The sequence below is a fragment of the Sphingomonas sp. BAUL-RG-20F-R05-02 genome (genome assembly GCF_022662305.1).
In the GTDB taxonomy this organism is placed as follows: domain Bacteria; phylum Pseudomonadota; class Alphaproteobacteria; order Sphingomonadales; family Sphingomonadaceae; genus Sphingomonas.
In genome coordinates, this window is sequence record NZ_JAKNQH010000012.1 from 1 (window position 1) to 56306 (window position 56306).

General features: G+C 64.0%; 54 protein-coding genes and 2 pseudogenes (1 of these 56 running past the window's edge). 31 read left to right on the plus strand and 25 right to left on the minus strand.

The annotated features are described in order from the left end of the window. On the plus strand, positions 1 to 511 hold a 511-nt coding region (locus tag L8F97_RS18045; RefSeq protein ID WP_242153462.1), incomplete at its 5' end, for a transposase. A gap of 304 nt (positions 512 to 815) precedes the next feature. Next, positions 816 to 1879, plus strand: a pseudogene (locus L8F97_RS18050) (IS630 family transposase). A gap of 105 nt (positions 1880 to 1984) precedes the next feature. On the opposite strand, the gene L8F97_RS18055 reads toward L8F97_RS18050, so the two are convergent. After that, a protein-coding gene (locus L8F97_RS18055) for an IS5 family transposase (RefSeq protein WP_242153467.1) occupies positions 1985 to 2742 on the minus strand; the annotation gives its coding sequence in 2 pieces (ribosomal slippage) (positions 1985 to 2409 and positions 2409 to 2742; 759 coding nt in all). Between the two features lie 718 nt (positions 2743 to 3460). Here L8F97_RS18055 and L8F97_RS18060 point away from each other — a divergent pair. From L8F97_RS18060 to lpdA, 4 genes are read left to right on the plus strand one after another with little or no spacing between them, the layout of a single operon-like run. Further along, positions 3461 to 4690, plus strand: coding sequence for a thiamine pyrophosphate-dependent enzyme (locus L8F97_RS18060; protein ID WP_242153471.1), 1230 nt, complete (start codon positions 3461 to 3463; stop codon positions 4688 to 4690). Positions 4691 to 4694: 4 nt separating this feature from the next. Beyond that, a complete protein-coding gene (locus tag L8F97_RS18065; RefSeq protein WP_242153474.1) occupies positions 4695 to 5708 on the plus strand; it encodes an alpha-ketoacid dehydrogenase subunit beta in 1014 nt (337 codons plus the stop codon). Positions 5709 to 5710: 2 nt separating this feature from the next. Beyond that, positions 5711 to 7024 carry a dihydrolipoamide acetyltransferase family protein gene (locus L8F97_RS18070; RefSeq protein WP_242153477.1) on the plus strand — a complete coding sequence of 438 codons (1314 nt, stop codon included), beginning with the start codon at positions 5711 to 5713 and terminating at the stop codon, positions 7022 to 7024. A gap of 3 nt (positions 7025 to 7027) precedes the next feature. After that, positions 7028 to 8422: a dihydrolipoyl dehydrogenase gene (gene lpdA / locus L8F97_RS18075; protein ID WP_242153480.1), complete on the plus strand. Its 1395-nt coding sequence runs from the start codon at positions 7028 to 7030 to the stop codon at positions 8420 to 8422. A 244-nt stretch (positions 8423 to 8666) separates the two neighbouring features. Here the strand turns inward: lpdA and L8F97_RS18080 are convergent, their stop codons facing one another. The 3 genes from L8F97_RS18080 to L8F97_RS18090 all read right to left on the minus strand — a co-directional run bounded on the left by L8F97_RS18080 (position 8667) and on the right by L8F97_RS18090 (position 12763). Further along, positions 8667 to 9461, minus strand: a complete 795-nt coding sequence (locus L8F97_RS18080; RefSeq protein WP_242153483.1) for an enoyl-CoA hydratase/isomerase family protein — start codon at positions 9459 to 9461, stop codon at positions 8667 to 8669. 47 nt (positions 9462 to 9508) lie between these two features. Continuing rightward, the gene (locus tag L8F97_RS18085; protein WP_242153486.1) at positions 9509 to 11935 is read right to left on the minus strand and encodes a TonB-dependent receptor; all 2427 of its coding nucleotides are present in this window, start codon (positions 11933 to 11935) and stop codon (positions 9509 to 9511) included. Between the two features lie 183 nt (positions 11936 to 12118). Then, positions 12119 to 12763, minus strand: a complete 645-nt coding sequence (locus L8F97_RS18090) for a helix-turn-helix domain-containing protein (protein ID WP_242153490.1) — start codon at positions 12761 to 12763, stop codon at positions 12119 to 12121. 49 nt (positions 12764 to 12812) lie between these two features. Between L8F97_RS18090 and L8F97_RS18095 the strand changes: the two genes are divergently transcribed. Genes L8F97_RS18095 through L8F97_RS18110 form a run of 4 tightly spaced genes read left to right on the plus strand, consistent with a single transcriptional unit; the run spans position 12813 to position 16712 of the window. Beyond that, positions 12813 to 13550 carry an SDR family NAD(P)-dependent oxidoreductase gene (locus L8F97_RS18095; protein WP_242153493.1) on the plus strand — a complete coding sequence of 246 codons (738 nt, stop codon included), beginning with the start codon at positions 12813 to 12815 and terminating at the stop codon, positions 13548 to 13550. Positions 13551 to 13577: 27 nt separating this feature from the next. Continuing rightward, complete coding sequence (locus L8F97_RS18100; RefSeq protein WP_242153496.1) at positions 13578 to 14870, plus strand: acyl-CoA dehydrogenase family protein; 1293 nt, start codon at positions 13578 to 13580, stop codon at positions 14868 to 14870. Then, entirely contained in the window at positions 14867 to 15922 is a 1056-nt protein-coding gene (locus L8F97_RS18105) for a phosphotransferase family protein (RefSeq protein ID WP_242153499.1), read from the plus strand. Before L8F97_RS18100 ends, L8F97_RS18105 begins: the two co-directional genes overlap by 4 nt. A gap of 16 nt (positions 15923 to 15938) precedes the next feature. Further along, the gene (locus L8F97_RS18110; RefSeq protein ID WP_242153502.1) at positions 15939 to 16712 is read left to right on the plus strand and encodes an SDR family NAD(P)-dependent oxidoreductase; all 774 of its coding nucleotides are present in this window, start codon (positions 15939 to 15941) and stop codon (positions 16710 to 16712) included. 8 nt (positions 16713 to 16720) lie between these two features. On the opposite strand, the gene L8F97_RS18115 is transcribed toward L8F97_RS18110, so the two are convergent. Continuing rightward, positions 16721 to 17116: a PaaI family thioesterase gene (locus L8F97_RS18115; RefSeq protein ID WP_242153505.1), complete on the minus strand. Its 396-nt coding sequence runs from the start codon at positions 17114 to 17116 to the stop codon at positions 16721 to 16723. A 181-nt stretch (positions 17117 to 17297) separates the two neighbouring features. Between L8F97_RS18115 and L8F97_RS18120 the strand changes: the two genes are divergently transcribed. Together L8F97_RS18120 and L8F97_RS18125 are read left to right on the plus strand one after the other, a co-directional pair. After that, the gene (locus L8F97_RS18120; RefSeq protein ID WP_242153508.1) at positions 17298 to 18263 is read left to right on the plus strand and encodes an NADPH:quinone oxidoreductase family protein; all 966 of its coding nucleotides are present in this window, start codon (positions 17298 to 17300) and stop codon (positions 18261 to 18263) included. A 77-nt stretch (positions 18264 to 18340) separates the two neighbouring features. Then, positions 18341 to 19270 carry a zinc-binding alcohol dehydrogenase family protein gene (locus tag L8F97_RS18125; protein WP_242153512.1) on the plus strand — a complete coding sequence of 310 codons (930 nt, stop codon included), beginning with the start codon at positions 18341 to 18343 and terminating at the stop codon, positions 19268 to 19270. A gap of 48 nt (positions 19271 to 19318) precedes the next feature. On the opposite strand, the gene L8F97_RS18130 is transcribed toward L8F97_RS18125, so the two are convergent. Further along, positions 19319 to 20125 carry an SDR family NAD(P)-dependent oxidoreductase gene (locus L8F97_RS18130; RefSeq protein ID WP_242153515.1) on the minus strand — a complete coding sequence of 269 codons (807 nt, stop codon included), beginning with the start codon at positions 20123 to 20125 and terminating at the stop codon, positions 19319 to 19321. A gap of 174 nt (positions 20126 to 20299) precedes the next feature. Here L8F97_RS18130 and L8F97_RS18135 point away from each other — a divergent pair, with 174 nt between their 5' ends. Next, complete coding sequence (locus L8F97_RS18135) at positions 20300 to 21100, plus strand: SDR family NAD(P)-dependent oxidoreductase (RefSeq protein WP_242153519.1); 801 nt, start codon at positions 20300 to 20302, stop codon at positions 21098 to 21100. A 43-nt stretch (positions 21101 to 21143) separates the two neighbouring features. Here L8F97_RS18135 and L8F97_RS18140 read toward each other — a convergent pair whose 3' ends face one another. After that, the gene (locus L8F97_RS18140; RefSeq protein WP_242153522.1) at positions 21144 to 22475 is read right to left on the minus strand and encodes an amidohydrolase family protein; all 1332 of its coding nucleotides are present in this window, start codon (positions 22473 to 22475) and stop codon (positions 21144 to 21146) included. Between the two features lie 205 nt (positions 22476 to 22680). Between L8F97_RS18140 and L8F97_RS18145 the strand changes: the two genes are divergently transcribed. After that, entirely contained in the window at positions 22681 to 23379 is a 699-nt protein-coding gene (locus L8F97_RS18145) for a TetR/AcrR family transcriptional regulator (RefSeq protein WP_277925062.1), read from the plus strand. On the opposite strand, the gene L8F97_RS18150 is transcribed toward L8F97_RS18145, so the two are convergent. The 3 genes and pseudogenes from L8F97_RS18150 to L8F97_RS18155 form a co-directional block, all read right to left on the minus strand. Next, positions 23337 to 23570 (minus strand): hypothetical protein, encoded by a 234-nt coding sequence (locus tag L8F97_RS18150; protein WP_242153526.1) that lies wholly within the window; start codon positions 23568 to 23570, stop codon positions 23337 to 23339. The two genes, L8F97_RS18145 and L8F97_RS18150, sit on opposite strands and share 43 nt — an antisense overlap. Positions 23571 to 23653: 83 nt before the next feature. Beyond that, positions 23654 to 24052 (minus strand): annotated as a pseudogene (locus tag L8F97_RS22990) (MFS transporter); the annotation flags it as partial. Continuing rightward, positions 24052 to 24699: an MFS transporter gene (locus tag L8F97_RS18155; protein ID WP_242153528.1), complete on the minus strand. Its 648-nt coding sequence runs from the start codon at positions 24697 to 24699 to the stop codon at positions 24052 to 24054. The gene L8F97_RS18155 and the pseudogene L8F97_RS22990, both read right to left, overlap by 1 nt. A gap of 248 nt (positions 24700 to 24947) precedes the next feature. On the opposite strand from L8F97_RS18155, the gene L8F97_RS18160 reads away from it, so the two are divergent. Both L8F97_RS18160 and L8F97_RS18165 read left to right on the plus strand, forming a co-directional pair. Beyond that, positions 24948 to 26024, plus strand: a complete 1077-nt coding sequence (locus L8F97_RS18160; protein WP_242153530.1) for an amidohydrolase family protein — start codon at positions 24948 to 24950, stop codon at positions 26022 to 26024. Continuing rightward, on the plus strand, positions 26024 to 26866 hold the full coding sequence (locus tag L8F97_RS18165; protein ID WP_242153532.1) for a fumarylacetoacetate hydrolase family protein: 843 nt from the start codon (positions 26024 to 26026) through the stop codon (positions 26864 to 26866). The genes L8F97_RS18160 and L8F97_RS18165 overlap by 1 nt, the downstream gene beginning before the upstream one ends. Before the next feature lie 16 nt (positions 26867 to 26882). Here L8F97_RS18165 and L8F97_RS18170 read toward each other — a convergent pair whose 3' ends face one another. Together L8F97_RS18170 and L8F97_RS18175 are read right to left on the minus strand one after the other, a co-directional pair. Next, the gene (locus tag L8F97_RS18170) at positions 26883 to 28067 is read right to left on the minus strand and encodes a thiolase family protein (protein ID WP_242153534.1); all 1185 of its coding nucleotides are present in this window, start codon (positions 28065 to 28067) and stop codon (positions 26883 to 26885) included. Beyond that, positions 28067 to 28468, minus strand: a complete 402-nt coding sequence (locus L8F97_RS18175; RefSeq protein WP_242153536.1) for a Zn-ribbon domain-containing OB-fold protein — start codon at positions 28466 to 28468, stop codon at positions 28067 to 28069. Before L8F97_RS18175 ends, L8F97_RS18170 begins: the two co-directional genes overlap by 1 nt. Positions 28469 to 28759: 291 nt before the next feature. Here L8F97_RS18175 and L8F97_RS18180 point away from each other — a divergent pair, with 291 nt between their 5' ends. Further along, on the plus strand, positions 28760 to 29746 hold the full coding sequence (locus L8F97_RS18180; protein ID WP_242153538.1) for a fumarylacetoacetate hydrolase family protein: 987 nt from the start codon (positions 28760 to 28762) through the stop codon (positions 29744 to 29746). Positions 29747 to 29770: 24 nt separating this feature from the next. On the opposite strand, the gene L8F97_RS18185 is transcribed toward L8F97_RS18180, so the two are convergent. After that, positions 29771 to 30739, minus strand: coding sequence for a hypothetical protein (locus L8F97_RS18185; RefSeq protein ID WP_242153540.1), 969 nt, complete (start codon positions 30737 to 30739; stop codon positions 29771 to 29773). Positions 30740 to 30885: 146 nt separating this feature from the next. Here L8F97_RS18185 and L8F97_RS18190 point away from each other — a divergent pair, with 146 nt between their 5' ends. From L8F97_RS18190 to L8F97_RS18200, 3 genes are read left to right on the plus strand one after another with little or no spacing between them, the layout of a single operon-like run. Next, positions 30886 to 31305, plus strand: coding sequence for a VOC family protein (locus L8F97_RS18190; protein ID WP_242153543.1), 420 nt, complete (start codon positions 30886 to 30888; stop codon positions 31303 to 31305). Position 31306: 1 nt separating this feature from the next. After that, on the plus strand, positions 31307 to 32218 hold the full coding sequence (locus tag L8F97_RS18195; RefSeq protein WP_242153545.1) for a DMT family transporter: 912 nt from the start codon (positions 31307 to 31309) through the stop codon (positions 32216 to 32218). 25 nt (positions 32219 to 32243) lie between these two features. Beyond that, the gene (locus tag L8F97_RS18200; protein ID WP_242153547.1) at positions 32244 to 32765 is read left to right on the plus strand and encodes a carboxymuconolactone decarboxylase family protein; all 522 of its coding nucleotides are present in this window, start codon (positions 32244 to 32246) and stop codon (positions 32763 to 32765) included. 3 nt (positions 32766 to 32768) lie between these two features. On the opposite strand, the gene L8F97_RS18205 is transcribed toward L8F97_RS18200, so the two are convergent. From L8F97_RS18205 to L8F97_RS18245, 9 genes are all read right to left on the minus strand, one after another. Further along, positions 32769 to 33893, minus strand: a complete 1125-nt coding sequence (locus tag L8F97_RS18205; RefSeq protein ID WP_242153549.1) for an acyl-CoA dehydrogenase family protein — start codon at positions 33891 to 33893, stop codon at positions 32769 to 32771. A gap of 15 nt (positions 33894 to 33908) precedes the next feature. Beyond that, positions 33909 to 34709, minus strand: a complete 801-nt coding sequence (locus L8F97_RS18210; RefSeq protein WP_242153551.1) for a crotonase/enoyl-CoA hydratase family protein — start codon at positions 34707 to 34709, stop codon at positions 33909 to 33911. A 23-nt stretch (positions 34710 to 34732) separates the two neighbouring features. Then, the gene (locus L8F97_RS18215; RefSeq protein ID WP_242153553.1) at positions 34733 to 35725 is read right to left on the minus strand and encodes an acyl-CoA dehydrogenase family protein; all 993 of its coding nucleotides are present in this window, start codon (positions 35723 to 35725) and stop codon (positions 34733 to 34735) included. 13 nt (positions 35726 to 35738) lie between these two features. Continuing rightward, positions 35739 to 36887 (minus strand): acyl-CoA dehydrogenase family protein, encoded by a 1149-nt coding sequence (locus L8F97_RS18220; protein WP_242153555.1) that lies wholly within the window; start codon positions 36885 to 36887, stop codon positions 35739 to 35741. 219 nt (positions 36888 to 37106) lie between these two features. Beyond that, positions 37107 to 38000, minus strand: a complete 894-nt coding sequence (locus tag L8F97_RS18225) for an IclR family transcriptional regulator (RefSeq protein WP_242153557.1) — start codon at positions 37998 to 38000, stop codon at positions 37107 to 37109. A 51-nt stretch (positions 38001 to 38051) separates the two neighbouring features. Further along, positions 38052 to 39224 carry a thiolase family protein gene (locus L8F97_RS18230; RefSeq protein WP_242153559.1) on the minus strand — a complete coding sequence of 391 codons (1173 nt, stop codon included), beginning with the start codon at positions 39222 to 39224 and terminating at the stop codon, positions 38052 to 38054. After that, positions 39221 to 40120: a 3-hydroxyacyl-CoA dehydrogenase gene (locus L8F97_RS18235; protein WP_242153561.1), complete on the minus strand. Its 900-nt coding sequence runs from the start codon at positions 40118 to 40120 to the stop codon at positions 39221 to 39223. Before L8F97_RS18235 ends, L8F97_RS18230 begins: the two co-directional genes overlap by 4 nt. A gap of 179 nt (positions 40121 to 40299) precedes the next feature. Beyond that, entirely contained in the window at positions 40300 to 40863 is a 564-nt protein-coding gene (locus tag L8F97_RS18240; RefSeq protein ID WP_242153562.1) for an aromatic-ring-hydroxylating dioxygenase subunit beta, read from the minus strand. Positions 40864 to 40885: 22 nt separating this feature from the next. After that, positions 40886 to 42265 carry an aromatic ring-hydroxylating dioxygenase subunit alpha gene (locus tag L8F97_RS18245; RefSeq protein WP_242153566.1) on the minus strand — a complete coding sequence of 460 codons (1380 nt, stop codon included), beginning with the start codon at positions 42263 to 42265 and terminating at the stop codon, positions 40886 to 40888. A 216-nt stretch (positions 42266 to 42481) separates the two neighbouring features. Between L8F97_RS18245 and L8F97_RS18250 the strand changes: the two genes are divergently transcribed. The 6 genes from L8F97_RS18250 to L8F97_RS18275 all read left to right on the plus strand — a co-directional run bounded on the left by L8F97_RS18250 (position 42482) and on the right by L8F97_RS18275 (position 48441). Next, complete coding sequence (locus L8F97_RS18250) at positions 42482 to 42685, plus strand: ferredoxin (RefSeq protein ID WP_242153568.1); 204 nt, start codon at positions 42482 to 42484, stop codon at positions 42683 to 42685. Next, positions 42682 to 43446, plus strand: coding sequence for an SDR family NAD(P)-dependent oxidoreductase (locus L8F97_RS18255; RefSeq protein ID WP_242153570.1), 765 nt, complete (start codon positions 42682 to 42684; stop codon positions 43444 to 43446). Before L8F97_RS18250 ends, L8F97_RS18255 begins: the two co-directional genes overlap by 4 nt. Positions 43447 to 43490: 44 nt before the next feature. After that, complete coding sequence (locus L8F97_RS18260) at positions 43491 to 44411, plus strand: VOC family protein (protein WP_242153572.1); 921 nt, start codon at positions 43491 to 43493, stop codon at positions 44409 to 44411. A gap of 3 nt (positions 44412 to 44414) precedes the next feature. Continuing rightward, a complete protein-coding gene (locus L8F97_RS18265; protein ID WP_242153574.1) occupies positions 44415 to 45347 on the plus strand; it encodes a fumarylacetoacetate hydrolase family protein in 933 nt (310 codons plus the stop codon). Between the two features lie 83 nt (positions 45348 to 45430). Next, entirely contained in the window at positions 45431 to 47056 is a 1626-nt protein-coding gene (locus L8F97_RS18270; protein ID WP_242153576.1) for an AMP-binding protein, read from the plus strand. A gap of 35 nt (positions 47057 to 47091) precedes the next feature. Next, a complete protein-coding gene (locus L8F97_RS18275; protein WP_242153577.1) occupies positions 47092 to 48441 on the plus strand; it encodes an MFS transporter in 1350 nt (449 codons plus the stop codon). Between the two features lie 6 nt (positions 48442 to 48447). On the opposite strand, the gene L8F97_RS18280 is transcribed toward L8F97_RS18275, so the two are convergent. After that, on the minus strand, positions 48448 to 49338 hold the full coding sequence (locus L8F97_RS18280) for an SDR family oxidoreductase (RefSeq protein WP_242153579.1): 891 nt from the start codon (positions 49336 to 49338) through the stop codon (positions 48448 to 48450). A 24-nt stretch (positions 49339 to 49362) separates the two neighbouring features. Continuing rightward, positions 49363 to 50418, minus strand: a complete 1056-nt coding sequence (locus L8F97_RS18285; protein ID WP_242153582.1) for an aldo/keto reductase — start codon at positions 50416 to 50418, stop codon at positions 49363 to 49365. Positions 50419 to 50549: 131 nt separating this feature from the next. Between L8F97_RS18285 and L8F97_RS18290 the strand changes: the two genes are divergently transcribed. Genes L8F97_RS18290 through L8F97_RS18300 form a run of 3 tightly spaced genes read left to right on the plus strand, consistent with a single transcriptional unit; the run spans position 50550 to position 53398 of the window. Beyond that, positions 50550 to 51374, plus strand: a complete 825-nt coding sequence (locus L8F97_RS18290; protein ID WP_242153584.1) for an SDR family NAD(P)-dependent oxidoreductase — start codon at positions 50550 to 50552, stop codon at positions 51372 to 51374. An 8-nt stretch (positions 51375 to 51382) separates the two neighbouring features. Next, positions 51383 to 52111: an SDR family oxidoreductase gene (locus tag L8F97_RS18295; RefSeq protein WP_242153585.1), complete on the plus strand. Its 729-nt coding sequence runs from the start codon at positions 51383 to 51385 to the stop codon at positions 52109 to 52111. A 45-nt stretch (positions 52112 to 52156) separates the two neighbouring features. Beyond that, positions 52157 to 53398, plus strand: coding sequence for an NAD(P)/FAD-dependent oxidoreductase (locus tag L8F97_RS18300; RefSeq protein WP_242153587.1), 1242 nt, complete (start codon positions 52157 to 52159; stop codon positions 53396 to 53398). On the opposite strand, the gene L8F97_RS18305 is transcribed toward L8F97_RS18300, so the two are convergent. Then, positions 53379 to 54572: a CynX/NimT family MFS transporter gene (locus L8F97_RS18305; protein WP_242153589.1), complete on the minus strand. Its 1194-nt coding sequence runs from the start codon at positions 54570 to 54572 to the stop codon at positions 53379 to 53381. The genes L8F97_RS18300 and L8F97_RS18305 overlap by 20 nt on opposite strands. 100 nt (positions 54573 to 54672) lie before the next feature. On the opposite strand from L8F97_RS18305, the gene L8F97_RS18310 reads away from it, so the two are divergent. Together L8F97_RS18310 and L8F97_RS18315 are read left to right on the plus strand one after the other, a co-directional pair. Beyond that, a complete protein-coding gene (locus tag L8F97_RS18310) occupies positions 54673 to 55701 on the plus strand; it encodes an amidohydrolase family protein (protein ID WP_242153591.1) in 1029 nt (342 codons plus the stop codon). Between the two features lie 26 nt (positions 55702 to 55727). Further along, positions 55728 to 56306, plus strand: partial view of a cytochrome P450 gene (locus L8F97_RS18315; protein WP_242153592.1) — the start only. It continues 720 nt past the right edge of the window; only the first 579 of its 1299 coding nucleotides appear in the window; it begins with the start codon at positions 55728 to 55730; the stop codon falls past the right edge of the window.

Sequence of the window (56306 nt, forward strand, 5' to 3'; positions counted from 1 at the left end):
CCGCGATGCCGCCCAGCAGGGTCATGCCGATGCGCACCAGGCCTGCCTCGCCCATCTCGCGCGTGATGTCGCCTATGCGCTCCAGAACACTGAAGACTTCCTGCCGATGCGGCTCAAACTATGGCTGAACAAGGCGTTCGGACTGGCGGAAGGCATCAGCCGTCTGGCGCCATCGACGATTGCCACAAAACGACGCGCGCTCGAACGAACCATCGACGACATCATCACGACGCCTACGTCGTGCGCACTGACGATGAAGCTGCGAAACAGGTTCGCCCGCGCCAGGGAGCAGCTCCTTACCTTCGCATATTGGCCCGGCAAGGTCGAACCAACCAATAATGCCTGCGAGCGCGACCTTCGCCCCGCCGTCATCCAGCGCAAGATCACCAATGGCTACCGCGCCATGTGGGCTGCTCAGGGGGAAGCTGACATCAAGACCGTCGTCGCCACCGCGCGCCTTACCCTTGGGACCAACATCTTCGGTACCATCGCCGCCACCTTGGGCGCCTAAACCCCCTCAGACCGGGGGTGGGTGATTACTAAGATCGTGCCCCGTCAAGCTTTCTATTGCATTCGCCAAAGCTCGTGCTAGCCTATCTCCATCGCCGACAGAGCGACTATAGGAGAGGCTCAATGGACAGCTATTACCCCGGCATAGACCGATGCGGATTTAAACTACTATGCGTCGCGAGCGGCGCGGCAGTTTCGATTTGCGCAGCCGCGTTCCTGCTTTTAGGCTAGTCTAGTGGCTTGATCGAGACGGACGAGTCCCGGGATAGGATTATTTTTTGTATCATGCCGTGTGACGCTGCGGCATGCGCAAGGGTATCAACATCGCCGTCGCGGCTTTCGACAGAGCTCGGCTTGAGGCGCTCGTTGCCGCGCGCGGATCGCCACAGAAGCAGGTTTGGCGGGCACGGATCATCCTGCTGAACGCGGATAGCATCGGCACGGTTGCGTTTATGGCGGCGACGGGCAAGTCCAAGACCTGCATCTGGCGCTGGCAGGAGCGGTTCATGGCGGAAGGCGTGGACGCCCTGCTTCGTGACAAAACCCGACCTCCTGGTATCGCACCGCTTGAGGCCACACTGGTCGACAAGGTCGTGGCGCTGACGCTGGAGCCGCCCGCTCACGAGGCGACGCACTGGACGGTGCGCGCGATGGCCAAGGCGGTGGCATCGCGGCGTCCTCGGCGGTGAAGATCTGGCACGACCATGGTTTAGCGCCGCTGGCGCAGCTTCAAGCTGTCCAAGGACAAGGCGTTCGCGGAGAAGCTGCACGACGTGGTCGGCCTCTACGTCTCGCCCCCGGCGCACGCGATCGTTCTATCGGTGGACGAGAAGAGCCAGATCCAGGCCCTCGACCGCACCCAGCCGGGGCTGCCGCTCAAGCGCGGTCGGAGTGCGACCATGACGCACGACTAGAAGCGCAATGGCACAACGACGTTGTTCGCGGCGCTGCACGTGCTCGACGGCTCGGTGATCGGACGCAACATGCAGCGGCATTGGCACCAGGAGTTCATCCGTTTCCTCAACGCCGTCGAAGCCGAACTGCCGCAGAACAAGGCCGTCCACGTCATCCTCGACAACTACGCCACCCCTAAACAGTCCAAGGTCCGCGCCTGGCTCGCCCGGCACCCGCGCTGGACCTGCCACTTCGTGCCGACATCATGTTCGTGGTTCAATGCGGTCGAGGGCTTTTTGCCAAGCTGATCCGTCGATGCTTTAAGAACGGCGTCTTCTGCTCCGTCGTCGATCTCCAAGCCGCCATCAACCGCTTCATCAAGGAGCATAATCAGGAACCGAAGCCGTTCGTCTGGAATGCCGATCCCGATCAGATTATCGCCGCCGTCAGGCGCGGGCAACAAACGTTGGAATGAATCCACAAGTTGACTGCTGGCGTCTGCTCGTTGGGAGGCACGACTGCATGCTTGGTCTTCATCGCCAAAGATCTGATCGGGACTGAGGATTAGGGTCAGGACTCGTTAATTGAGCCAGAAGATGACGGTTGCGGCGATGCAGATGGCTGACATGAAGGTATGCGCGCAGCGATCATAGCGCGTGTGGATGCGCCGCCAATCCTTGAGCCTTCCGAACATGTTCTCAATTTTGTGGCGCTGCCGATAGAGTGCTGCGTCGTGCGGGATTCGCGTTTTGCGGTTCGTCTTTGAGGGGATGCAAGCCATGATCTTGCGCTTGGCCAGCGCAGCGCGAAACCAGTCGTCGTCATAGCCTTTGTCGCCTAGCAGCGCCTTGGCCCTGGGCAAGGCGTCGAGCATGAGGGCCGCACCCTTGTAGTCGCTCATCTGGCCTTCGCTCAGCAGCATGACGAGCGGTCTACCTTTGCCATCGCAGACGGCATGGAGCTTCGAGTTCAGGCCGCCCTTGGTGCGTCCAATACGTCGGGGAACAGACCCTTTTTTAAAAGGCTTGCAGCCGTCCGGTGCACCTTGAGATGCGTGGCGTCGATCATCAACTGGTCAGGCTTGCCGCCTTTCGCTGCAAGGCCTGCAAAGATCTTGTTGAACACACCAAGCCTGCTCCAGCGGATGAACCGATTGTAGATCGTCTTCGGCGGCCCGTACTCGGCTGGCGCGTCGCGCCAGCGCAGCCCGTTTCTGATCACGAAGATGATCCCGCTGATGATCCGCCGATCATCGACCCGAGGCACCCCGTGCGATAACGGAAAATACGGTTCAATGCGGCGCATCTGCGCCTCCGACAACCAAATCAGATCACTCATGGTAGCGCCTCCTCGCGCCACCCCCTGAATCAACCGATCGCAATCTCCGCAAGCAATTTAACAGGTCCTGAGCCTAGATCACGGCGTGCCGTCGCTCCAAAGTCATGCTCCGCAGGACGACGAAGTCTGGTTCAGGAATGCAAGCGGGTCTGTGACGGTAATCGCGGCGAGTATCTCCTGACCAGAGTGAATGGTATCTAGGCAGTGGTCAGGTGAAAGTGACGAACCGGACGATTGAAAGCCATCGTCGAATTCTAGCATTATAGCAGCTACAATCAGTTCCGGTAGCGCCCAGGCGACTTCGCCGCCGCCTGCAACTTGGAAGGCGGGCTCGCAGCCCTCGCATGAGTGATCTACAGCTATTGTGAAGCGATCTGAAAAGATCTGCGAAATGAGCAACATTTTTGCTCAAAATTTGCACCAGCAAACGCCAAACCAGAAACCTTGCGCTTGATGCGCTGCCGGCGCGGTGTGTTCGAAAGTCGGATCTGCAGAGTGGGGACCGCTACCAAGCAACGTCGCTCCGCCTGTCTCACCGACAGAATTCGTACTTCGACATCAACTCGTCAACGGAAATTCGACTCTTAAGAAAAGTTCTCCCGCTTGCATTCGATGCAGAAAAAAATCTTCTCCCCCTGTGCCAAGCACGGCAAAAAAGAGAGAGACTTTCCTGTCTGAGAATGCCATCCTAAGGTGAAACTAAAAAAGGACTATGGAGATGGCCAAACAGGCGGGCTTGTCCCTTCACATTCCGGTGCCCTCGGCTCGTCCGGGTGATGAAGCGAACTTCGAGCATGTGCCTCTGACAGCAGCGGGTGAGACGCGGCGGCCGCGGGTGGACGCGTCGGAAGCCAATCTGCGTGATATGCCTTACGAATTGGTCCGGGTGCTCGATGACGATGGGGTCGCGGTCGGACCGTGGGATCCACAACTCGATGATGAGACGCTCTCGCGTGGGCTGGAGGCGATGCTTCAGACGCGTCTGTTCGAGGAGCGGTTGTTTCGTGCCCATCGACAGGGCAAGACCAGCTTCTTCATGAAATCGACTGGTGAAGAGGCGATCGGCGTCGCGCAGTCGATGGTGCTGCGGCCGGGCGACATGTGCTTTCCGACTTACCGTGTCCAAGGTTGGCTGATCGCGCGGAACTATCCGATGACGGACATGATCAACCAAATCTACTCGAACGAGAAGGACCCGCTGAAAGGACGGCAGCTCCCGATCCTCTATTCGGCGCGGGATTACGGCTTCTATTCGTTGTCTGGAAACGTCGGCAGCCGGTTCGGCCATGCCGTTGGTTGGGCGATGGCTTCGGCCTTCAAGAACGTCGACAAGATCGCCCTAGGCTACATCGGCGAGGGCACGACCGCGGAGGGCGACTTCCACGAGGCGCTGACGTTCGCCAGTGTCTATCGCGCGCCTGTCATTCTCGTCATCACCAACAATCAGTGGGCGATATCAACATTTTCCGGCATCGCTGGCGCGGATTTGACTACATTTGCGGCCAAGGCTCTGGCCTACGGCATTCCGGGACTTCGCGTCGACGGGAACGACTTTCTTGCAATGTGGGCGGTGACACAGTGGGCAGCCGACCGTGCCCGTGCAAATCTCGGACCTACCCTGATCGAGGTGGTCACATACCGCGCGGCCGGACATTCGACGAGCGACGATCCGACGAAATACCGACCCGCCGACGAAGCTGCGCATTGGCCGCTTGGTGACCCAATCGAGCGGCTAAAAGCTCATCTGATCGGACGCGGGACATGGTCTGAGGAACGACACGTCCAGCTTGAAGCGGAACTCTCCGAGCGCTTGCGTGACGCGCAGCGCGAGGCGGAGACGGTGGGCACGCTCGGTACGTCTAAACCTAGCGTTCGCGAAATGTTCGAAGGTGTGTTCAAGGAGCCGGACTGGCGCGTGATCGAGCAGCGCCGCGAGTTGGGGATCTGAACCGATGCCGACGATGAACATGATCCAGGCGCTCAATTCTGCGCTCGACACGCTCCTCACCACTGATCCAGATACGCTCATCTTCGGCGAAGATGTCGGCTATTTCGGCGGCGTGTTTCGCGTGACAGAGGGGCTTCAGGCGAAGCACGGACTCACGCGCTGCTTCGACACCCCGATTAGCGAGGGTGGCATTATCGCAACCGCGATCGGCATGGGCGCATATGGATTGCGACCGATTCCCGAAATTCAATTCGCCGATTATATCCTGCCGGCGTTCGATCAGCTGGTGTCCGAAGCCGCTCGCCTTCGCTACCGTTCCAACGGTGAGTTCGAGGCGCCGATCACGGTGCGCTCGCCTTATGGCGGCGGCATCTTCGGCGGCCAGACCCACAGCCAAAGCCCGGAGGCGATCTTCGCCCATATTACCGGCTTGAAGACGGTGATCCCCTCCAATCCCTTCGATGCGAAGGGCCTGCTGATCGCTGCGGTCGAGTGTGACGATCCGGTGATCTTTCTGGAGCCCAAGCGTCTTTACAACGGGCCATTCGACGGACGGCACGATCAGGCTTTGAAGACGTGGGCGGGACACGCGCAAGCGCAAGTACCGGATGGCCATTACACCGTTCCGCTGGGCAAGGCAGCGATCGCGCGCGAGGGGCGCGATGTGACGGTGCTCGCCTATGGCACGATGGTGCATGTCGCGCTCGGCGGAATCGAAGAGAGCGGCGTAGATGCCGAATTGATCGATCTACGCTCGATCGTACCGCTCGACATCGATGCGATCGTCGCGTCGGTAAAGAAGACCGGAAGGTGCGTGATCCTGCACGAAGCATCACGTTTTGGAGGCTTTGGCGGCGAGCTTTCGGCGCTGGTTCAGGAGCGATGTTTTCATCACCTGAAAAGCCCGATCGCGCGGGTCGCTGGGTGGGACACTCCTTACCCACATGCCTTCGAATGGGATTATTTTCCCGGCCCCGGTCGGCTGGCTGCGGCGCTCCGGCGCGCAATGGAGAACTGACAATGGGACGCTATTTGTTCCGCCTACCTGACATTGGTGAAGGCGTGGCCGAAGCGGAGATAGTAGGGTGGCATATCGTGCCGGGCGACGTGGTCGGCGAAGATCAGAGCCTTGTCGACGTGATGACCGATAAGGCCACAGTCGACATGACTTCTCCGGTGGACGGCACGGTGACGGCGATCCACGGCGAGATTGGTGGCATGGTGCCGGTGGGCACGGTGCTAATCGAGTTGGAGGTCGAGGGGGCAGGCAACGCGGAAGCCGCACCGGTAAGGGCTGGTCTCGCGCCGGCGGCCCCGCTCGAAGCGACGCCGGAGCCCGGCACGCTGACCGCAGCGCCACCTGCCGAACCCGCGCCGCGACCGCTTCCGACTTCGCCGCCCGGCAGCGCCCGACCGCCGGGCGCGGCTGGCAAAACGGCGTTTGCGACACGCGCAGCCGGCGAAGACCCACTTGCCGCGCCAGCTACACGCCGGCGCGCACACGAGCTTGGCATCCCCTTGCAATATGTCTCCGGCACTGGCCCGGCTGGCCGCATCACTCCCGACGACCTCGACGCTTATATCGCGCGCTGTAGCGACAACTCTGCGGCCAGAGACGCTTGCTACATACAGGGCGAAGGTGGCGAGGATATCCGTATCATCGGCATGCGGCGCAAGATCGCCGAGAAGATGCAGGACACTAAGCGGCGCGTGCCGCACATCGCCTACGTCGAGGAATGCGACCTCACCGAACTTGAGGCGCTGCGGCTGGACCTCAACGCCAATCGCCGCGGAAGCCAGCCGAAGTTGACGTTGCTGCCGTTCTTCCTGCGCGCGCTCGTGCGAGTGTTGCCCGACTTTCCGCAAATTAATGCTCGTTTCGATGACGAGGCGGGATTACTGCAAACCTCGGTTGCGGTGCATTGCGGCATCGCGACGCAGACCCTGGCTGGGCTGATGGTGCCGGTCATCCGCCACGTCGAGAGCCTCGACATCTGGCAGATAGCCGACGAAGTATCCCGCGTCAGCGAAGCCGCGCGAGACGGTACCGCAACGCGCGAGCAACTGTCCGGATCAACCATCACGGTCACATCACTGGGCCCGCTCGGAGGCATCGTCACGACGCCGATCATCAACGCTCCCGAAGTCGCGATTATCGGACCAAACAAGCTGGTAGAGCGGCCGGTGGTGCAGGGCAGCTTTATCACGGTGCGCAAGATGATGAACCTGTCTTCATCCTTCGATCACCGGATCGTCGATGGTTACGATGCCGCTTTGTTCGTCCAGCAGTTCCGCCGGATGCTCGAGCATCCCGCCTTCATCTTCATGGATTGAGCGATGACCAACACGATCAAAACGCGCGTTCTCGTCGTCGGCGGCGGCCCGGGCGGCTATGTCGCCGCGATCCGCTGCGGCCAGCTTGGGCTCGACACGGTCCTGGTGGATGCAGACCGGTTGGGCGGCACCTGCCTGATCCGCGGCTGCATTCCGTCCAAGGCGCTGATCCACGCATCCGCCCTGTTTGAGGAGATAACTCACGTCGCGGACGGCGGTCGCTTCGGCATACATCTCGCCGACAAACCCCGGCTTGATCTCGCGGAAACGGTCGCCTGGAAGGAAGGCGTCGTCGATCGCCTCAGCGGCGGAGTGGCGGTGCTGCTACGCCGCGCGAAGGTCAAGGTCGTGCCTGGCTGGGCGCGCTTTACCGATGCCAAGAGCTGTATCGTTACGAAACCGGAAGGCGAGACGAGGATCGTCGCGGAGCATGTCATCCTCGCGACCGGGTCGGTGCCCGTCGAACTGCCTTTCCTGAAATTCGGTGGCAAGGTCATTTCCTCGACCGAGGCGCTGTCGCTTCCCGACCTGCCGGACCGTCTGGTCGTCGTCGGTGCCGGCTATATTGGAATGGAACTGGGTTCGGCGTTCGCACGGTTGGGCGCGGCGGTGACGATCGTCGAGGCGCAAGGGCAGATCCTGCCGCTCTACGACGTCAAGCTGATCGAGCCGGTTCGCGCATGGCTTGATGAAAAGGGCGTTGCGCTGCACCTAGCCGCCAAAGCGATCGGCCAAAGCGCTGCGGGGCTGGAGATCGAAACTTCGGCGGGGAAGCGGGTGGATATTCCTGCCGACCGGATCCTCGTCACCGTCGGACGCAAACCCGTTGTCGCGGGCTGGGGGCTGGAAGAGATGAGCCTCGCCATGGACGGCGGTTATGTGCGGGTCGACGAGCATTGCCGCACCTCGACCACCAACGTGTGGGCGATCGGCGATCTCGTAGGTGAGCCGATGCTGGCGCATAAGGCGTCGGCACAAGGCGAGATGGTCGCCGAGATCATCGCCGGCGCGCGCCGGCGCTTCGCGCCCGCGGCAATCCCCGCGGTGTGCTTCACCGAACCGGAGATCGTCGCTGTCGGGATCGGTCCGGACGACGTCGAGACGGGCGACGTCGTGATCGGGCAGTTTCCGTTCGCCGCCAACGGTCGCGCGCTGTCGATGGCGGCAGGCGATATGGGTGGATTCGTCCGCGTGATCGCGCGGGCGGACACTCACCGCGTCATAGGCGTACAGGCGGTGGGGCTGCACATCTCCGAACTGTCCACGGCCTTCTGCCAGGCGATCGAAATGGGTGCGGTGCTGGAGGATATCGCCGGCATCATCCATGCGCACCCGACGCTGGGAGAAGCGTTCCACGAAGCATCGCTGAAGGCGCTAGGACACGCAATCCACATCTGATCGAAGCGGCGGTCGGACACGGCGGATCAGCAAGTCGACGCTGTAACGATGCGCGCGTCAGATCTATTGAGGGCAGGAAAGCGGCAGGGTGGAAGGCGCCATCAGGTCACGGGCATTCGCGTGTGCATGACGGTGGCTTTGCCCCGCTTGAGGAGTTCCCGGCGTTGCTGCATGAGTAAAACGTCAAGGCCGTCTGAGTTCGCGACGCGCTCACGGCAGTCCGGAGAGCGAGTCGCTGATGACGTCAGCGACCGCTGAACTGGGGCGGACGCTTTTCCTTGAAGGCGGTGGCGGCTTCGCGGCGGTCCTCCGTCGTCAGGAGAAGGGCGAACAGGTCACGTTCAAGCCCCAAGCCTTCTTTGAGCGAGAGTACGGCGCTGGCGAGCACGGCACGGCGCACCATCTGAGTCGCGACGGGCGGCTTCGCGGCGATCTTTTCGGCGAGTAGGTCCGCAGCCGTGAACAGCGCCTCGCGGTCTTCGTGCAGGCGAGTGACAATGTTCAGCCGGTGTGCCGTCGCGGCATCGAGCCGGTCGTTGGTCAGCATCATGTCCAGGGCCGGGCCGATCCCGATCAGCCTTGGCATCCGCTGGGTACCGCCTGCTCCAGGCAGCAAGCCGAGACCGCTTTCCGGCAACGCGAAGACAGCATCGGCGGACGCCATGCGGATATCGCATGCCAGCGCGAGTTCGAGCCCGCCGCCCATGCATACACCGTGGATGGCCGCGATCGTCGGCGTAGAGATACGCTCGAACGCATCAACCCAGTGTTGCGTCCGCAACCGGTGTTGCGCCTCGATTGCGCTTTCGACGTCACCGTTCTCCTTGATGTCGGCACCGGCGCAGAAGCCGCGCGGACCGTTGCCGCGAATGACGATGACGCGAATGTCCACCCGGGCGTCGAGCATCGACAGCGCTTCCGGTAAACACCGGCGGATGTTGCCGTTGATCGCATTGATCTGATTTGGACGATCGAGAATGATGCGCCCGATCGGCCCATCAAGCTCTACAATCAGATCCGACAACTCCGAATCGCTCATCGTCCTCTTTCAGTTGTGGAGCGGCACATGCTCCGGGCCAGTTCTGATCAGCCGCCGAAATGATAGCTGACGCTTACGCCGTAGGTTCGGGGATCACCCTGCGTCTGCTGTATAAATCCGAGGCCAGCGGTGTAGACTTCGGAGAAGACCCGTTCGGCATAGTGCTTCTGGAGGATGTTCTTGCCGAACACCGCGATCTCGATATCCGGGTTTTTCAACTGGAAGCTGACGCGTCCGTTGAGCAGGCCGTAGCCCTTGGCGAAGCTGAACTGGTTGTTGGTGTTGTAGAGCGCGACCACGGCGGCCGGCTGGCCGGCTGCGGCGGTGAGCGGATAAAACCAGATCTTGCTGATATAACTGTAGTCGGCATGCAGTTGGAGGCTGTTCGACCCAACCGGCAGCGTTTGGGTGGCGCCGATGTTAAACTGTCGCTTGGGAAGCTGCGGCAGGGGTTCACCGCTGCGATCGACCGTCACGGTGGCGCCGTTGACAACCTGGGTATCGGTGAAGGAACCCTTGTTGTAGCCGCCATCCATGAGGCTCATGTTGCCGTTGAGCTCCATGCCGTGCCAGGGAACGGCGGTCACTTCCAGCTCGATGCCGTGGATATGCGCGTTACCGGCGTTGACGAGAAACTGGCTCGGCGTGGTCGTGCCGGGGATGACGATGCTCTTGTTGCGCTGTACGCCGCTCTGCCACGACTGGAACACGGCAAGATTGGTGCGCAAGCGGTTGTCGAGCCACTTGGCCTTGAGACCGAGCTCTACGTCTTGGACCTTCTCCGGCTGGAACGCGGGCAACGAGCCCTGGCGCGTGTTGAAGCCGCCTGAGTTCGCGGCACCGCTGGTCTTCGCATAGACGAAGATTTTGTCGGTCGCCTGGTAATCGACCACGCCGGTCCAGGCTGGATAACTGAAGTGCGCTTCCTGCGTTTGGCTACAGATCTGGCCGGCATCGTTCTTCGGATTGCTGCACGTCGCCGGGTTGCCGTACACCGTCTTGTTGTGCAGGATGACCTCGCGCGTGTCGAACGTCCAGCGCACGCCGCCGGTGAAGCGTAGCTTGTCGGTCAGCTTATAATAACCCTGTGCGAAGACACCCGCGCTGTCGTTGATAACGTCGGCATAATTTTCGGTGATCAGGCGCGCGATCGGCAAGAAGCCGAAGGTCTGCGAACGGCTGCTTTCGTAGCCTTTCTCATGCCCGTAATAGCCGCCGAGAATGTAGCTGAACTTGGGGGTGAGGTCGCCGCTCAGCTGAACCTCTTCGCTGATCTGGTGCGAGCCGTAGCCCGACGTCGTCGTGAGGATCTGTACCGGCGTTCCGTCTGTGTCGATCAGGCCGGTTGCGTTGCTGTAGCGATAGCCGGTGATCGACTTGAGTTTGGCAAAGCCGAGATCGACGTTGACGACGGCGCCGGCCCCGTAAGCGGTCACCTCATTCTGTGGTTGCCGGGAGTACAGCGCGCGGACATCGGCCGGTAAAGCGTTGAACGCCGCCGAGTTGGTCGGCACGACATAGCCAGTCCCGTTTGAGGAGTACCAGTTGTTGTCGTTCAGGAGATATTGCGCCAATTGCGCATTCGCCGCCGCCCCGCCCGGAAGTGCGCCGAACACCGCCGGATTGTAGGCGACCAGCACGTTCTTCTGGCCGTTATCGTTGATGTGGTTGTAATCGCCCGAGAGCGTGATGTCGAAACCCGCCCCTTCGTAACGGATCTTGCCGCGACCGAAATAGCTGCGATTGTTGGCGATATCGCGACCTAGCGCATCGTCTCGCGCATATCCGTCGTGATCGCGGTAAGAACCCGTGAAGCGGGCCGCGAGATTGTCGGCGAGCGGCACGTTGACTGTGCCCGAGAAGCTCTTGTACGCGTAATTGCCGGTCTCTGCCTTCGCGCTCAGTTCGAAAACATCCTTGGGCTGGGCCGTAAGGATGTTAAGCGCGCCGCCCGTGGTGTTACGACCGAACAATGTTCCCTGCGGCCCGCGCAGCACTTCGAGGCGGTCGATGTCGTTAATGTCGGTTTGCCCCTGCGAGGGACGCGGGATGTACACTCCATCGACGTAGATGCCGACCGCCGGATCGTTCGCCGTGCCGGGGTTCGACTGCTGCTGGCCGCGGATCGCGACGAACGTCAGGCCCGAAACCGAGGGGCCGCCGTTGAGCACCGACAGGCTTGGCGTCGTGCGTTGCAGATCTATCGCGTTCTGAACCTGCGCGACCTCTAGGTTTCGGTCGGACAAAGCGGTGACGGCGACCGGAGTGGTCTGCAAATTTTCCGCGAAGCGACGAGCGGTGACGATGACATCGGCGATGCCGGTGTCGTTGGGCGTGCCGGCCGGCGGCTGCGGAACTTCGATCACGCTTGTCGGCGGTGTCGTTGAGGGAGCGGAGGAGGGGGGCGAGGCGCGCTGGGCTCGTGCGGCGGTGAGCGGAACTAGTGCCGTCGTCACCAACAGAACGCTCGTCATCCGAAGATTCATTTTCATGGCTAGCCCTTCCATCCTCATTTGCGAACCGCATCGCGTACGGCAGGCTTATAAAAATCATCTAACCTGAGAATGGACGTTTGGCTATATTCTAAATTGCGTATGACAGGCTAATGTTAGAACGGTGCTGCGCCCTTGGACCGGCGGCTGTGTGGAGACGGTATTTCACCGCAAACCCAGAACGATCGCCTCCAGCGTTGCCAGCAATTCCTCCATTGCACCGGGCGCCGTCCAGAAACGGCGATGCTCCGTCCGGTGGTCCAACGCAGATTCCCGAGCCGCCATAATCGCGCGCAACGACACGCTGAGGAAGACGAGACGACGGCGAAGCTGATCGGCCGGAATGTGCGCCGCGAGAGTGCGGATATGCGCAAGGCAGCGCTGGTAGCCCGAATTCCATTCGCTGACGAGAACGGCGTCTAGAAGATCACGATCCTGCAGAGCCAGGCCGGCGATGAAACGTATATAGCTGTCCTCCTCACCGGCGGCTTCGCCGAGATTGGTTGCCGGCCACACCAGCACCCCGAGGACTTCCTGAAGCGCCGCCGGTCCGCCCCGCCCCTCGATCTCGTCCAACGCGTCGTTGCGGCGCTGGTCGATCAGCCTGGCGCCATCAACGATCAACTCACGTACCAGCGCTTCCTTGGTGCGAAAATAATAATGAAGCGACCCACCGTTCTTCAAGCCGCTCGCCGCGACGATTTCGCGGGTCGTCACGCCGTGGACGCCCCGCAGCGCGAACAGGCGCCGGGCAGCGAGTTTGATGATGTCGCGGGTCGCGTCACCGCGCAGGCTTGACTGAGTCATCATTGCACCTCATGATTAGGTCATCTGCTTTATTCTATCAACCTAGGACTCGATGACCGATCTTGATTTCACTGGCCGAACCGCGCTCGTTATCGGCGGATCAAGCGGTATCGGCAACGGCATCGCGCGGGCCTTCGCCGCGCGCGGCGCCGACGTCCTCGTCACCGGCACGCGCGCTTCGGCGGAGGATTATGCCGGGGAACATGGGGCGTCGCTCGCGGGGTTGCGCTATGCTCAGCTCGATCTGACCGATCGCGAGGCTCTGCTGCATTTGGGGCACGGCCTTGAGCGAATCGACACGCTGGTCACCTGCCAGGGCGCTGTCCGCTATGGGCGGGCGGAGTTCGAGATCGAGACCTTCCGTGATGTCGTCGAAATCAATCTCAACAGTGTGATGGCCGCCGGCCGCAGGTTCTACCCTGAACTCAAGGCCAGCGGCGGGTCGATGATCGTCATCAGTTCGATCGCGGCGTTCGGCGCGCGCCGGGGTAATCCGGCCTATGCCTCCTCCAAGGCGGCGGCGGTTGCGCTGGTGCGCACGCTCGGCGAAGCGTGGGCGGCGGACGGGATCAGAGTCAACGGCATCGCGCCGGGTCTCGTCCCTTCGAAGCTGACGAGCGTGACGACAGACCATGAGGGACGGCGGCAGAAAGCGCTGGAGCAGATCCCGATCGGTCGGCTCGGCACGCCCGAGGACATGGCCGGCGCCGCCTTGTTCCTCGCCTCGCCACTTGCTTCCTACGTCATCGGCCACACGATCGTGGTTGATGGCGGCAAGAGTCTTTCCTGACGCATCGCGTCCCGTCGGAGCTGGTCTATGTCCTGGGATTTCGAAACCGACCCTGCGTTTCAGCCGGAACTCGACTGGATCGAGACCTTCACCCGCGAGGAGATCGAGCCGCTCGATCACCTTCTCGGCAACCATTACGATTTGAAAGACCCGCGCTTCGTCACGTTCGTGCGACCGTTGCAGCAACGTGTGCGCGAGCGAGGGTTGTGGGCCTGCCACCTCGGCCCGGAACTTGGCGGCCAAGGCTATGGCCAACTCAAGCTTGCGCTCATCAACGAAATCATCGGACGGACGCGCTTCGGCCCCATCGTGTTCGGCGCGCAGGCGCCCGACAGCGGTAATGCCGAGATCCTGGCGCATTTCGGCACGCCCGAACAGAAGGCGCGCTACCTTCAGCCGCTGCTCGATAACGAAATCGTATCCTGCTTCTGCCTGACCGAACCGCATGGCGGCGCCGATCCGGTGATGATCCAGACCCAAGCCGAACGTGACGAGACAGGTTGGCGGCTCAACGGCGAGAAATGGTTCGCCACGAACGCGCGCTATGCCGATTTCCTGATCGTAATGGCGGTAACCGATCCCGAAGCGGCACCGCACAAGCGCGCCTCGATGTTCCTGATCCCGGCCGACTCCGTCGGTCTCGAGATCGTGCGCAACGTCGGATACGGCAGCACCGAGCCGACCCACGCGTATCTGCGCCTGACCGACCTGCATGTCGGCGCTGACGCGATGCTCGGCCCGCAGGGCGACGGTTTCTTGGTCGCGCAGACACGCCTTGGTGGCGGCCGCATCCATCATGCGATGCGGACGATCGCCAAAGCACGCGAGGCGTTCGACCGAATGTGCGAGCGCGTCGTCTCGCGCTCCACCAAAGGCGAGCGGCTGGCGGACAAGCAGATGGTACAGGAGAAGATCGCCGATAGTTGGGTGGAATTCGAACAGTTCCGCCTGCTTGTGCTTCGCACCGCCTGGAAGATCGACAAGCTGCAGGATTACAAGAAGGTTCTGAAAGACATCGCTGCCGTCAAGTTCGCGATGCCAAAGCTGCTGCACGACATCGCGGGCCGGGCTTTGCACCTCCACGGATCGCTTGGGCTTTCCGACGAGATGCCGTTCATGCACTGGGTAACGGAATCGTACTTCCTCGCGCTCGCGGACGGGCCGACCGAGGTCCACAAGATCACCGTCGCCAAGCAGATTCTGCGCGAGTACCGGCCGAGCGAGGATCTTTTCCCCGAATATCATCTGCCGCGCGTCCGCGCCGCCGCTCTCCAGCGGTTCGGCGACGATCTCGAGTCACTAGACGCGGCGCTGTCATGATCGTCGATCAGGCGTTCGGTGTCGACCTGATCGATTTCGGCGCCTTGGCGGCCTGGATGACGGAGCAGGGGCTGGGGCGAAGCGCGATCGAGGAAGTGGTGCCGCTGACCGGCGGATCGCAGAACATCATCGTGCGCTTCGAACGCGACGGGCGCAGTTATGTGGTGCGCCGCCCACCGCTGCACCCGACCGCCGACGGCAACAAGACGATGCGGCGCGAGGCGCGCGTGCTCGGGGCGCTCGCGGGATCGGACGTCCCGCATCCGCACCTTATCGCCGCATGCGAAGATGAAACCGTGATCGGCGCGGCCTTCTATCTGATGGAGCCAGTCGACGGGTTCAACGCCGGCGTCGGACTGCCGCCGCTCCATGCCGGCGACCCGGCGATCCGCCACGGCATGGGGCTGGCGATGGTAGAAGGCATCGCGCGTCTCGGCCGTGTGGACTGGCAGGCCGTCGGGCTTGCGGGCTATGGAAATCCCGAGGGCTTTCTCGAGCGCCAGGTGCCACGTTGGTCGCATCAACTGGAATCCTATGGCAAGCACGACGGTTGGCCGGGCCTGTCCGGACTGCCGGATGTCGGGCAGATCGCACGCTGGCTGGAGGAGCACCGTCCCGCCAGCTTCGTACCAGGTATTCTGCACGGCGACTTCCACATCAAGAACGTCATGTTCCGCAATGACGGTCCTGAACTCGCCGCGATCATCGACTGGGAACTCGCCACGGTGGGCGATCCCCTGCTCGACCTTGGCTGGATGCTCGCGACCTGGCGCGATCAGGACGCACCTGCCTCGGAGGCGCAGATCGTGGTTGAGCCTTGGGACGGATTCCCGACGCCAGCGGAACTGATCGCACATTATGGCGCCACGAGCGGCCGCGATGTCGGGGACGCAAACTGGTACGCCGTCCTCGCATGCTACAAACTGGCGATCCTGCTCGAAGGGACTTTCGCGCGCGCCTGCGCTGGCAAGGCGCCGGCGGAGATCGGCGCGCGGATGCACGCCAGCGCGATTCGTCTGCTCGGCAAAGCGGGCCGGATTGCAGCCGGATAATCGAAGGAGAGCAAGCGTGGACGTTCAAGGCAAGAGGGTGATCGTGACCGGCGGCGCGAGCGGTATCGCGGCGGCTGCGGTCGTCGCATTCCTTGCGGCCGGAGCAGAGGTCGCGGTGATCGACGTCGCTGAGCACGGCGCAGATGCGGTAGCTGCGGCGGGCGCGGGCGCACCGGGGAAGGTGGCCTATTACCGCGCAAGCGTGAGTGACCGCGCTGCGACGTTTGCCGCCGTCGATGCCGCAGCCGCTACGATGGGCGGGATCGACGCGTTGGTCCATGCGGCCGGCGTCCAGCAATACAAGCCGGCCGAGGATCTCACCGACGAGGATTGGGAGCATGTCGTCGGCATTAATGCGCGCGGCACGATGATCATCAACCAAGCCGTCTTCCCGCATATGAAGGCGGCAGGCGCGGGGCGCATCGTCAATTTCGCCTCGGCAGCGGGGATGGTCGGGGTACGCGGTTGCGCGCATTATTCGGCATCAAAGGGCGCGGTGCTCGCCTGGACGCGTGTCGTCGCGCAGGATTGGGCGCGCTACGGCATCGCGGTCAATGCGGTCGTGCCGGCGATCTGGACCGAGATGTATCAGCGGACGCGTGACGGCATGACGCCCGAGGGACTCACGCAGCACGACGCGGCGATGGCGCAGATGATTCCGCTGGGCGGCCGCCTGGGCGATCCGTTGCGGGACATGGCGCCGGTGTTGCTGTTCCTCGTCAGCGATGGCGCGCGCTTCATCAACGGCCAGACCATCGCCGTCGACGGCGGAATGGTGCCGACACGCTGAACCGCCGCTCAATCGGCGGCACCGCGCATCGCTGTCATCCGCTCGACATGGCGCTGATAATGCCCGGGTCGCGGCTCGATCATCATTGCGACCAGTTCGGCGAGCGGCGCATCGGGAGCGACCGCAAGATGCAGATGCGCGGTAACGCGCCAGCGGCGCTCTCCGTCGGGATGCCTGGTGCCGGTGAGAACCAGATCCTCCTCGACCGGCGTTGGCCTCAAGTATGTGACGTTAAGCGTGCCCGTGACAACGAACGTCTCGGTCCCGGTCATCGTTCGCCCGGCAAAATCGTCGAGGACGGCGGCGACCCAGCCGCCATGGGCAATACCGGGGCCGCCTTGCCAGGATGACGGGCAGCGCGCGCCCGCGCGGCTGGTGTCGCCGGTCACCGTAAGCGGCGCCATGCCGAGGCGACACGCGCCCAGTGCTCGACATCCTCCGCACAGCGGCGCGTCCCGTGTCGTTAGGTCGGATCTATTCACTCGTCATGCCGATCACATCAGTAGAAAAGATTGCCGTTCTGAATAGCGAACAAGCCGGAGGGCGTCAGCATGATAGCGACAGGGAAGCACAATGAGAGCGGTCGTGGCAAAGCAGTTCGGCGACGGGCGTGATTTCACCATCGAACGACGGCCCGTCACGGCACCGGCGGCGGACGAAGTGCGGGTCCGCGTGCGCGCGGCTGCGGTGAACCACGTCGATACGATTGTGGCGGCGGGCCGCTATCAGGCGAAACCGGATCTGCCCTTCACGCCCGGCGGTGAATTCGCGGGTGAGGTGGCGGCGGTCGGTCGCGCGGTACGGGGCATCTTCGCCGGCGATCATGTTTGTGGTTCCGGCCTGTCCGGTGCCTTCGCTGAGAGCGTCACGGTACGGGCGTCCGCACTGTCGCCGCTTCCCCCCAACATGCATTTCATCGAGGGCGCCACCTTTCGCGTCGCGCACGGCACCGCGATGGCGGGCCTGGTTCAGGGCGCCGGGCTGAAGTCGGGCGAAACCGTGCTGGTGCTCGGTGCGGGGGGCGCCGTCGGCTTCGCGGCGGTCGGGATCGCCAAAGCGCTCGGCGCGCGCGTGATCGCATCGGCATCGACCGAACAGAAGCGCGCGCTCGCCACGGCGGCGGGGGCCGACGCCGTGCTGGCGGGAGATGCGGATGGCTGGCGTGATCGGCTGCGCGCGCTGGTCGGCGATGCGCCGCTCGATGTCGTCGTCGATCCCGTCGGCGGGACCGCGACCGAGTCGGCGTTCAGGTCGCTTGGATGGGGCGGTCGGCATCTCGTGATCGGCTTCGCCGGTGGCCTGATCCCAGCGCTACCGACCAATCTCGCGTTGGTGAAGGGCCTGCGCCTGGTCGGCGTCAATTTCGGTCGGTTCACCCAGTGCGAACCCGTCGCGATGGCTTCCAACACGGTGGCGCTGCGGCAGATGTGGGAGGTGGGGAAGATCGGCGCACCGCCGATCCGGACCTATCCCTTCGAGCAGTTCGCCGACGCGATGCAGGCCGCCGCCGAACGCGGCACGATCGGGCGGATCGTTCTCAACGTGAGCTAATATGTTCTGCATTACGATTAGCGTTCTATGTGCGGAATATATATGGCCTTGGTAGGATGGTTGGAAAAGGATCGAAGATGAAAGCTGCCGTTATCGCAGAGCATGGCGCCGCACCGGAATACGCGGATTTTGCTGAACCAGAAGCGCGCGACGGTTGTGTGCGGATCGCGGTCGAGACGGCGGGGCTGGGTGGCTGGGACGTGCTCGGCGCGTACCGGCTCGCCATGCAGTATCCGTGCGTGTTGCGCGGCGAAGGTGTGGGCCGTGCCGAGGACGGCCGGCGCGTCTATTTCGGCGAGCGTTCGGTGGCGCCATGGGGTGGCTGGGCGGAGCACACGATCGTTCCGGCCGCTGAAGTTTGGGACGTGCCCGATGATGTCGACGACGCGACCGCGATCACGATGGCGATCGCGGGCACAGGCGCGCTGATCCCGCTCGAAAGCGCTGCGATCAAGCCGGGCGAGAAAGTGCTGATCCTCGGCGCGACGGGCGTGATCGGACAGCTTATGCTGCAGATGGCGCGCGTGATGGGGGCAGGGGAGATCGTCGGTGCCTCCCGGAGCGAATCGGCGCTCGCCGAACTTACGACAAAGGGGTTGGCCGATACGACCGTATGCCTGACCGGCGGAGACAGCGATCCCGCCGCGCTGAAGCAGGCGGGTGGCGACGGGTTCGACGTCGTGATGGATCTGGTCTGCGGCGCACCGATGGTCGCCGCTCTGCGGGCGACGCGGTGGGGCGCCCGGATCGTCACGGTCGGCACCGGAGCAGGCGCGGGCATCAACATCACCGCCGGCGATCTGCTCTTCCGCACGCTGACCACGATCGGCACCGGCCAGCGGCCGCCTTCCGATCGCGAGGCGATCTGGCGCCGGTTGCTCGCGATGAATGCGGCGCACGATTTCAAGATCGATTACAAGCGCTATGATCTGCCGCAGATCGCACAGGCATGGGCCGCCCAGAAGGCTGGCCCGCATGCAAAGATCGTCGGCGCGGTCCGGGCGTAGACAGCAGCCGGTCGCGCGGGCTTTACCAGCCCGCGCCCCGGACGCCGGTCAGCCCTGCGGCTCGAGTTCGGCGAGGTTCTGCGGCCGCGAGTTGAATCCCCACAGGTGCAGCCCGCCGTCGACGTTGATCGTCTGTCCGGTCACGAAGCTCGCCATATCAGAGGCGAGAAACACCGCCACCGGTGCGATATCCGGCTCGGGGTATCCCACGCGGCCGAGCGGTTTGATCGAGGCGGAGACCTTTTCGAAGCCGGGGTGCTCGCGGCAGAGCCGCTCGAACGAAAGACCGGCCGCCGCCGGCGCGATCGCGTTGACGCGGATGTTGAAGCGGCCCCATTCCGACGCGGCACTGTGCGTGAGGCCGCGGATCGCGGCCTTGCCCATATTGTAATCGGCATGGCGCCAGGCGCCGGTCTCCACGTCGATCGAGTAGAAGTTGATGACGCTGCCGCCGCCGCGCGCCTTGAAGATCGGGAAGGCAGCTTGCATCGCCCACCACGTCGCCCACGCTGTCGTTTCCAGGGTACGCTGGAGGATCGCGTCGGTCTTCTGTTCGAGCAGGACTTCCGGGCTGGGCGCAAAGGCATTGTTGACCAGCGTGTCTAATCCGCCGAAGTGCGAAACGGCAGCCTCGATCGCGCCGGTCACGCTGGCCTTGTCGCCGACGTCGGTATGGACGAAGTGCGCCTCCCCGCCGAGTTCGGCACATTCCGCCGCAACCGTTCGGCCGCGCTCCTCGTCGAACTCGGCTATGACAACACGGGCGCCTTCCCGCACGAACCGCCGGACGATGCCGCGCCCGATCCCTGCGCCGCCGCCTGTGACTAGCGCCACATTGCCCTCCAACAAACCCATCGCCGCCTCTCCTCATCAATATTGTATTCTGATATTGAAAGGGCGTTCGGCTGGCGACTGTCAAGACTTCTCGGCGCAGACGTCGCCGTTTGTGGCTCAGGCCGTGATCAATCCGCAAAAACATGAGGAGGACACGATGGCGATTGTCGAGCGTGCAATGATGGTCCAGCCGGTATGATCGCGCCGGATTTCCCCCAAGCGACATCAGGCGGCGACCTCTCGGTTTTCGGGCTCGCCGGAGCCCGCGTCGTGGTGACCGGCGCCGGCTCCGGCATCGGTCGGGCGGCGGCGGTGTTGTTTGCGCAGGCCGGTGCCGATCTGGTGCTTGCCGACATCAACGTCGATGCGGTCGAAGCAAGCGGCGACTTGGTGCGGGCGCATGGGCGCGAAGCATTGATCGTGCCGACCGATTGCGCCTGTCCCGCCGCGATCGACGCGCTCGCCGAGCAAGCGGCCGCAGCCGGCCCGATCCGGGGCTGGTGCAACGTCGCAGGCGCGGTCGCCAAACAGACGGTGGTCGATACCGACCCAGCCGATTATGCGCGCATGCTCGATCTCAATTTGGGTGGTACGTTCTGGGGATGCAGGGCGGCGGCGCGGCGTATGATCCCGCACGGTGGCGGCGCCATCGTCAACATCTCGTCCAACGCGGCCGACGAACCGATCGGTGGACTTGCGCTCTATTCGATGACGAAGGCTGGGGTGAATATGCTCACGCGCACCCTCGCGCACGAACTCGGCCCGTCCGGCATCCGCGTCAACGCGGTCGCGCCCGGTTTTACGCTGACCGGGATGACTGCGCCTGTAGGCACCGATCTCGACGCAGTCGTCGCGCGCAACGCGGCACGCTCGCCACTCGGCCGTGTCGGCAGTCCTGACGATATCGCCTTCGCGATGCTTTACCTACTGTCGGACGCGAGCCGGTTCGTGACCGGGCAGATCTGGCGCGTCAACGGAGGAGTCACGATGCCGTGACGAACAAGCGGGGGAGAGGCGGTGAGCCTCTCCCCCTTGGGTCTCAACGCCGGCCAGAAATCGTCGACTCGGCGTCGGCGCCTTCGAACATGCGGTTGATGTCGCCCGAGGTGACCGGCTTGCCAACCTCACGATCGGGCTTGGCGCCACCCATGCCGAGGATCGGATCGGTATGGACGGGCACGGCAGCCGCGCGATGCTTCAGCGCGCCGACGGTGCAATTCTCCCGGCCGAACTTGCTGATCGGATCGTAGGAGAATTCGCGCATCGCGTTGAGGTGGGTGATCTTGTTGAGCGTCTCGTCGGAGAGATGCTTGACGTCATGCCACAATTTCTCGGCAGAATGTGGCCATACCGAATCCGAATGCGGGTAATCGCATTCGTACATAACCATGTCCTCGCCGATGTAATCAAGGTTGTTGATGCCGAACTTGTCCTCGATGAAGCAGCTGATGATGTGCTTCTTGAAAATGTCGCTCGGCATCTTGCCGCCGAAGTTGGAATTGGTCCAGGCATTGTGATGACCGTGGGTGAAGTCGGCGCGTTCGAGCAGATACGGGATCCAGCCGATCCCGCCTTCCGACAAGGCCATGCGCAATGTCGGATATTTCTTCCACATCGGCGCCCAGATCCAGTCCGCCGCCGAATTGGCGATCGAAATCGGCATTGAGGTGATCCACGCGTCGATCGGCGAGAGGTCGGAAGCGTGGGCCGCCGCGGCACCGGTGCCGATATGACAGCAGATCACGACGTTGTTGTCCGCACAGGCCTTCCACAACGGGTCCCAGTACGGATCGTGGATCGACGGCCAGCCCGAGATCGCCGGATTGTCCGAGAACGAAAGCGCATGGACGCCGAGCCGCGCCAGGCGGTTCACCTCGGCAACGGCGGCCGGCATATCCCAGAACGGCACCATCATCAGCGGAATGAAGCGGCCGGGAGCGGCTTCCGACCAATCGTAATAATGCCAGTCGTTATAGGCGCGGATCGCCGCCAGCGCGACTTCCTTGTCGTCGTGCGAGGTCTTCTGGAAACGCTGGCCCGCAAAGCCGGGAAAGGTTGGGAAGCAGATCGAGCCGAGTATGCCGTTGGCGTCCATATCCTCGACACGCGATTTCAGGTCCCAGGTGCCACGGCGCATCTGCTCGTAGTTGAGCGGTTCCATCCCATATTCTTCCTTGGGACGGCCGACCACCGAGTTCAGGCCCATGTAGCCCGCGGCCTTCTCCTCGAAAACCCAGACGTCTCGCTCGTTGCGCGTCTCGATCTTCGGTTCGCGGCCCTTGAGATGCGCGGGCCAGTGCGGGGTGAAGGCGCCGGGCGGCTCGATCACATGGTCGTCGACGCTGATAAGGATCATGTCTTCCAGGTTCATCTCTACCTCCACGGCGCGCTTCAAAGGCGCTTTGACTCAACACAGAACTACATTCTGATGTCGGACTGACTATCTACGGCGACTCCGCCGCGCAAGCCAAATCGCACATATTCTGCACAGAAGCGTTGTAAGTGTCCATCTTTGTCTCGAATGCTTCGGTGACGGGATGGACACATCGGATCGACGGCGATAGCGTCCCCGGATCATGCCGCCGCCTAATCTCGACCTTCCGGGCGCCGCTGATGCCCCGTGTATCTTCAGCCCGCTGCGGCGACCGGAGGCTTCGCCCCAGCGTACCGGTCGTCGGCCCGACCCCCGTGCCGCAGCGACGATCCGCAAGATTCTCGAGGCGACTGAGCGCATGTTGCTGCGTGCCGGGGTTAATGGCATGTCGCTGCGCGACGTCGCTACCGAGGCCGAGGTGGCGCGCGGCACGCTTTACCGATACTTTTCCTCCAAAGAGCAGCTGCTGCACGGTTACACCGAGTTTATGCGCGCCCGGCTCGAGAGCGGCCTCACCGCAGCGGTGGAAGCCCACGCGCCGACCGAACGGTTCAAGCCCTTTCTCGATTTCTTCGGGCATTTCTTCGCACGCAAACAGGCGCGGCAATTCCTGGAAGCCGAACCTGCCTTTGCGCTCGAATATTTTCGCCGAAATCACGAAAGTGCCATCACGAGAACCTGCGAGCTGCTGAAGCCCGTGTTCGAGGATTGGCAGGCATCGCTCGGACGGCCGCTCGATCACCGCTTTCTTGCGGACCTCGTCCTGCGCGATCTCATCAGCAATATTCTCGTGCCGTCGCGCGACGGGCATACCTCCGTCGAAATGTTGCCGGAAACGCTTGGCGTCGGCGTCAGGGTTCACTCAGGGGCAGCGCGCAGACGGGCGACGGTGTCCGCATAGGGCGACAGCCCTGAAGCGCACAGCCACAGGCCGAGCAGAGCGGCGGGCACCGCGACGATGACCAGTGAATAACCAAGCATCGCGCCGTTTCGGAACACCTGATCGGTGAGCAGCGCGACCGAAGTCGGACCGAGCCCGATGCCCAGTAATCCGCCGAGCAGCAGGTAGCAGGCGATCGCCTTGCCGCGCATCCGGTTCGGGAATGCATCCTGGATCGCGCAGGGGCGCTTGACTGGCCGATCGCGAAGCCGAAGATCGCCACGCCCAGCAGGGACAGGGCGAGCGTGGCACTCGGCATCAACGGCCAGAGAGCGGCAGCGGGCAGGATCAGCGCCCAGGCCACCAGCGTCACGCGCAAGCGCGCCGCCGGAACCCGGTGCGCCACCCAGCGATCGCTGAGCCAGCCCGACAACAAAGTGCCGAGCAGACCGGCAACGGCGACAACGCTGCCAACGATCATTCCCGCGCGGCTCGCCGGGAAGCCGAAACGGCGGTCCATATAGGCCGGCGCCCACGCCAGCACGCCGTAACCGATCGCCGCCAGCACCGCCGGATAAGTGAGCAGCCGTGCAAAGGTTGCGCGATTGTCGCGCAAATACCCCAGAAATTCGGCTGTGCTCGCGCTGGCGGCGTCGCCGCCCTCGCGGCGCGCGGGCTCGCGAACGAGGAGCATCAGCGGCGCCAGGAGGGCTCCGGGAGCGCCGGCGCACAGAAAAACACGAGCTGCCAGGGCTTTAGCGTTCCCAACCCCGCAAGCGCGACCGGCGTTTGCAGCCGAGACAGCATCAGGCCGCCGATCAGCAGCGACGCGCCGGATCCGATCGCGAGGGACACATAATAGGCGGCAAGCGCCCGGCCGCGCCGCCGGGCCGGCGTGTAATCGGCGATGATCGAGTAAGCGGCCGGCGCGAGCACCGCCTCGCCGATGCCGACGCCGGCGCGGGTCGCCATCAACATCCCGTAGCTCCGCGCGAACGCAGCGAGGATCGTCATCAGGCTCCAAACGAGGATGCCGACCACGATCAGGTTGCGGCGATGCGCTTTGTCGACCAGCCGACCAAGCGGCAGTCCGATGATCGTATAGGCGAGCGCAAATCCATATCCCTGCAACAGGCTGTACTGGGTGTCGCTCAGCGTGAACGCTTCCTTCAGCGGCTTTACCAGCAGTGCTGGCAATTGTCGGTCCAGTTGCGAGAACAGCGTAACAACCCAGAGGATGGCGAGCGTCGACCATGCGCGCGACATCGCCGGATACGGCTCGCCCGCATCCGGCGATCCGCCAGCCGAAGGCGGTTCGACGGGCGTCTGCCGTATGCTCATTCTCCACTCCAAATACTGCATATGGAATGCAATTCGTACTTTGGAACGCGCTGCCTGTATAGCGCTCGGAGATCCATCCCGCCGAACATCTACTGTATCGAGGTCTTGGAATTCTCCAGCCGCAGATATTGTGAACATATAGGTCGGTATTGACTCGAATTCCACGCGCGAGCAGGATGGGCCATCGCCTGAAACGGGCTAGCGGACTCGTAATCGCCAAGCCGACTGTCGCAGAGAGGACCTGACCCATGTTGATCGATCTCCACGCCCATGCTCCGCTACCGGGCTATTACAACCAGCACGAACATTGGGGGCCGTTCTTTGAGAAGGGCGAGGACGGCGATATTCGGCTGCGGGTCGGCCACTGGATCCTGACGCTCGGCTCGCCCGAGCGCAAGGCGGCGGTGCGTGCCGGCAAGGCGCCTTCGCTGGAAGAGTATTTCCGCAGCTGGTCCGATCCTAAGCAGCGGCTCGCCAAGATGGATGCGGCGGGGCAAGACGCGCAGGTCCTGTCGGTGCCCTCGCACATCTATATGTATTGGGCGGAGCCCGAGTTCGGCGTACCGTTCGCGCGCACCGTCAACGATACGTTGGCCGAATATTGTGCAGGCGGCGACAACCGACTGTTTGCCTGGGCGCACGCGCCGCTCAACGTGCCGGAGGAAGGCGCGAAGGAGCTCCGGCGTGCGGTGAAGGAGCACGGTTTCCTGGGGTTGAGCGCTGGCGGCGCCAATTTCGGCGGCCTCGAATTCGACGATCCCGCGATGGACCCGATCTGGAAGGCGCTGTGCGATCTCGATCTGCCGATGTTCGTGCACGGCTACAATCAGTCGGTCGCATGGGGCAACAAAGCCAACGACGACAAATACGAGACCACCGCGATCGTCGGCATGCAGTATGACGAGACGCGCTGCTTCTGGTACATGGTCAACGGCGGTGTGTTCGATCGTTTTCCCGATCTGAAGGTCTATATCACACACGGCGGCGGCTATGTGCCGTGGCAGCTCGGCCGCCTCAACCAGTGCAACAAGAACCTCGACAGCACCTACAACAAGAAGGAGCTCGTCGATTATCTGCCCAATTTTTACTTCGACCTGGAATTGCACGAGAAGGTCATGCGTCAGGCGATCCTCGACCTGATCGGCGCCGATCGGCTGCTCTACGGATCGAACTTCGGCGGCAGCGACGCGGTGCGGCACGATCTGACCGATGGCCTGCGCATCTCGGAGGAGGATCTTCAAAAGATCCGTTATCAGAATGCCCTGTCGCTGCTCCACCTCGATCCTGCCAAGATTGGCCGGGTCAGCACCGCCGTCGCTGCCTGATGCGGATCGCCAGGGCCGCTCGGGACGGAGCGGCATTCTGGGGGGTGGTGGACGCCGATGGCGCCACCATTCGCCCCATTGCGGGAGCGTTCGCGGAGTGGGCGCCGGCGCTGACGCGCGACTGCGATCCCGGTGTGCTGCGCTTCGCGGGCGAGGCGGTGCCGCTCGATCCCGCCGGCTTGCTGGCGCCGATCGAGCGGAGTGCGCGCGTGATGATCGCCGGTGTCAATTATTCCAAGCACCTCGTCGAGTTCGGTGTCGCGCCGCCTTCGCAGCCTTTTGCCTTCCTCAAGGCGTATCGCGCGTTGATCGGACCATATGACGAAATACGGTTTCCGCCGCTCACCAACGAGCTCGATCACGAGGTCGAGCTGGTCGCGGTGATCGGCGCCGAGCAGGTGGACCGCAACGATCCGCTCGCTTCGGTGCTCGGCTATACGATCGGTAACGATGTCAGCTCGCGCGATCTCCAGCGAAGCGGGCCGAAGGGCGTCGGCATGGACCTGCTCGCCGCCAAAAGTCAGGACGCGACCACGCCGGTCGGGCCGTGGATCGTAACGCGCGACGAGTTCCCGGCCGGCTCGCCGTCGCTGGCGATGCGGCTGACCGTCAACGGCGAAACCCGCCAGGCGGCGTCGAGCGGCGACATGACCTGGGGTGTCGACGCGCTGATCGACTTTATCGACGAGCGCACGCGTTTCGATTGTGGCGATATCCTGTTCACCGGATCGCCCGAAGGGGTCGGGCAGGGGACCGGCAAGTTCCTCAAATCCGGAGACGTGCTGGAAACCTCGATCGACAAGATCGGTACGCTGCGAAACGTAATCGGGCCGCGCGGCTGATGCGGGTGCGCGGCGTCTAGTCGCGCACCAACAGCAGGCTGCCGCCGAGCGGGCCGCCGCCGGCCGCAGCGACCGCGACATCATGCTTGCGGATCTGCCGTTCGCCGGCACGACCCCATAATTGCAGGCAGGCTTCGTGAACATATCCGAGACCATGCGTCCGCCCGCCCGAAAGCTGGCCGCCGTTGGTGTTCAGTGGAAGCGTCCCGTCCAGTGCGATCCGCTTCCCGCCCTCGACAAAGGCGCCGCCTTCGCCCTTGCCGCAGAAGCCCAGCCCTTCGAGCCACATCAGCGTCAGGATCGAAAAGCCGTCGTACACTTGCGCGGTATCGACATCGCCAGGCTTGTAGTCGGTACGCGACCACATCATCCGCGCGACATCGGCGGTGACCATTTCGGTGAAGGATATCTGATCCCAAGACCAAGGCTGGTGCAAGGCCGAGCCGATCGCCTCGATTCGGATCGGCGGATGCGGTCCGTCGCGCGCGGCGTCGGAGCGCGACAGCACGATCGCGGTCGAGGCGTCGCAATGAACGTCGCAGTCTAGCATCCGCAGCGGCGTCGAGATCATCCGCGAGGCGAGATAATCCTCGATCGTCATCGGCTCGCGGTAAATCGCTTTTGGATTGCGGGCGGCGTTGGCGCGCAGCGTGACAGGAATCCAGCCCAGCTGTTCAGACGTCGTGCCGTATTCGTGAAAGTGCCGCTGCGCATAATTGGCGATCAGGTTGACCGCGGAGCGCACGTTGAACGGCGTGTACCATTGCCAGAAGAAGCTGTTATCGCGGCCCACCGTCTTGCGGGCCAGCGAGGCGACATTGCGGTCGCGCCGGCGCGCGCTTGATTCCGTGATGGTTCGGAATACCAGTACATGGCGGCACAGCCCCGCCGCAATCGCCATCGCGCCGTTGATAACACCGGCGAGCGGGCCCGGCCCTTCATAGCCGCCACCGATCCAGTTGGTGTCGAGGCCAAGCACCGACTTCAACGCAAGCGGCCCAACGGGCGAGAAGCTCGCGCCATTGTCGTTGTCGCCTGGCCAGCAGGCGACCCCGTCAATGTCGGCGCGGGCGAGCCCCGCGTCCGCGATCGCCTCGAGCGCCGCATCGAGCGTCAGGTCCATGCCCGACTTGTCCGAAGGCCGGGCGATTTCGGACTGGCCGATACCGGTGATCGCGACCGGGAACGCTCCACCGGTCATTATGCCGCCTCCGGCGCGAACAGCGGCAGCCAGATGTCCTCTTGCTGCATGAAGCGCACCGCCACCGGCATGTCGATCGATACCGTCTGGACCGGACAATCGATCACATTGGTCACGAAGCGCAACCCACGCTGCTCCGCCAGTTCGACGGTGGCGACGACATAAGGCTCTGCAAGGTCCGCATCCCACGCCTGCCGATTGACCGTGAAGCTATAAACGCTTCCGCGCCCGGACACGGCTTTGGCGCTCACGCCGCGGCTGGCGCAATGCGGACAGATCGGTGCGGGCGGATGAAACCATTTCGCGCAGGCATCGCAATGGTGGATCATCAACCGGCCTTCGGCACCCCCCTGCCAGAAGGCGCTGTTTTCGGGCGTTATCGCGGGAAGCTTCCGGTGCATCTCGTCCGTCCGATCAGGCTGTTCTTGCATGCTGTCGCCACGCTTAAGAGAGTTGAAACGGAAGGTAAACCTTTTCAGAAAGCCTTTCTCAAATCAGATTGATCTTGGAATGACGCCCCTATAGTGCAGACAGGACAGCGGCTGCCCGACCCGTCCTGGTGGCGGAGACTCATGCCGGCAGCCCGTGCCTTTGGGCGCTCGCAGCTTTGGCGCTGCATCCCTACGGCTCCGGGCGGCCTTCACTGTCTACTCGCCGGACGTGCGAGGACTTCGCGAAACGGGAGAACAGGCGTGAGACTAGTATCCTTCGAGCATCGTGGCGCGGTGCGCGCAGGCGCCTTCATCGACGATGACGAAACGATCATTGATTTCGTCACCGCGTATGAGGCTGGCCATGCCGGCCCCGTGCCGCGCGCGATGGCCGATCTTCTTGCGCTGATCGAGGGGGGAGACGACGCAAGCACGATGGCGCGCGATCTGGTCCGCAAGCAGCCACGTTCCGCGCTTGTGCCGACTGCCAACGTGCGCCTTCGCGCGCCGCTCCAGCCGCCGCCGCAAATCCGCGACTGCTCGTGCTTCGAACAGCATCTGCGCAACTGCTACGAGGTGGCGCGGCGTTACAAAGTGCGCAACGAACCAGACCCGGAAGCCGCGTACCAGGCCGAGGATCGCGGGGAGGAGGAGCGTGTCGTCGGCACGTTCCTGCGTCAGCCGATCTATTACAAGGGCAACCGGTTCTCGGTGGTGGGTACGGCCACCGAAGTGCAATGGCCGTTCGAATCGAAAGCGCTCGATTTCGAACTGGAGTTCGCCTGCTATATCGGACGCAGGACCAAGGATGCGGTCGCGGACACGGCCGGGGACGCGATCTTCGGCTATTCGATCTACAACGACTTTTCGGCGCGCGATGCACAGTGGCGCGAATCCAGCGGCGGCCTTGGCCCCGCCAAGGGGAAGGATTTCGATACCGGCAATGTCCTCGGCCCGTGCCTCGTGACGGCTGACGAGATCCCCGACCCCTACGATCTGGAGATGGTCGCGCGCGTCAACGGAGAGGAATGGGGGCGTGGCAATACGCGCGACATGTATTGGCGTTTCCCCGACGTGATCGCGCATATCTCACGATCGGAGACGCTTCACCCCGGCGAGATCCTGGGATCGGGCACGGTCGGTACTGGCTGCGGGATGGAGCAGTTGCGGTATCTGCGGCCCGGCGATGTGGTAGAACTGGAAATCGCGCGGATCGGCGTCCTGCGCAACCGCGTCGTCAAAAATTGACGACGCGGCCGCATCGCCGCCGGATTATTCGTCGAGGCCCTCCAGCTCGAACACCTGTCCTTCGAACTCGATCGGATCGATACGGATCAGCGGACGGCCCTCGACCGCGTCCGATGCCGCGATCCACTCGAAGCCAACGCCCTGCGCGCGCAACTGCTCGGCTTTGGCATGCAGATCGAACACGCCGAGACGAATGTAATAGGGTCCAGGACCCCAGTTGTTGAGGTAGAGGCCCGCCGGTGTGTTCCAGCGCGTCGCTTCGATCACGTCCAGAGTCGCGCTATGCGGCAACGTGAATCCCATCCGCGCCCGGCGATATCCCTCGCTGCCGATATCCTCGACCGCTTGTGGCTCCCATTCGAGGTTCTCGCGAAGTCGGCCGAGCGTAAACTCGAGATCGCGGACGAGGAAGCCGCGTGCCGTCACCCGCAGCAACTCGCCTGGCTTGGGGTCGATCACCTTGGGTGGCGGCACCTGAAACGCCTCGGCCGGCATCCGCGTAGGCTCGAGCGGGATGAATTCGATGCAAAGCCCGCCGTCGACGGAGGGCTCGTACTCGATGTCCTCGGGCGTGACGCCCAGCCACAGTCGGTCGAACTCCATTTCGGGCGTCCGCTGCGCCAGCCGGAAACGCACCTTCTTGGCATGGAGCCGAGCGATCAGTGCCTCGAGCTTCTCGCGCCAGGTGACCAGCACGATCGAATGCGTCAGCATCGGCCGTCGGACGCCCTGGAAACGCTGTAGCCCTTCCAGATGGTCGTGGAACAATGGATCGCCCGGATTGGGGCGATCGAGATGTACCTGCGGCTCGATCCGGGTCGGCGCGATTGCCAGCGACTTCTGAACGCGCAGGAAATGCGCGATATAGGGGTGATTGTCGAAAGCCTGCCGCCAGTTCGGGTGGCTATGGACGCCGAGCTTCGAAACCAACAGATCGGTCATCGCGTCCGGGTCGGGTACCATCATGTCGGCGCTGAGTAGATATTCGAACATCCTGACCCCTTCCGTTGGTCTCCGGTCTTGACCCGGCCTCGCGGCTCGCTAGCATCTATCTAACATCAGAAAAAGAACCTATATGCGGAATGCAGAAACGCATCAGCCTGGGTCGCCCGGCTGCTCGGGGCTGGGGGGAGGCAATCATGCGCATCACCGCCATGGATCATTTCACCGTGACCACGGACAATCTCGGCGAGTCGATCGCCTTCTATGCCGCACTTGGCCTCGATCCTGGCCCTCGTCCGGATTTCCCCGTCGCCGGATCGTGGCTCTACACTGGCGGTCGTGCCGTGCTACACCTGGTGGAGACCACGAGCGACCTCATGCCGGCGGTTCGGCGGGGAGCGCTCGATCACATGGCGTTTCGCGGCACGGGTCTCGTGTCCGTCGTGAAATGGCCTCGGGGGCAGGATATTCCTTGCTCGCTGATCCGCGCGCCGGCGCCGTTCACCCAGTGGCAGCTTTTCTTTTCCGATCCGAACGGCGTCGAGGTCGAGATCGATTTTGACAGGGATGAGATACCTCCCGAAGCGTGGAAATCCTTCGCTGGCCGCAGGGCCTGATTTGACCAGCGAGGCGGTAGCGCCGCGAACCCGGCTTTCAGGCAACACGCGCGGCGCCTTCTGGCTGCTGATCTCGTCGCTGCTGTTCACCGCGATGACCTTGCTCGTGAAGCTGCTCGGCAGCTACTCTCCGGCGATGCAGGCGGTGTGGACGCAATCCGCCGGCCTCCTGCTCTTTCTGCCGGTCATCCTCAGCTCGCGCGGCGCTGTGCTGGTATTGCATGGGTGGCCCGCACAGATCGGTCGCTCGATTTCTGCCGTGCTGGGCGTGACCTTGTCCTATTACGCCCTGCATCATCTGCCGCTGGGAGAGGCCAATGCGCTATCGTTCACGCGCGCGTTGTGGGTGGGGCCGCTCGCCGCGCTGGTGCTGCGCGAACAGGTCACGCGCGCCAGTTGGGCGGCGCTGGCGTTCGGCTTCGTCGGCGTGCTGCTGGTGCTGCAGCCATCGCCGCACATGACGATCGGCTGGGCGCATCTGGCGGCGCTGGCCTCGGCGCTGCTGCTTGCGCTGACCGTAACGGGGATCAAGGTGCTGTTGCGCCGGAACAGTTTAACCACGATCATGCTGTGGTCCTCTATCCTCGGTATCCTGTTCGTCCTGCCGCCCGCGATCCTGACGTGGCGCTGGCCCTCGGCGCACGACGGCTGGCTGCTCCTGTTGCTCGGGATGGTCAGTGTCGCCATGTCGACGACCTACATGCACGCGATGTCTTTGGGCGATGCCGCCAAGATCATCGCCGTCGATTATGTCCGGCTGCCGCTCGCGATCGGCGCGGGCTTGCTGGTGTTCGGCACCGTGCCGAGCGGCTGGATGATCGCGGGATCGCTTCTCATCATCGTCACGACTGTCTGGGCGGCGGTCAGCGGTCGGCCAGCCCGGATCGATCCGCGCGAGGAACCTCTCACCTGATGCCGGAGCAGCCAGCGACATGCCGATGATTGACCCCGTACCCCATGATGCGTTGCCGTCCGGTCTTGCCGAAGAGATCGATCGCGGCCGCGAGAGCCGGATGTTGAGTTCGACGCTTCCCGTGCAAATCTGGGCGCACCGACCGGACACGGCAGCGGCGTGGCTGGCGCTGATGGCGACGATGCACGGTGCGGCATCGTCGCTCGATCCGCGTTTGCGCGAACTCGTGCGCCTCAAGATCGCCAGCATCACCAACTGCCGCGCCTGCCAGATCGCCCGCAAGACGGAGACGGTGAGCGAGGACGATGTCGCTTGTCTGAGTTGGGACGATCCGCGCTTCTCGCCGTCCGAAAGCGCCGCAATCCACTTCGCCGAACTGTTCGCACAGGATTATTTTGGGATCGACGCGGCGACGTACGAGGCGCTGGCGGAGCATTTCACCACTGCGCAGATGGTCGAATTGCATCAATATGCGGCGCTGATGCTGGCGGGCGGCCGCATGACCTACGTGCTGCGCGGCTATCCCGACGAAGATGCCGCCGCCTGATCGTCAGAGCGAGCGTGCGATGATTTCCTTCATGATCTCGGACGTGCCGCCGTAGATCCGTGCGACGCGGGCATCGACCCAGGCGCGCGCGATCTTATATTCGCTCATGAACCCGTAGCCGCCATGCAGTTGCAGGAATTCGTCCAGCAGGCGGTTCTGCATCTCGGAGCCGAGCAGCTTGGCCATCGCGGCCTTCTCGCTGGAAAGCTCGCCACGGAGCACCTCGCCGAGACATTCGTCCACGAACGCGCGCAGCATCGTCGCCTCGGCCTTTGCCTGGGCAAGCGTGAAGCGGGTGTTCTGATAATCGAACACCGTCTGGCCAAACACCTTGCGGTCGCGCGTATAGTCGATCGTCTCCTCCAGCAGCGCTTCGATCGAGGCCGCCGCGCGAATGCCGATGATGAGGCGTTCCCAGGCGAGCTGATGCGACAGGTAGCGGAAACCCTTGTCCTCCTCGCCCAGCCGGTTTGTGACCGGGACGCGGACGTTGTCGAAGAACAATTCGGACGTGTCCTGCCCCTTGAGGCCGATCTTCTCCAGCTTCTTGCCCTTGGCGAAGCCGGGCGTGCCATCCTCGACGCATACCAGGGTCAATTCGCGCGCGGCCGCGTCGGTCTTGCCGACGACGACCGCCATGCCGGAATTGATGCCGTTGGTGATGAACGTCTTGGAGCCGTTGATCACATATTCGTCGCCGTCGCGGCGGATCGTTGTGCGGACCGCGCGCAGGTCGCTGCCCATGCCCGGTTCGGTCATCGCGATCACCGCTATCATGTCGCCGTTGATCATCGGCGGCAGCCAGCGCGTCTTCTGCTCGTCGGTGCCGTAGGCGACCACGTAGTTGCTGACGATTTCGCTATGCGTGGTGAAGCCGACCGCGGTGGCGTTGGCGCGCGCCAGTTCCTCGATCAGTACCGCACTGTGCCCATAGTCGCCGCCACCGCCGCCGAACGCCTCGGGCGCGGTCACGCAGAGCAGGCCCTCGCGCCCGGCACGTTGCCACAGGCTTTTGGGAACGACACCATCATGCTCCCATTGCGCATGGTTGGGCACGATCTCGCGATCGATGAAGCGCCGCACCTGATCGCGGAACATCTCATGATCGTCGCGGAGGACGGGGCGCATGTGGTGGGTGCCTCTCTAGCGATCTTGGAAGCTCGGCGGCCGCTTCTCGAGAAACGCGGCGACGGCCTCGTCGTGGTCATGGGTGTGGTGTGCCAGCGCCTGATACGCGGCCGACAGCTCGAGCAGCGGGGCAAGCCGCATGTCCTGTGCCTCACGCAGCAGCCGCTTGGCGAGTCGCACCGCATGGCCGGGATTGGCGGCGATGCGATGGGCGAGCGCACGGGCGCCATCGAGCAACTGGTCGGCGGGAAGCACTTCGGTGACGAGACCGTATTCCAGCGCCTTGGCGGCGTCTATCGTGTCGCCGGTCAACGTCATCAGCGTGGCGCGGGCATTGCCGACGATGCGCGGCAACAGCCACGCCCCGCCATCGCCCGGTACGATGCCGAGTTTCACGAAACTCTCGGCGAAGATCGCGCGGTCTGTGGCAAGGCGGATATCACACATACAGGCAAGGTCGAGGCCCGCGCCGATCGCGGGGCCGTTGACTGCCGCGATCGTCGGCACCTCCAGCTCGTAGAGCGCAAGCGGAATCTGCTGGATGCCCTGCCGGTAGCGGTTGCGGAGCGCATAGGGTGAGCCTTCGAAGATGCCGGCCTTGTCGCGCATGTCCTTCACGTTGCCGCCCGCGCAGAACGCAGACCCGGCGCCGGTGACGATCACCGCCTTGATCGAGGCGTCGCCGGTAGCCTGGTCGCAGAACGCGCGGATTTCCTCGATATAGGTCAATGAGGTGATCGCGTTTCGTTCCTGCGGGCGGTTGAGCGTGATCGTCACCACCGGCCCGTTGCGATCGATCAGCAGGAAATCTTCCATATCAGCCTCCCCTCGGCCGGCCATCACGCGGCGATGCTGCCGTCCACGAGCTGCGGCAAAAAGCCTTGCCCGCCGGCCTGCGCGACCGCCGTGCCGATGCGCCCCGCCCAATACGTCTGACCGCCGAACTCGCTACGCCAGGACCACAACCGTCGCGTGCCAAAATGCAACGCGTGTTCGTAGGTAAAGCCGATCGCGCCGAGCACGGCATGGGCAATTCCGGCACCCGCGCCGGCTGCCTCGCTCGCCACCGATTTGGCCGCGGCGATCGCGAATACTTCGGGTCTTAGGGTGTTGGCGGCGAAGGCGGCCTCGGCGGTCGCCGAAGCAAGCATCGCATGTTCGGCAAGCAATGCGATCTGGTGCTGGATCGCCTGGAACTTACCGATCGGCCGGCCAAACTGAACGCGCTGATTGGCATAGTCGATCGCGGTGTCGAGCAACCGCTGGAGCGCGCCGGCGATCTGCGCCGATCGGATCATCGCGCCGGTAAGCAGGACAATCTCCTTGGGCAGATCGCGCAGCGGCGCGCGACAAAGCGGTTCGGCGCCCGCGATGCGGATCGTGCCGCGCGGTTCGCGTGCGATGTTCAGGCTCTCCCCGACCACCAGGCCATCTGTCGCGAACAGCAGGAGTTCGCCTTCCACTACGGTCAGCACATGCCGGGCATGCCTGGGCCATGGCACGTCGTGCAGCACGCCGTCCGCATCGACGGTGCCGAGCGTCGCCGGGCCGGTGATCGCATCGAGACCCGCGCGCGCCAGCAGCCAGTTGACCGCGATCGTCTCCGCAAGCGGGACGGGGGCGGCGTGGCGCCCCGCGGCACGGACCAGCACGAACGCATCGTGCCAGCTGCCGCCGACACCGCCGCGATCTTCGGTTGCCGCCGCCAGCGTAAGGCCGTTCTCCTCGATCGCCTGCCACAACGCCTCCGGCCAGACGCCAGCCTCTGCCGCGACGAGAAGCTCCACCGTCACCATGTCGCCGAGCAGCCGCTCGATGGTTTCTTCGAACATGTCCTTCATGCCGTCACCTGAGCCCGAGTCCGCGAGCGAGAATGCCACGCAGGATTTCGCGCGTACCGCCGCGGAGCGAGAAGGAGGGTGCGATCTGGGTCAGGTATGCCAGCACCTGCGCCTGATCCGAACCCGGCCCGATGCGTGGTTCGTCCGGCGCGATCAGTTGCGCGATTTCGGGCAGTTCCTGCTCGAGCCCATTGCCAATATCCTTGACGCAGGAGGCGGCCCAAGCGGGATCGCCGCCCGCATCCAGTTCCGCCGTTACCGCCAACGACATCGCGCGCAGGCCGTGCAGTTTGGCGACCAGGCGGCCGATCTGGAAGGATTGCAGCGCGTCGGGCTGCTTGCCTACGGCATCTATCAGCGTGGCGAGGAGGACGTGCGAACTGAGGAAGCGTTCGGGGCCGCTACGCTCGAAGGCGAGTTCGGCCATAACCTGGCTCCAGCCTTTGCCCTCGACGCCGACGAGCGCATCGGCATCGAGCGCGACATCGTCGAAGAACACCTCGTTAAAATGCTCGTGCCCGGTCAGGTCGCGGATCGGCCGGACGGTGACGCCGGGGGCGTGCAGATCGATGATGAACTGCGACATGCCGCCGTGGCGATCATCCTCGCGGCCTTCGGTGCGGACCAACGCGATCATGTAGTGGGAGCGGTGCGCGTTGGTGGTCCAGATCTTGCGGCCGTTGAGCACCCAGCCATCGCCGCTGCGCACCGCGCGCGTGCCGATCGACGCGAGATCGGAGCCCGAGTTAGGCTCGCTCATGCCGATGCAGAAATAGGCCTCGCCACGGCTGATCGCGGGGATGTAGCGTTCGCGCTGCGTTTCGGTGCCATAGTGCAGCAACAGCGGCGCGCTCTGCCGATCCGCGATCCAATGTGCCGACACCGGGGCGCCCGCCGCCAGCAATTCTTCGCTGACGACGTAGCGCGCGAACGCACCGGCGGCGCGGCCGCCGTAGCATTGCGGCATGGTGATGCCGATCAGGCCGGCTTCGCCTAGCTTCCGGCTGAATGCGGCGTCATACCCCATCCAGCTGTCGGCGCGGGCGAGCACAGGAATGTTCTCGATTTCGGCCGCGAGGAAACGCCGGACCTCGGCCCGAAATGCCTCCGCCTCGGATGGAATGGCGGCATGGGCGAAGCGCGCCGGAGTCATATCCGGCGATCCCGGTCGACACCGGATCGGGGCGACGACACGGCCCGATCGCTCAGGCTCAGGCCATGCGCCTGGCGGTGCGACGCAAGCGCCGCGTGCTGATCAACCTCGTTATTCTGCATTGTGACACTGCATCTATATCGAGAATAAGATCGACGCCAGCCTTAATCTGCGATCGCACGCGTTTGTTGCATCGTCCAGCCGTTCTCGGCCAGTCGATCAGAACAGGATGTTGGCGAAGCGTTGCGCGAGCGCCGCCATTTCTGATGACAGGGCCTCGATGTCATCATTGTCGAGCTGGGTGCGGAACATGATCGCGACCAGCGTGAACGCGACATAGCCCGAACTGTCAGTGATCGGCACGGCGATGCTCTTCACGCCCGCGGAATAGAACCCGTCGTCGGTAGCGAAGCCGCGTGCGGATGCCTCCTCGACCTGTTCCCAATATTGCTCGAAGGTCAGCGGTCGCTGCCACCGCAGCCGCCGAAACATGGCGCGAAGCTCCTTTTGCGGCAGATCGAGTTGCGAGGCCAGCACGCGTCCGGTCGCACCCATCATCATCGGCAAGCGCTGCCCCTCTACCATCTCGATGCGAACGTCGGTGGGGCTGCCGATGCTGCGGATGAGGATAATGCGATCGTCGGACACTCGCCGCCACAGGCACGTGGTGACCTTGAACTTGGCGGCGAGGCTTGCCATCAACGGCGACACCGCAGCGATCCGCTGACGTTCGCTGAGAAAGTTGCCGACGAGAGTCGTCAGCCCGATTCCGGGCGTATAGGTTTTCGAGAGCGGATCGAACTGGACGAGTTGCTCCGAAGCCAGCGTCCGCAGGATGTTGAAGCAGGTGCTCGCGTTGATCGACAGCGCGCGCGCGATCGAGATGGCGCGACCCGGCGAGCCCATTTCGTTCAGATGCCGCAAAATCCGGATCGCGTTGACGACCGGCTTGACGACCACGCTGGGCTCCAGCTCCCCTGCTTCCTCCCCGTCGCCCGGAAGGACATCTTCGGCCTCGGCCGGAGCAGGTTGCGCTTCGATGTCTTTTTGACGTTTGGCCCGCGCGGGTCGCGCAGGCCGATCTTCGTCCACGGTCGGAGTTTTCTTTACCACGCGCCGATCCTAGGCGAATGATCGCGCTGCCGCAACGCTCGCTCGCGGCGATCAGGACATGCGCTCGATGATCATTGCCGTGCCCAGGCCGCCGTTGCAGCAGATCGCCTGCAATCCGTAACGGCCGTCACGACGCTCCAGTTCGTGCAACATCGTGGTGAGCAGTCGTGCCCCCGTCGCGCCCAGCGGATGGCCAAGCGCGATTGCACCGCCATTCACGTTCAGTCGATCATGACCGACGCCGATCTCCCGCATCCACGCGATCGGCACGCATGCGAAGGCTTCGTTCACTTCGAACAGGTCGATATCGTCTGCCTTCAGTCCGGTGCGTGCGAGGAGCCGTTTGGTCGCCTCGATCGGCCCGGTCAACGTGAGTTCGGGATCGGAACCGACCCCGATCGTCGCGACGATCCGCGCGCGCGGCGCGACGTCGAGACGCTTCATGGCGCGCTCCGACATCACGAGTACGGCAGCGGCGCCGTCCGAGATCTGCGAGGCGTTGCCGGCGGTGATGCGGCCGCCCTCCGGCCGGAAGCTCGCCTTGAGCGTGCCCAGCTTTTCAAGGCTGGTGTCGCGACGGATGGTTTCGTCACGGATGAGCATCGGCGTTGATATCTCGGCGCCTCGCTCGCACAGTTCTGCAACCGGAACGGCGGCGATCTCGGCATCGAAGCGTCCGCTGTCTGCCGCGGCGGCGGCGCGGCGGTGGCTTTCGATCGCGTAAAGATCGCAGTCTTCACGGGTCAATTGGTAGAGGTCCGCGATGCGCTCGGCGGCTTCGCCCTGATTCACGATGTCGTAACGGTCTGCGACCATCCAGCCGAACGCCCCGCCGTGGATCGCGCGGTTGCTGCCCATTGGCACGCGCGTCATCGACTCGGCACCGCCGGCAACGACGACGTCAGCGGCTCCGCTCGCGATCGAGCCGGCGGCGATATGCACCGCCGCCTCGCCCGAACCACACTTGCGGTCGACGGTCATGCCCGGGATGGTGAACGGCCAACCGGCACCTAGCAAAGCGGTGCGCGCGATGTTGGCGGATTGCTCGCCGATCTGCGTGACGCAGCCTAGCACCACGTCGTCCACCTCGGTCGGCGACACGCCGGCGCGCTCCGTCACGGCGCCGAGAATATGTGCGCCCAGATGATCGGCCCGTACCGCGCCGAGACCGCCGCGAAAGCGCCCGATTGGTGTCCGCGCGGCGGAGACGATGAACGCGCTCACAGCACGCCTGCCTTCAGGCCCGAGTTCGGGACCTTCTGCCCGTCTCGATATTCATAGACGCCCGCCCCGGTCTTGCGGCCGTAGCGGCCCGCCGCGACCATCTTGACGATGAGCGGGCAGGGGCGGAACTTCTCGCCCAAGGTCTGGTGAAGATAGCGCAACACCGACAGCCGCGTGTCCCAGCCGGTGACATCGCCCAGCTCGAGCGGTCCGAGCGGATGGTTGAAGCCCAGCCGGTGCGCCGTGTCGATATCTTCTGCTGTCGCGGTGCCTTCCATCAACATGTACATGGCTTCGTTGCCCGCCATGGCCGACATGCGGCTGGTCGTTAGCCCCGGCGCCTCGTTGACGATGATCGACGTCTTGGCGATCGCCTCGCAATATGCGCGTGTCTCGGCGACCGTCTCGTCGCTGGTGGCGAGACCGCGAACGATCTCGACCAGTTTCATCTTGTGGACCGGATTGAAGAAATGCATGCCGACCACGCGACTCGCATCGGTCGCCTCGCGCGCGATTTCGGTCACGCTGAGCGCCGAGGTGTTGGTCGCGACGATCGCGCCGGCGGCGAGCACCGGCTCGGCCGCCTTGATGACGGCGAGTTTGACCGCGAGCTTCTCCAAAACCGTCTCGATCAACAGTGCCGCGCCCCGCGCTGCTTCTGCGATGTCGGTCGCGGTCGATAGCCGCTGCTTGGATGCTGCGGCAACATCCTCGGCGAGCTTGCCGAGGCGGACACCGTCGTCGAGGATCTTGCCGATCCCAGTCTGCGCCCGCGTCAGCGCTGCCTGGTCGATATCCACCAAGGTCGTCGCGTAACCGGCAACGGCAAAAGCATGGGCGATGCCCGTGCCCATCAGGCCCGCGCCCGCCACGACTACCGTGTTGTCCTTGTTCATCTTCGCCCCGTTGCTCGTCATCCCGGACCTAGCAGTGCGACCGCCGCAGCGATTTTGTCAATTCCTGATGCCGAATTTGGTACTGATACGAGAATAAAAAACGATGTTCGTGTACGATGAAACGCCCGCCTCCGGTTGGAGACGGGCGTTCGGGCAGCACACGAAAAAGTGTTCGGCGATCAGAGGAAGACCGCCAGATTCGGCATGCCGAGCACCGCCTGATCAAGAATGATTTCGCGACTCGCCAACTCGAAGCGCTCGCCCAAATCGCGGATCACGTCGCGGCGTTCGCCCGACATCAGCATCAGCGTCGCATTCTCGAAACGGCTGCGGGTGAGCAGGAAGTAACTCGTCACGGCATAACTGCCCTCGTCCTCGCCTTCGAGCACGCGGATGTTGGTGATCAGCCGCCGCGTGCGCGAGGGCGGATCCTCCGCGAAGGCGCTGTTGCCGTGCAACCGGCGTACCCGCGCCGACAGCGTCTTGTGGTTCTCGTCGAAATGCATGACGCGCCGATCGATCGACTTGTCCCAATCTTTGAGGCTGCGCGTCATGCGCTGTGGGCAGGTGTATCGCACGTCTTCGGCCAGCCAGCCGACCCACTCCGCATAGCGTAGCGCATCGAGCGTAGCCGCCTCTTCGAAATAGGCCTCGGCGATCCGTCCGTAGAGCGTCGTTCCCATCAGGATCCGCGCCCGCGCGGGCGTCTCGGCTTCGGCCACTGCCGCATCGCTGCTCGTCATGTCTATCCTCTCCCCAATGCGATCAGTCGGTGGTGGTCATCAGTTCGCGCCAGTACATCCACCAGTTCCACTGCGTGTCATCCTTGGTGAAACCGTCATAGACCAAGGCGGGGCCGCGCCAGCTCGCCGGGCGGGGGTTCGCGTTCATCGCCTGATATTTCATTGTCATCTTCTTGCCCTGTGCTCCGCGCGCCGAAAGCGTCATGTGCGGCCAGGTGTCACTGTCGTCCTGTTCGACCAAGCCCGAAGTGCCGAGCATGAAGATCGTGTTCTTTAGCATGATCTCCTTGTCCGCATCGGGCGTGCCGCTTTCGCAGAACACCCAATTTACGAACTCCAGCTTATCCGGGCCGCGCGGGATGTAGGTATGCAGCGCCATCGAACCGAGGATGCGTCCGTCGGGCTGCGGCGCGTAGATGCAGGCGAGCAGGATATTGGGGAACATGCCACCGACCTGCGGCGGATTGGTCATCAACTGCTCCATCTGCTCCGGCGTGAGATTGGCGCGGACCTCGTCGAGCATCTCGGGCGTGCAGCCGGGTGCGGGCAGGATGTTCCAGCGCTCCTCGACGGACATCGTGCCCTTGTCGAAATCCTTGGCACGCGCAAACTTTTTGGACAGCGACTGGCAGCGCAGCGCATGGCCATGATCGGAACCGACTTCGACACCGTACATGGTGCTGGTCAGATCGCTGCCGCCATTACCAAACATCTCGTCCAGCCAGCGGTGCAGCGTGAGCGTATGGAAGCCGTCCGCCGCCGACTGTTCGCCCGCCGCCTTCCAGTTGGCGTCGACGATGAACCGCTGCGGCGGGCCGAGCACTTCCCAACCACCTTTGGTGCGGTTGAAGATCATGTCGTAATACCATTTCATCTCGCCGAGAAAATCGTCGAACGAGGGGCCGTCGATGTTCCAGGTCGCGAAGATCAGCCCCGCATAGAGATGCACCCGCGCCTTGCGCAGTCCGAGTTCGGCTTTGGGAAGAAGCTCGCCGTGCATCTTTTCCTCGGCGACGGGCGAGCCGACGAAGTCGCCGTTCGGCTTGAACGCCCACCCATGATAAATGCATTTGTGAACCGGCGCGTTGCCCGCGTCGGTCAGGCAGACGCGCATGCCCCGGTGCGGACAGACGTTGAGCGAAACATGGATCGTTCCGTCGCGCTCGCGCGCCACGATCACCGAGTCGTTGCCCATGTCGCGCATCACGAAATCGCCGGCGTCGGGAATCTCGCTCTGGTGTCCAAGGAACAGCCAGGTTTTCCCGAACACCCGCTCCATCTCGAGATCGTAGACCTCGCGATCGGAGAGGACGCGAAGCTCGACCTCGCGGCTTTCGGGGCGGACGAGATCGCCGATCATCGTGCCATCGGACAAAGTAGGCGTGGTGCGTGTCAGCATCATGGTCATCCTCTGCGTAAGCGGCGTCTGGCGCCGACTAGCGGCTACGCTCTTGGCTGGTAATTCCTAGACACCTATGCCATCTATGTTCAGGAGTTTCAACATATCTTGTTGCGGTTCGCCGCGTCGGAGGGCAACAAGGGCAATAAGCTTTCCGCAGAGAATGCTGACCAAGGAGAATGTTCCCCAATGTCCATATCGCTGGATCAAGCGCCCGTAATGCGTGCCGTCGCCGATCGCGGAGCTTGTTGCGCCTACGGCGTCTGTCACGAAATCTGCCCGGAAGTCTGGACGCTGGACGACGCCGGCATCGTTGCGATCGCGGATGGCGCGACCATTCCCGCCGCATTGCTCGACAAGGCGATCGAGGGAGCTCAAGCCTGCCCCGCCAACGCGCTCTCCGTTGAACCGGCGGCGGCGTGAGCGGCGCGCTGGATGGTCTGGTCGCGCTGATCTCGGGCACCGGCGGCGGCCTGGGACGCGCCGCAGCCCTGCACTTCGCTGCCGCGGGCGCGCGTGTCGTCGGCTGCGACCTCGATATCGAGGGTCACCGCCAGACCGTCGATCTGGTGCGCGCGAGCGGTGGCGAGATGGACGGGCCGGCGGACGCGCTCGATCTTGCCACGGCGGCCGGCTCGGCGGCGTGGATCGACCATGCGCTGCGCGCTCACGGCCGGATCGACATCCTCTACAACAATGCCTCGGCGGCGCGCTTCGCCCCGGTCGATCAGATGACCGATGCGGAATGGCATTTCACCATCCGCAATGAACTCGACCTCGTCTTTTTTGCAACGCGCGCGGCCTGGCCCCATCTGGCGGCGCAGGGGGGTGTCATCATCAACGTCGGTTCGACCGCAGCCTGGGCGGGAACCGCCGGCAGCGGCAAGATCGCACACGCCGCCGCCAAGGGCGCGATCGTCGCGATGACGCGGCAACTGGCGGTCGAGGGTGCCCCGCTGGGGATTCGCGCACTCAGCATCAGTCCGGGATTCATCAGGACGCCGGGTACGGCGCCGTTCCTGCAACGGGAGGAGATTCGCGCGCGGCTCGTCGCGAACATCCCGCTCGGCCGGCCTGGCGAGCCGGACGAGATTGCCGCCGCGGCGGTGTTCGCGGCGTCGGCGGGAGCAAGCTTCATGACCGGCAACGACATCGTAATCGATGGCGGCGCGCTCGCGGCCTGAGCGCCCGCGATCGCGTTCCATTCTTGACCAGGGAGAGCGAAGTAATGGATATCATCGGTGTAGGCTATCTCGGCTTCGAGACCGCGAAGCTGGAGGAATGGCGCGACTACGGCACCGGGGTGCTGGGCTGGCAAGTTGCCGACAATGTCGATCCCGACGGATTGCACTTCAAGCTCGACGAACGCCGCAGCCGCTTCAGCTTCTGGCCTGGCGAGATTGACCGGCTCGCCTATGTCGGTTGGGAGGCCGTCGGCCGACAGGAATTTCTCGCCGCGCTCGACACCTTCGATCTCGAAGGGGTGCCCTATGAACGTGGCGATGCCGAGTTGGCGGCACGCCGGGGCGTCCGCGAGGTGGCCCGCTTCAAGGACCCGGTCGGCTTCCAGCACGAGCTTTTCTACGGGCAGAAGTTCGCGCCCGATTCCTTTCTGCCGAGCCGCCCTCATTCGGGTTTCGTGACCGCAGAGCGGGGGATGTGCCATCTCGTCGTCATCACCCCGGAATATACCGACGCTCTTGAAGATTTCCTGACGCGGATCATGGGATTCCGGTGGTACGGGTCGGGTGCAGGCAAGGGACGCACCGGTTTCTTCCGTTCGAAACTGAACGATCGCACAAGCCACGACATCGCTTACGGCCATGGGCCGGGAATGCGCGGCATCCAGCATGTCGGCCTTTACCTGAAGGCGATGCGCGACGTCGGACAGACCTATGACCGGGTGCAGCAGCGTGAAATCCCGATGATGATGACGCTGGGCCAGCACACGCAGGACCCCCACCTTTCCTTCTACCATTATTCGCCGAGCGGCTTCGCGATCGAGTCGATCTGGGAGATGCGGCCGTGGGTTCCGGAACTGTTCGAGCCGAACCCCGAAACGCTGAGCGCTTGGGGGCATCAGCTCGTCGGCCCGATCCTGGGACCGAGCGTGAAGAAGATCAGCGAACTCGGCGAAGCGGCGGCTTGAGCCATGCACGTCGCGCGGGTGGCCGGCACCTCGGGAGACGATTTCTGGGCGTTGGTCGATCCGCACGTCGGCACGGCGCGCCGTATTCACACGCCATTCGCGCACTGGGCGCCATTCGCCGCGCAGGGCGACGCAGACGCGTTTGCGCTGGCGGGGGAAGCGTCACGACTGGCGGACCTTAGACTGCGCGCGCCGCGTGAACCGGGCGCGCGCGTCTTCGGCGTTGGGTTGAACTATCTCGAACATCTCACCCGCCTCGGCCGCAAGGAGCCGCCGCCCCACACGATCGCCTATATCAAGCCCGATTCGGCGATCGTCGATCCGGGCGGGCAAATCAGCTATCCGGCGGTGACCGCGATGCTCGATTTTGAAGTGGAACTCGTAGCGGTCGTGGCGCGCCCACTCGAGAACGCGCAACGCGCGACCGAATGCCTGCTCGGTTATACGATCGGCAACGATGTCAGCGCGCGGGATGCAGGCAAGCAGCTTGGCTCCTTGGATCTTTTTACGCAAAAAGCGCTCGACGCGACGGCGGCGATCGGACCGTGGATCACTACGCTCGACGCGCTCGGCGGCGCCGGTCAGCCCGCGCTCGACGTCGAGATGGAGGTCAACGACGAAATCCGGCAGCGCGACAACAGCCGCAACATGATCTTCTCGCTCGACGAACTGCTCGATTACGTTGACGCGCGGGTTCGGCTGCGCCCGGGCGACCTGCTGTTCACCGGCTCCACCGCCGGTGTCGGTCTGGAGGACGGAAGGTTTCTGAAGCCCGGCGACCGGCTGGTCGCGCGGATCGGCGGGATCGGGGCGCTGGCGCATGGCGTCGGGCCGAAGCGCGTGCTGGCACCCAACCGTGGCACCGGTCGTCTCGGCATACCCGCGGCCGTCGCAGCGATACCCGACGGCCGTTCAAACGAATTTGATAGAGAATGAAATTCTGATGTTGGCATAGTCGAACGAATGTTGCTACGCCTGCCACAGGTGCTCGCTGGAAGCACCGCCGGCAAGAGGATGGGATGGCTGAACAGTCCAGAGCGGGATGGTACCAAGGGCCGCGCGACACTCCGGTGGCGGCGCTCGCACGGGCGGTCGCCGCGCATCCAGACAAGACCTTCCTCGACTTCGGCGGCGAGACCTATAGCTACGGCGCGTTCGACGGGCTGACGAACCGTCTCGGCCATGCGCTGACTGCACTGGGTGTCGGCGAAGGCGAAACCGTGGTAACGATGTTGGACAACAACATCGATGCCGTGGCCGCCTGGATCGGCATCAACAAAATCCACGCGGTCAGCGTGCCGCTCAATACGGCGCTTCTCGGCGAGTTCCTGCGGCATCAGGTCGAGGACGCCGCTGCAGCGATCCTCATCTGCGAGGCTCACTACCTCGATCGCATCGTCGCAATCGCCGATCGGCTGACGTTCCTCAAGCTGATCCTCGTCCGCGGCGATCTCGCATCGGCTGTGGCCTGCGCGATACCGGTCCGCGCGCTCGACGATCATCGCGGCGACGACGATACGGCGATGGAGCGGCTGCCCGATCCCGCCGCGCTCAATGCATTGATCTACACGTCGGGCACGACCGGCCCGTCGAAAGGCTGCATGATGAGCGGCAACCAGATGTGTCATGTCGCCCGGCTGCTGCTGCGCGCGTCACCGATCGGGCATGACGACATCTACTGGACGCCGTTGCCCTTCTTTCACCTCAACGCGATCGCGACGGGGGCGGTGTCGGTGTTGCTGGTAGGCGCCACCATGTCGATCAGCCCGCGCTTCTCCGTCTCGGGTTTCTGGCCCGCGATCGAGGCATCGGGCGCTACCGTGGTGTCGATCCTGGGCTCGCTCGGCACGATGCTGGCGCGCGCTGCGGAAAACGAGGCGATGAAGCGCTGTTTCGGGCAGGTCCATACCGTCAAGGGCAATCCCTTCTCGGAAGACATCAAGGCGATCTGGCGCGAGCGGTTTGGCGCGAAGCGGATCGGCTCGAACGCCTACGGGCTGACCGAAGCGCTGGTGACGACGCTGCCCGCCGACGAGCCGGCGGCGCCCGGTTCATCGGGCAAGTGCGCAGCCGAATTCGACGTGCGCATCTTCGACGATCACAACAACGAGGTGCCGTTGGGCCAGGCGGGCGAGATCGTCGTGCGACCATTATACCCCGACATCATGTTCAAGGGATATTGGCGGCGTCCCGAAGAGACGCTCAAGCTGATGGGCGACCTGTGGTTCCACACCGGCGACATCGGCAAGTTCGACGAACAGGGCTTCTTCTATTTCGTCGATCGCAAGAAGGATTATCTGCGTCGGCGCGGCGAGAACATTTCGAGCTTCGAGATGGAGAGCGCCTTGCTGCTTCATCCCGACATCGCCGAAGTCGCGGTTCACGCCGTGCCGTCCAACGTGGGCGAGGACGATCTCAAGGTGACGGCACGCCTGAAGCCGGATGCGACTTTGAAGGAGGAGGCGCTGTGCCGGTGGCTGATCGAACGCGTGCCGTCTTATGCCGTGCCTCGCTACATCGAATTCCGCGAAACCCTGCCGACCAATCCGCAGGGCCGCGTGCTGAAGTACAAGTTGCGTGACGAGGGTGCGACGGACACGACGTGGGATTTCGAGAAAAGCGACGTGAAAGTAGCAAAACGCTGACCCCGCCGGGGTTCGCCGATCAGGAAGAGAACCCGATGAAGCAAGATGCTGGGCCACCGCTGAAGCCGCTGGCCCGCGCCGCGTTAGCCGGCGCCAGCGTGCCGATGGCGATGCTGACGCTGCCGCTGGTCGTCAATGTGCCCGAATATTTCGGCAACGCGATAGGTCTCGATCTGGCGCTGGTCGGCACGATCTTCATGGCTGTGCGCGTGCTCGATATCGTGATCGATCCGCTGCTAGGCGTCGCGATGGATGCCACACGGACACGCTGGGGCCGCTTCCGCCCTTGGCTGCTGATCGGGCTGCCGGTGCTGATCGCCGGTACGGTGATGCTGTTCATGCCGCCGCACAACGTGGGCGGCGCCTATCTCGTCATTGGCCTGATCCTCGCCTACGCGGGCTGGTCGATCCTGTCGCTCGCCCAACTCTCGCTCGCGGCCGGGCTGGTGCGCGGCTATGCCGACCGTGCCCGGATTTACGCGTGGATACAGGCGGCGTTCCTCGGTGGCGTCTGCCTCGTCATGCTGTTGCCGCTGGCGATGGGGCGGATCGCAAACGATGCCGGCACCGCACTTTCGGCGATGGGCTGGCTGATCATCGGCGCCGCCGTGCCACTTACGCTGATGGCAGCGGCGCTGGTGCCCGAACGCCCTCACGTCTCCGCGCGCGACCGGCTTGGCGTGGGCGGTTATCTCCAATTGATCCGCCGCTCTGCCGTCGTCCGGCTGGTCACCGCGGATCTCCTGTTCGGGCTCGGCTTCGGCGTCGCCTCGGCGGTGCTGGTGTTCTTCTTCATTTCCGCAAAGGGGCTGGAGCGCAGCACGATCGGCGTCCTGCTGATCGCGCAGATGGGCACGGCCGTGGTGGCGATGCCGTTGCTCGGCGCCTTGGCGGCACGCGTCGGCAAGCAGGTCGCGCTGGCAAGCTGCGGCATCGTGTCTTTCGTGCTGTGCCCGACGATGCTGCTGGTGCCGCACCATGATCTGGTGCTCTCCGCCGTGGTGATGGCGATCTGGGGCGTGTTCTATGGCGGCGTCAGCTTCCTGCCGCGCGCGATGATGGCCGATGCCGCCGACGAGCTTAAGCTGGAGCAGGGCGTCGATCGCACCGGTGTACTCTACGCGCTGCTGATCAGCAGCTGGAAGCTCGGCGGCGCGTTTTCGGTGGGGCTGAGCTATATCCTGCTCGACTGGATCGGCTATGTGCCGAAACTGGGCGTCGCCAACAGTGCGCAGGCGCTGCGTGGCGTGCAGATGCTGTTCGCAGGCACGCCCGCCGTCATGGGATTGCTCGGCGCGTTGCTGTGCTGGGGCTATCCGCTCACCAGCGCACGCTGCGCCGAGATCCGCGCGCGCCTCGACGAACGGGCCGCCGGCGCGCGCTGACCTGTCTCAGCCGACGCCGGCGGCGTCGATCGCGTCCATTGCGCTGTCTTGCGACTGGCTGTCTTCGTAGCGCTTGCGCATCGCCTCGCCAAACTCGCGCTTCAGCTTGGGGTAATAGGTGATCTGGCCATACAGGCCACCCGATACGTTGATCTCGACGCCGCTGATGAAGCTGGCGAGTTCGCTGGCGAGGAAGATCGCGACACCCGCGACATCCTGCGGCGTGCCGAAGCGGCCCATCGGCACGACTTTCAGCACCATCTCGTCAAATTCCTCGCGGCTCACGCCCGGCGGCATCTCGCGATAGTGGCGGTCCCATTGGCCGGTATCGATCCAGCCCATGTTGAGCGAGTTGACGAGGATGTTGTCGGGCGCGAGAGCCTGACCAAGCAGCTTCGAAAGTGCGATGCACGAGGCGCGATTGATCACCGAAGGGATGCCGTCGGGCGTCGGGATCGATCCCGCGACCGCATTGATGTCGATGATGCGGCCCCAGCGTTGCTTGCGCATGTGCGGCACCACCGCCTGCGCCATGCGGAAATGACCCATCTGGAGAATGTTCGCATGCGCCAGCAGTTGTTCAGGCGTGAGATTTTCCAGCGTGCCGCTTTGTCCCTGGCCGGCATTGTTGACGAGCACGTCGACGCCGTCCCAACGCTCCGCCACTTCGGCGACGAAATCCTTGGCCGATTGATCGTCGGCGACGTCGAGGCGGCGCACGATCGTGTCGGCGGCGCCTGCGCCGATCTCGGCGGCGGTGGCGCGGATCGCCTCCTCGTTGCGCGCGCCGATCGCGAGGCGGCAGCCCTCGGCGGCGAAGGCGGCGGCGATGCCCCGACCGATGCCGCGCGAGGCGCCGGTGACGATTACGCGTTTGCCGGTCAAGTCTATATGCATGTGCTTACCTCTTCAAAGCAGGGTTCAGGAAAGGTGCGGAGTCACGCGGCGCTGCGCGTCGGCGAGGAAGCGATACGGGAACAGGCGCGGGTTGACCGATACCGAGTCGAGCGCGGCGCGGTGTTCGTCACTGATCGTAAAGGTGAGCGAGCGCAGCGTGTCCTCGATCTGTGCAACCTTGGTCGCGCCGAGCAGCACCGACGCGACGCCGGGCCGGTTCGCCACCCAGTTGATCGCCACCTGCGCCATCGACCGATCGGTCGCCCGCGCAACCTGTTCAAGCGCCGCGACGATCTGCCAGTTGCGCGCGGTTAGCCGATCGAAACGGCCGGCCTTGTCGACGGTTTCGACGCGACCGGCTGCGAGGCCACCGTCGCCGGGCGAACGGTGCTTGCCCGACAGCAGTCCGTTGCAGAGCGGTGCCCAGGCGAGGATGCCCATGCCGAGCTCCGCGCACAGCGTCGGGAATTCCAGTTCCAGCCCGCGTTCGACCAGCGAATATTCGAGCTGCACCGCGCATAGCCGCTCGTAGCCACGCCATTCTGCCAGCGTTTGCGCACGCGCGGCGTACCAGCCGGTCACATCGGACAAGGCAACGTAACGGACCTCGCCCGAGCGGACGAGATCGTCGAGCCCGCGCATCACTTCCTCGGCCGGCGTAACCCCGTCCCAGAGGTGGAGGATGTAGAGATCGATATAGTCGGTGCCGAGTCGGCGCAGACTGCCCTCCAGCGCCGCCATCATCGATTTGCGGCCGTTGCCGGTGGCGTTCGCGCCGACTCCACCGCTGCCGAAGCTGAACTTGCTGGCTATCACCAACTGCTCGCGCAGATTGCGGTCGGCAAGATACCGCCCCACGAAGCGTTCGCTCTCGCCGCCGGAATAATAATCGGCCGTGTCGATGAGATTGCCGCCCGCCGCAACGAATCGATCCATGATCGCATCGGCGGCGGCCGCGTCGCATCCCCAACCCGGCTGGCCGAACGTCATCGTGCCGAGCGCAAGCCGCGAGACGCGCAGCCCGGAGCGCCCGAGCAGCCGGATCGGAAGACGTGCCTCCGACGATTCGTCGCGTGTCATGCGGTTCCTCTCCAATCCCGTCTTGCAATATCGTTCCAAGGAGCGAATGGATAGCCAGTCAGAGAAACTTGGCAAGCTGCTCGATCTCCAACCGTTCGAGGGCTTGGCTGAAGGGATGCAGGAGCAGGGTGATGCCGAATTTGAAGGGCAAGGTGGCGATCGTCACCGGCGCCGGGCAGGGGCTCGGGCGCGCGACCGCGCTGCGGCTGGCGCAATGCGGCGCTCAGATCGCCATCGCCGAGTTGAATCCGCAAAGCGGTGCGGACGCTGCTCAGGCGGTGCGCGATGCCGGCGGCGACGCGATCGCCGTTGCGGTGGACGTGTCCGACGAAGCGCGCGTCAAGGCGATGGCGGCCGAGGTGGCGGAGCATTTCGGCGGGATCGACATTCTCCACAACAACGCTGCCTACCTCACGCCGGAGTATCGCGCGCGCGACCGCGACGTCTGCAACGTCGAGATCGAGGCCTGGGACCGGGCGATGGCAGTCAACGCACGCGGTGCACTGCTCTGCGCCAAGCACGTCATCCCCTATATGGTCGCGCGGGGCGGCGGTTCGTTGATTCATTCGAGTTCCGGGTTCGGCGGGCAGGGGGACATCACGCTGACCGCTTACGGCATGTCCAAGGCGGCGATCGCGTTGCTGTCGAAATCGATCGCCGCGCAATATGGCAAGCAAGGCATCCGCTCGAACACCATCCAGATCGGGCTGGTACTGGGCGAGAACGCGCAACACGCGGTGCAGGGCGAACTGCGCCAGATCATCCTCGATGCGCATCTGACGCCAGAGCTCGGCACGCCGGAGAATGTCGCCGACGTCGTCGCGTTCCTTGCCTCGGACGAGGCTGCGTTTGTCACCGGCACGACCATTCCGGTCGATGGCGGCTTCTCGTCGCACGTCCCGACCGTGGCCCCGCTGCGCGAATATTTCGCGCGCAGCGGCCGCGAATCCTTCTAAGCCCGGCGATGGGACGGGATTTGTCCGGTACGGTCGCCGTCATCACCGGCGCGTCCGCAGGGATCGGCGAAGCGATTGCGCGCGACTTTGCCGAGGCGGGCGTGCGGCTGCTGCTGGTCGCCCGGCGTGCCGACCGGCTCGCCGCGCTGGCCGAGAGCCTGCCCGTCGCAGTGGAAACGCTGGCGATCGACGTAGCCGAACCTGTCAGCGCGCAGCGGATGCTCGATACTGCGCTGGCGCGTTTCGGCCGGGTCGATGCGTTGATCAACAACGCCGGCATCTTCCGCGTCGGGACGGTCGACAGCTTCGATCTCGACGCGCTTGGTCCGATGATCGCGCTCAACTACGAAGCGGTTGTGCGGGCGAGCTACGTGTTCGCGCGGGCGATGAAAGCGCAGGGCGGCGGGGCGATCGTCAACATCTCCAGCATTGGCGCCAACCTGACCACGGCGGCGGCAGGCGTCTATGGCGGCCTGAAGCGCGCGGTGGAGATTTTCAGCGATTCGCTGCGCGTCGATCTCGCCGGCACGGGCGTCCGGGTCGGTATCGTCGCCCCGGGCACGACCGCAACGGAGGTGTTCGACCATCTCCCGGCCGCGAGCCGCCCCGGCGCCGGATCGCCGGTGACGCCGCTGCTTCCCGCCGATGTGGCGGCAGCGGTGCGTTTCCTGCTCGAACAGCCCGAGCACGCCAATATCCCGCACCTGCGAATCTATTCGAGCGGGCAGCAGCACTGATGGCGAAAGTCACACACGGCGCGTCGGCCCGATATGGAGTGGATCATGTCTGAACGTGTCGACGCAAAGGTCGTGGTGATCGGGGCGGGGCATGGTGGCGGCAACGTCGTCGCCGCGCTTCGCACGGCGGGCCACACCGGGGAGATCGTGCTCATCGGCGATGAGCCGATCGTCCCCTATCATCGCCCACCGCTCAGCAAGGGATATCTGAAGGGCACGGCGGCAATGGAGTCGCTGAAGCTGCGGCCCGACAGCTACTACGCGAGCGCCGGCATCGCGCTGCGGCTCGGCGCCCGTGCGGTCGCAATAGACCGAACGGCGCAGACCGTTCGCCTCGCCGGCGGCGGTTCGGAAAGGTACGATCTGCTTGTTCTTGCCACCGGATCGCGCGCCCGTAGGCTCGCGATTCCCGGCGCGGCGCTTGGCGGCATTCACTATTTGCGCTCGATCGCGGACGCCGATGCGATCCGCGGCGCGATCGGCCCGGGGCGGCGGCTCGCGATCGTTGGCGGCGGCTATGTCGGACTGGAGGCGGCGGCCTCGGCGCTGGCGCTAGGATCGTCCGTGGTGCTGCTCGAACGCGAGTCTCGTATCCTGGCGCGCGTCGCGTGTGCGCCGCTCGCGGCGTTCTTCGATGACTATCATCGCGCGAAGGGCTTGGAGATCCGTACCGAGGCGCGTGTGGAGGGCTTTGAGGGGCGCGACGGGAACGTCTCGGCGCTCTGGCTCGCGGACGGCGAACGGCTGCTCTGCGACGCGGTGATCGTCGGCATCGGCGCCGACGTTTGCGATGAACTCGCGCGGGAGGCGGGAATAGGCTGCGATCACGGCGGCGTAATCGTCGACGAGAATGCCTGCACGTCCGAACCGGGCGTCTATGCGATTGGCGACATGACGTGGCGACCGATGCCGCTCTACGGCGGGCGTATGTTCCGGCTGGAGAGCGTACCCAACGCGCTCGAACAGGCGCGGCGCGTCGCTGCGCACATCATGGGCAAACCTGCGCCAGCGCACGAACCGCCGTGGTTCTGGTCTGATCAGTACGATCTCAAATTGCAGATCGTCGGCGTTCCGTTCGACTCGCACCGGCTTGTGATCCGGGGAGACATGGCGGAGAGGAGCTTCGCGATCTTCCATCTGGCGCCGGACAATCGCGTGCTTGCGGTCGAGGCGGTCAACCGTACGCCGGAGTTCATGGCGGGGCGCACGCTGGTCGGAGAGGCGAGGATCGTCGACCCCGCGCACTTGGCGGACCTCTCGATCCCGATCAAGGATTTGGCGAAGTGATGATCCCGCGGCAGACGACGAACCGCGCCCGCCCGGCGCCGAGTCCGCTCCACAGCAAGCCGGCGCCGATCAGCGCGACCAGCCAGCCGGTCGCGTCGAAGCCGCCAGTGAGCGCGCGCAGCAGACCGATCGTCAACGGGGCGAGCGCGGCGATGATGTAGCCGACGGCCTGCGCCATGCCGGATAGCCGCGCCGCGACACTGGGATCTTCGGCGCGAAGCACGATCAGCGTCAACGCAAGGGCGATGAGCCCGCCTTGGCCTGCCCCCTGTACCAGCGCCCAAAGCCAGACTTGTGCAAGCGGCGCGTAGAGCAGTCCCATCAATCCGCCGGCACCCGCTACGGTCAGCGCTGCGGCCATCACGCGCTGATCGCGCTGTCGGACCGCGATGGCCGGCACCGTCAGACATGTCGCAAGCTGGGTCAGGATGAGCACGGACAGCACCAGTCCTGCCGTCGTCGCCTCGACGCCGCGCGCGCGCAGGATCACAGCGAGCCACCCGAAAACGGAAAAGGCGAGGGCGGATTGCAGCCCCATGAACAGCGTCACCTTCCAGGCAAGCAGGCTCCCCCACAGTGCGCCCAAGGGACCGGTCCGCTTCCGGCTACGTGCCGTGACGCGTAGCTGGGAGATCCATAGTGCGATCGCAGGCAGTACCGGCAAGGCCCAGATCGCCAGTGCGAAGCGCCAGCCCGCTCCGGCGGCGCGCTCGATCGGAACGGTCGCCCCGGCCGCCAGCGCAGCGCCACCGGAGATCGCCATGACATACAGGCCCGTCAGCAGCCCGATGCGATCGGGAAAATCGCGTTTGACGAGGCCGGGCAGCAGCACGTTCCCGATCGCGATCACGCACCCCGACAGTGCGGAACCACCGAACAGCAGATAGACCGGTCCGAACGCTCGCAGCACCGTACAGGCGGCCAGGATCAACATGGCGCCCAGCAACGTCCGCTCGGTGCCGAAACGCTCGGCAAGAGGCGGTGCGAGAGGCGCGAACAGGCCTAGGCACAGCACCGGCAGCGTGGTCAAAACACTGGTGCCGACCGCCGGCAGGCCGGTCCCGGCGGCGACCTCGGGCAGCGTCACCGAGAGGCTGGCAAAAACCAGGCGCAAGGCGAAGGCGGTGGCCACGATCGCCGCGCCGGCGATCCAGCGACGATGCGTCGTCGACACGAGTCGGCGCGGTTCGCACCGTACGGACACATTTTGCACTTGCGACGGACCCCTCCGATATGAGAATGATAATCTATACATAAAAGCGGAGAGTGTCTCGATGTTGATTGATGCCCATGCCCATCTTTTCACGTCCGGAATGCTCAACCAGCACGACTTCTGGGGGCCGTTCATGCGCGTCCAGGGGCTGACGGTCGGCCACTTTTCGCTCGGCACGAAGCAGAAGGCGAAAGCGTCGAATGACGCCGAAGCGGAGACCAATCTGCTTGCGCGGATGACGCACGAGGCGCGTCGCGCGCTGATGGAGCAGCGTGGCGTCGACATGCTGGTGCTGTCCACGCCATCGCACGCCTTCATGTACTGGGCAGGGGAATTCGGCACGCAATATGCCCGCACCTGCAATGACGAACTTTCCGCCTTCTGCGCCGTCGACCCCGAACATTTCGCCTTCTGGGGCCATGCCAATCTCGCCGATCCTGCCGGGGCGGTCGTCGAGATCGATCGGGCGGTGCGGCAGCTCGGCGCCAAGGGCATCTGTGTAGGCGGCACGAATTTCGACGGCATCGCCACGCATGACGAGCGTCTGTTTCCGGTATGGGAGAAGCTGGCCGAACTCGACGTGCCGGTGATGGTCCACGGATTTAACCAGTCGATCTACCTGGGCGAGCGCCACCACGAGGATGCATTCGAGACCAGTTCGATCCTCGGCGACTGTTTCGACGAGACGCTGTTCTTCTGGTATCTGATCTGTAGCGGCGCTCTCGACACGTTCCCCAATTTAAAGGCGTACATCACGCATGCGGGCGGCATGGCCGTGTTCCAGCTCGGACGGCTGTCGGAGCTCAATGCCAACATGGCGCCCGACGCGCGCAACCGGCGGCCGCTGCTCGAGTACATGCCCCACTTCTTCTTCGATCTCGACGTTCACCATCCCGCGCTTCGGCGCGGCGTGGCCGAGGTCGTCGGCATCGATAATCTCGTCCACGGCACCAATTTCGGTGGCGCCTACGACAATGGCGATCCGACCGACGGCCTCGGGCTGAGCGCCGCCGACGCCGAAAAAATTCGCAGCGGCAATGCGATCCGCCTGCTCAAGCTCAATCAACACGCCATGGCGAACGCTGCGTAAGCGGGACGTCGATGAGGAGAGATGTAATGGCGACCGTGGTGACGGGCGAAAAGCCCAACGACATGCAGGCAAGCTTCGACAAGGTCAGCAGCAATTTCGGCGGCCTGCTCGATGATCCGATGCCTCTGTACCGCGCCAAGATGAACGAATCGCCAGTGATGAAGGGCGATATTCTCGAGGAACTCGGCGTGCCACCGATTTTCGGCAACGCACGCGGCCGGCAGGTCTATACGTTGTTCCGCCATTCCGATGTGGGCGCCGTGCTGCGCGATCAGGATACGTATACCAGCGGGCTGATCGGCGAGGGGCTCGGCACCTTCATGGGCACATTCATGCTCACCGCGATGGACGGCGATTATCACCGGCGGATGCGCTCGCTGCTGCAACCCTGCTTCATGCCGCCGGTGCTCAAGGAATGGCGCGCTGCGCTGATCGATCCGGTAATTCGCAACGAATATGTCGCGCCGCTCGTACCGCGCGGCAAGGCGGATCTGATCGCCGACATGGGGCTCGGCTTCCCCGTGCGGGTGATCTACGCGATTCTCGGCTTCCCGGACGGCGATCAGAAGGGGCTGGAAATCTTTGCGTCCATGGCGCTGAAGATC

Excerpts from the sequence above, each read along its gene's own strand:
- L8F97_RS18060 (WP_242153471.1), top strand. The coding sequence starts at position 3,461 with ATGGCCAAACAGGCGGGCTTGTCCCTTCACATTCCGGTGCCCTCGGCT.
- L8F97_RS18065 (WP_242153474.1), top strand. The coding sequence starts at position 4,695 with ATGCCGACGATGAACATGATCCAGGCGCTCAATTCTGCGCTCGACACG.
- L8F97_RS18070 (WP_242153477.1), top strand. The coding sequence starts at position 5,711 with ATGGGACGCTATTTGTTCCGCCTACCTGACATTGGTGAAGGCGTGGCC.
- lpdA (WP_242153480.1), top strand. The coding sequence starts at position 7,028 with ATGACCAACACGATCAAAACGCGCGTTCTCGTCGTCGGCGGCGGCCCG.
- L8F97_RS18080 (WP_242153483.1), bottom strand. The coding sequence starts at position 9,461 with ATGAGCGATTCGGAGTTGTCGGATCTGATTGTAGAGCTTGATGGGCCG.
- L8F97_RS18085 (WP_242153486.1), bottom strand. The coding sequence starts at position 11,935 with ATGACGAGCGTTCTGTTGGTGACGACGGCACTAGTTCCGCTCACCGCC.
- L8F97_RS18090 (WP_242153490.1), bottom strand. The coding sequence starts at position 12,763 with ATGATGACTCAGTCAAGCCTGCGCGGTGACGCGACCCGCGACATCATC.
- L8F97_RS18095 (WP_242153493.1), top strand. The coding sequence starts at position 12,813 with ATGACCGATCTTGATTTCACTGGCCGAACCGCGCTCGTTATCGGCGGA.
- L8F97_RS18100 (WP_242153496.1), top strand. The coding sequence starts at position 13,578 with ATGTCCTGGGATTTCGAAACCGACCCTGCGTTTCAGCCGGAACTCGAC.
- L8F97_RS18105 (WP_242153499.1), top strand. The coding sequence starts at position 14,867 with ATGATCGTCGATCAGGCGTTCGGTGTCGACCTGATCGATTTCGGCGCC.
- L8F97_RS18115 (WP_242153505.1), bottom strand. The coding sequence starts at position 17,116 with ATGGCGCCGCTTACGGTGACCGGCGACACCAGCCGCGCGGGCGCGCGC.
- L8F97_RS18125 (WP_242153512.1), top strand. The coding sequence starts at position 18,341 with ATGAAAGCTGCCGTTATCGCAGAGCATGGCGCCGCACCGGAATACGCG.
- L8F97_RS18130 (WP_242153515.1), bottom strand. The coding sequence starts at position 20,125 with ATGGGTTTGTTGGAGGGCAATGTGGCGCTAGTCACAGGCGGCGGCGCA.
- L8F97_RS18135 (WP_242153519.1), top strand. The coding sequence starts at position 20,300 with ATGATCGCGCCGGATTTCCCCCAAGCGACATCAGGCGGCGACCTCTCG.
- L8F97_RS18140 (WP_242153522.1), bottom strand. The coding sequence starts at position 22,475 with ATGAACCTGGAAGACATGATCCTTATCAGCGTCGACGACCATGTGATC.
- L8F97_RS18145 (WP_277925062.1), top strand. The coding sequence starts at position 22,681 with ATGCCGCCGCCTAATCTCGACCTTCCGGGCGCCGCTGATGCCCCGTGT.
- L8F97_RS18150 (WP_242153526.1), bottom strand. The coding sequence starts at position 23,570 with ATGCGCGGCAAGGCGATCGCCTGCTACCTGCTGCTCGGCGGATTACTG.
- L8F97_RS18155 (WP_242153528.1), bottom strand. The coding sequence starts at position 24,699 with ATGAGCATACGGCAGACGCCCGTCGAACCGCCTTCGGCTGGCGGATCG.
- L8F97_RS18160 (WP_242153530.1), top strand. The coding sequence starts at position 24,948 with ATGTTGATCGATCTCCACGCCCATGCTCCGCTACCGGGCTATTACAAC.
- L8F97_RS18165 (WP_242153532.1), top strand. The coding sequence starts at position 26,024 with ATGCGGATCGCCAGGGCCGCTCGGGACGGAGCGGCATTCTGGGGGGTG.
- L8F97_RS18170 (WP_242153534.1), bottom strand. The coding sequence starts at position 28,067 with ATGACCGGTGGAGCGTTCCCGGTCGCGATCACCGGTATCGGCCAGTCC.
- L8F97_RS18175 (WP_242153536.1), bottom strand. The coding sequence starts at position 28,468 with ATGCACCGGAAGCTTCCCGCGATAACGCCCGAAAACAGCGCCTTCTGG.
- L8F97_RS18185 (WP_242153540.1), bottom strand. The coding sequence starts at position 30,739 with ATGTTCGAATATCTACTCAGCGCCGACATGATGGTACCCGACCCGGAC.
- L8F97_RS18190 (WP_242153543.1), top strand. The coding sequence starts at position 30,886 with ATGCGCATCACCGCCATGGATCATTTCACCGTGACCACGGACAATCTC.
- L8F97_RS18200 (WP_242153547.1), top strand. The coding sequence starts at position 32,244 with ATGATTGACCCCGTACCCCATGATGCGTTGCCGTCCGGTCTTGCCGAA.
- L8F97_RS18205 (WP_242153549.1), bottom strand. The coding sequence starts at position 33,893 with ATGCGCCCCGTCCTCCGCGACGATCATGAGATGTTCCGCGATCAGGTG.
- L8F97_RS18210 (WP_242153551.1), bottom strand. The coding sequence starts at position 34,709 with ATGGAAGATTTCCTGCTGATCGATCGCAACGGGCCGGTGGTGACGATC.
- L8F97_RS18215 (WP_242153553.1), bottom strand. The coding sequence starts at position 35,725 with ATGTTCGAAGAAACCATCGAGCGGCTGCTCGGCGACATGGTGACGGTG.
- L8F97_RS18220 (WP_242153555.1), bottom strand. The coding sequence starts at position 36,887 with ATGACTCCGGCGCGCTTCGCCCATGCCGCCATTCCATCCGAGGCGGAG.
- L8F97_RS18235 (WP_242153561.1), bottom strand. The coding sequence starts at position 40,120 with ATGAACAAGGACAACACGGTAGTCGTGGCGGGCGCGGGCCTGATGGGC.
- L8F97_RS18240 (WP_242153562.1), bottom strand. The coding sequence starts at position 40,863 with ATGACGAGCAGCGATGCGGCAGTGGCCGAAGCCGAGACGCCCGCGCGG.
- L8F97_RS18245 (WP_242153566.1), bottom strand. The coding sequence starts at position 42,265 with ATGATGCTGACACGCACCACGCCTACTTTGTCCGATGGCACGATGATC.
- L8F97_RS18250 (WP_242153568.1), top strand. The coding sequence starts at position 42,482 with ATGCGTGCCGTCGCCGATCGCGGAGCTTGTTGCGCCTACGGCGTCTGT.
- L8F97_RS18260 (WP_242153572.1), top strand. The coding sequence starts at position 43,491 with ATGGATATCATCGGTGTAGGCTATCTCGGCTTCGAGACCGCGAAGCTG.
- L8F97_RS18265 (WP_242153574.1), top strand. The coding sequence starts at position 44,415 with ATGCACGTCGCGCGGGTGGCCGGCACCTCGGGAGACGATTTCTGGGCG.
- L8F97_RS18270 (WP_242153576.1), top strand. The coding sequence starts at position 45,431 with ATGGCTGAACAGTCCAGAGCGGGATGGTACCAAGGGCCGCGCGACACT.
- L8F97_RS18275 (WP_242153577.1), top strand. The coding sequence starts at position 47,092 with ATGAAGCAAGATGCTGGGCCACCGCTGAAGCCGCTGGCCCGCGCCGCG.
- L8F97_RS18280 (WP_242153579.1), bottom strand. The coding sequence starts at position 49,338 with ATGCATATAGACTTGACCGGCAAACGCGTAATCGTCACCGGCGCCTCG.
- L8F97_RS18285 (WP_242153582.1), bottom strand. The coding sequence starts at position 50,418 with ATGACACGCGACGAATCGTCGGAGGCACGTCTTCCGATCCGGCTGCTC.
- L8F97_RS18290 (WP_242153584.1), top strand. The coding sequence starts at position 50,550 with ATGCCGAATTTGAAGGGCAAGGTGGCGATCGTCACCGGCGCCGGGCAG.
- L8F97_RS18295 (WP_242153585.1), top strand. The coding sequence starts at position 51,383 with ATGGGACGGGATTTGTCCGGTACGGTCGCCGTCATCACCGGCGCGTCC.
- L8F97_RS18300 (WP_242153587.1), top strand. The coding sequence starts at position 52,157 with ATGTCTGAACGTGTCGACGCAAAGGTCGTGGTGATCGGGGCGGGGCAT.
- L8F97_RS18310 (WP_242153591.1), top strand. The coding sequence starts at position 54,673 with ATGTTGATTGATGCCCATGCCCATCTTTTCACGTCCGGAATGCTCAAC.